At 60.1% G+C, this 56,724-nt stretch carries 47 protein-coding genes, 7 tRNA genes, 2 rRNA genes, 1 pseudogene and 1 riboswitch (1 of these 58 only partly in view); of the genes and pseudogenes, 29 read left to right on the top strand and 28 right to left on the bottom strand.

Annotated features, from left to right (window positions below; genetic code table 11):
* Window positions 1-101 carry the start of a BcsR/BcsP family cellulose biosynthesis protein gene (locus BN4575_RS04600; RefSeq protein WP_068977326.1) on the bottom strand. It extends 103 nt beyond the left edge of the window, so the window shows 101 of its 204 coding nt (coding positions 1-101); it begins with the start codon at window positions 99-101; its stop codon lies beyond the left edge, outside the window.
* Window positions 102-116: 15 nt separating this feature from the next.
* Window positions 117-1,775 (bottom strand): cellulose biosynthesis protein BcsG, encoded by a 1,659-nt coding sequence (gene bcsG, locus BN4575_RS04595; protein WP_068977325.1) that lies wholly within the window; start codon window positions 1,773-1,775, stop codon window positions 117-119.
* A 315-nt stretch (window positions 1,776-2,090) separates the two neighbouring features.
* Between bcsG and BN4575_RS04590 the strand changes: the two genes are divergently transcribed.
* A complete protein-coding gene (locus tag BN4575_RS04590; RefSeq protein WP_068977324.1) occupies window positions 2,091-3,287 on the top strand; it encodes an amino acid aminotransferase in 1,197 nt (398 codons plus the stop codon).
* A 287-nt stretch (window positions 3,288-3,574) separates the two neighbouring features.
* A complete protein-coding gene (locus tag BN4575_RS04585; RefSeq protein ID WP_042024164.1) occupies window positions 3,575-4,507 on the top strand; it encodes a LysR family transcriptional regulator in 933 nt (310 codons plus the stop codon).
* 63 nt (window positions 4,508-4,570) lie between these two features.
* Here the strand turns inward: BN4575_RS04585 and BN4575_RS04580 are convergent, their stop codons facing one another.
* From BN4575_RS04580 to BN4575_RS04565, 4 genes are all read right to left on the bottom strand, one after another.
* Window positions 4,571-4,894: a DUF1820 family protein gene (locus BN4575_RS04580; RefSeq protein WP_068977323.1), complete on the bottom strand. Its 324-nt coding sequence runs from the start codon at window positions 4,892-4,894 to the stop codon at window positions 4,571-4,573.
* 138 nt (window positions 4,895-5,032) lie between these two features.
* Window positions 5,033-5,935 carry a YjjW family glycine radical enzyme activase gene (locus tag BN4575_RS04575; protein WP_068977322.1) on the bottom strand — a complete coding sequence of 301 codons (903 nt, stop codon included), beginning with the start codon at window positions 5,933-5,935 and terminating at the stop codon, window positions 5,033-5,035.
* Between the two features lie 11 nt (window positions 5,936-5,946).
* Window positions 5,947-7,473 (bottom strand): YjjI family glycine radical enzyme, encoded by a 1,527-nt coding sequence (locus tag BN4575_RS04570; protein WP_068977321.1) that lies wholly within the window; start codon window positions 7,471-7,473, stop codon window positions 5,947-5,949.
* A 164-nt stretch (window positions 7,474-7,637) separates the two neighbouring features.
* Entirely contained in the window at window positions 7,638-8,117 is a 480-nt protein-coding gene (locus BN4575_RS04565; RefSeq protein ID WP_042024159.1) for a L,D-transpeptidase family protein, read from the bottom strand.
* A 279-nt stretch (window positions 8,118-8,396) separates the two neighbouring features.
* Between BN4575_RS04565 and BN4575_RS04560 the strand changes: the two genes are divergently transcribed.
* Window positions 8,397-11,564, top strand: coding sequence for a S41 family peptidase (locus tag BN4575_RS04560; RefSeq protein WP_068977320.1), 3,168 nt, complete (start codon window positions 8,397-8,399; stop codon window positions 11,562-11,564).
* Window positions 11,565-11,574: 10 nt separating this feature from the next.
* On the opposite strand, the gene BN4575_RS04555 is transcribed toward BN4575_RS04560, so the two are convergent.
* Window positions 11,575-12,879: a ferredoxin reductase family protein gene (locus BN4575_RS04555; protein WP_068977319.1), complete on the bottom strand. Its 1,305-nt coding sequence runs from the start codon at window positions 12,877-12,879 to the stop codon at window positions 11,575-11,577.
* Window positions 12,880-13,185: 306 nt separating this feature from the next.
* On the opposite strand from BN4575_RS04555, the gene BN4575_RS04550 reads away from it, so the two are divergent.
* Window positions 13,186-13,419, top strand: a complete 234-nt coding sequence (locus BN4575_RS04550; protein ID WP_068977318.1) for a hypothetical protein — start codon at window positions 13,186-13,188, stop codon at window positions 13,417-13,419.
* Between the two features lie 82 nt (window positions 13,420-13,501).
* On the opposite strand, the gene BN4575_RS04545 is transcribed toward BN4575_RS04550, so the two are convergent.
* Window positions 13,502-15,367 carry a M3 family metallopeptidase gene (locus BN4575_RS04545; protein WP_068977317.1) on the bottom strand — a complete coding sequence of 622 codons (1,866 nt, stop codon included), beginning with the start codon at window positions 15,365-15,367 and terminating at the stop codon, window positions 13,502-13,504.
* A gap of 277 nt (window positions 15,368-15,644) precedes the next feature.
* Between BN4575_RS04545 and BN4575_RS04540 the strand changes: the two genes are divergently transcribed.
* Complete coding sequence (locus BN4575_RS04540; RefSeq protein ID WP_068977316.1) at window positions 15,645-17,333, top strand: methyl-accepting chemotaxis protein; 1,689 nt, start codon at window positions 15,645-15,647, stop codon at window positions 17,331-17,333.
* Between the two features lie 255 nt (window positions 17,334-17,588).
* Window positions 17,589-17,670, top strand: a riboswitch (cyclic di-GMP riboswitch).
* 71 nt (window positions 17,671-17,741) lie between these two features.
* A complete protein-coding gene (gene gbpA, locus BN4575_RS04535; protein WP_068977315.1) occupies window positions 17,742-19,166 on the top strand; it encodes an N-acetylglucosamine-binding protein GbpA in 1,425 nt (474 codons plus the stop codon).
* A gap of 73 nt (window positions 19,167-19,239) precedes the next feature.
* Here gbpA and cbl read toward each other — a convergent pair whose 3' ends face one another.
* The 6 genes from cbl to BN4575_RS04505 form a co-directional block, all read right to left on the bottom strand.
* Window positions 19,240-20,187 carry an HTH-type transcriptional regulator Cbl gene (cbl, locus tag BN4575_RS04530; RefSeq protein WP_068977314.1) on the bottom strand — a complete coding sequence of 316 codons (948 nt, stop codon included), beginning with the start codon at window positions 20,185-20,187 and terminating at the stop codon, window positions 19,240-19,242.
* 121 nt (window positions 20,188-20,308) lie between these two features.
* Window positions 20,309-21,376, bottom strand: a complete 1,068-nt coding sequence (locus BN4575_RS04525; RefSeq protein WP_042024145.1) for a sulfate/molybdate ABC transporter ATP-binding protein — start codon at window positions 21,374-21,376, stop codon at window positions 20,309-20,311.
* A 27-nt stretch (window positions 21,377-21,403) separates the two neighbouring features.
* Entirely contained in the window at window positions 21,404-22,294 is an 891-nt protein-coding gene (gene cysW, locus BN4575_RS04520) for a sulfate ABC transporter permease subunit CysW (protein WP_033113998.1), read from the bottom strand.
* Window positions 22,291-23,130 (bottom strand): sulfate ABC transporter permease subunit CysT, encoded by an 840-nt coding sequence (gene cysT / locus BN4575_RS04515; RefSeq protein WP_068977313.1) that lies wholly within the window; start codon window positions 23,128-23,130, stop codon window positions 22,291-22,293. The genes cysW and cysT overlap by 4 nt, the downstream gene beginning before the upstream one ends.
* A 270-nt stretch (window positions 23,131-23,400) precedes the next feature.
* Complete coding sequence (locus BN4575_RS04510; RefSeq protein WP_068977312.1) at window positions 23,401-23,976, bottom strand: RBBP9/YdeN family alpha/beta hydrolase; 576 nt, start codon at window positions 23,974-23,976, stop codon at window positions 23,401-23,403.
* A gap of 56 nt (window positions 23,977-24,032) precedes the next feature.
* Window positions 24,033-25,034 (bottom strand): sulfate ABC transporter substrate-binding protein, encoded by a 1,002-nt coding sequence (locus BN4575_RS04505; protein WP_068977311.1) that lies wholly within the window; start codon window positions 25,032-25,034, stop codon window positions 24,033-24,035.
* Between the two features lie 217 nt (window positions 25,035-25,251).
* On the opposite strand from BN4575_RS04505, the gene BN4575_RS04500 reads away from it, so the two are divergent.
* The 4 genes from BN4575_RS04500 (at window position 25,252) to BN4575_RS04485 (ending at window position 27,919) form a co-directional block, all read left to right on the top strand.
* On the top strand, window positions 25,252-26,514 hold the full coding sequence (locus tag BN4575_RS04500; protein ID WP_068977310.1) for an MgtC/SapB family protein: 1,263 nt from the start codon (window positions 25,252-25,254) through the stop codon (window positions 26,512-26,514).
* Between the two features lie 86 nt (window positions 26,515-26,600).
* A complete protein-coding gene (locus tag BN4575_RS04495) occupies window positions 26,601-27,191 on the top strand; it encodes a sugar O-acetyltransferase (RefSeq protein WP_068977309.1) in 591 nt (196 codons plus the stop codon).
* Window positions 27,188-27,526: a DUF1294 domain-containing protein gene (locus BN4575_RS04490; RefSeq protein ID WP_068977308.1), complete on the top strand. Its 339-nt coding sequence runs from the start codon at window positions 27,188-27,190 to the stop codon at window positions 27,524-27,526. Before BN4575_RS04495 ends, BN4575_RS04490 begins: the two co-directional genes overlap by 4 nt.
* 180 nt (window positions 27,527-27,706) lie before the next feature.
* Window positions 27,707-27,919, top strand: coding sequence for a hypothetical protein (locus BN4575_RS04485; protein ID WP_068977307.1), 213 nt, complete (start codon window positions 27,707-27,709; stop codon window positions 27,917-27,919).
* 179 nt (window positions 27,920-28,098) lie between these two features.
* Here BN4575_RS04485 and yrfG read toward each other — a convergent pair whose 3' ends face one another.
* Complete coding sequence (gene yrfG, locus BN4575_RS04480; protein WP_068977306.1) at window positions 28,099-28,779, bottom strand: GMP/IMP nucleotidase; 681 nt, start codon at window positions 28,777-28,779, stop codon at window positions 28,099-28,101.
* A 147-nt stretch (window positions 28,780-28,926) separates the two neighbouring features.
* Here yrfG and nudE point away from each other — a divergent pair, with 147 nt between their 5' ends.
* The 3 genes from nudE to BN4575_RS04465 all read left to right on the top strand — a co-directional run bounded on the left by nudE (window position 28,927) and on the right by BN4575_RS04465 (window position 32,094).
* The gene (gene nudE / locus BN4575_RS04475) at window positions 28,927-29,535 is read left to right on the top strand and encodes an ADP compounds hydrolase NudE (protein ID WP_068977305.1); all 609 of its coding nucleotides are present in this window, start codon (window positions 28,927-28,929) and stop codon (window positions 29,533-29,535) included.
* Window positions 29,536-29,572: 37 nt separating this feature from the next.
* Entirely contained in the window at window positions 29,573-30,385 is an 813-nt protein-coding gene (gene cysQ, locus BN4575_RS04470) for a 3'(2'),5'-bisphosphate nucleotidase CysQ (protein ID WP_068977304.1), read from the top strand.
* A gap of 437 nt (window positions 30,386-30,822) precedes the next feature.
* Window positions 30,823-32,094 (top strand): aromatic amino acid transport family protein, encoded by a 1,272-nt coding sequence (locus tag BN4575_RS04465; protein ID WP_068977303.1) that lies wholly within the window; start codon window positions 30,823-30,825, stop codon window positions 32,092-32,094.
* Window positions 32,095-32,169: 75 nt separating this feature from the next.
* Here BN4575_RS04465 and metJ read toward each other — a convergent pair whose 3' ends face one another.
* Window positions 32,170-32,493, bottom strand: a complete 324-nt coding sequence (metJ, locus tag BN4575_RS04460) for a met regulon transcriptional regulator MetJ (RefSeq protein WP_042024118.1) — start codon at window positions 32,491-32,493, stop codon at window positions 32,170-32,172.
* Window positions 32,494-32,788: 295 nt separating this feature from the next.
* Between metJ and metB the strand changes: the two genes are divergently transcribed.
* Window positions 32,789-33,961, top strand: a complete 1,173-nt coding sequence (gene metB, locus BN4575_RS04455) for a cystathionine gamma-synthase (protein ID WP_068977302.1) — start codon at window positions 32,789-32,791, stop codon at window positions 33,959-33,961.
* On the top strand, window positions 33,961-36,411 hold the full coding sequence (locus BN4575_RS04450) for a bifunctional aspartate kinase/homoserine dehydrogenase II (RefSeq protein ID WP_068977301.1): 2,451 nt from the start codon (window positions 33,961-33,963) through the stop codon (window positions 36,409-36,411). Before metB ends, BN4575_RS04450 begins: the two co-directional genes overlap by 1 nt.
* A 92-nt stretch (window positions 36,412-36,503) precedes the next feature.
* Here the strand turns inward: BN4575_RS04450 and BN4575_RS04445 are convergent, their stop codons facing one another.
* Window positions 36,504-37,769, bottom strand: a complete 1,266-nt coding sequence (locus BN4575_RS04445; protein WP_042024113.1) for an inorganic phosphate transporter — start codon at window positions 37,767-37,769, stop codon at window positions 36,504-36,506.
* Window positions 37,770-37,794: 25 nt separating this feature from the next.
* Window positions 37,795-38,475 carry a TIGR00153 family protein gene (locus tag BN4575_RS04440; RefSeq protein WP_042024112.1) on the bottom strand — a complete coding sequence of 227 codons (681 nt, stop codon included), beginning with the start codon at window positions 38,473-38,475 and terminating at the stop codon, window positions 37,795-37,797.
* Window positions 38,476-38,643: 168 nt separating this feature from the next.
* Here BN4575_RS04440 and BN4575_RS04435 point away from each other — a divergent pair, with 168 nt between their 5' ends.
* The gene (locus BN4575_RS04435) at window positions 38,644-39,612 is read left to right on the top strand and encodes a CYTH domain-containing protein (protein WP_068977300.1); all 969 of its coding nucleotides are present in this window, start codon (window positions 38,644-38,646) and stop codon (window positions 39,610-39,612) included.
* A 91-nt stretch (window positions 39,613-39,703) separates the two neighbouring features.
* On the opposite strand, the gene dapA is transcribed toward BN4575_RS04435, so the two are convergent.
* On the bottom strand, window positions 39,704-40,576 hold the full coding sequence (gene dapA, locus BN4575_RS04430) for a 4-hydroxy-tetrahydrodipicolinate synthase (protein WP_068977299.1): 873 nt from the start codon (window positions 40,574-40,576) through the stop codon (window positions 39,704-39,706).
* Window positions 40,577-40,856: 280 nt separating this feature from the next.
* Between dapA and rsmC the strand changes: the two genes are divergently transcribed.
* The 9 genes from rsmC (at window position 40,857) to BN4575_RS04385 (ending at window position 45,862) form a co-directional block, all read left to right on the top strand.
* Window positions 40,857-41,885 carry a 16S rRNA (guanine(1207)-N(2))-methyltransferase RsmC gene (gene rsmC, locus BN4575_RS04425; protein ID WP_068977298.1) on the top strand — a complete coding sequence of 343 codons (1,029 nt, stop codon included), beginning with the start codon at window positions 40,857-40,859 and terminating at the stop codon, window positions 41,883-41,885.
* 150 nt (window positions 41,886-42,035) lie between these two features.
* Window positions 42,036-43,253 carry a glucose-1-phosphate adenylyltransferase gene (gene glgC / locus BN4575_RS04420; protein WP_042024104.1) on the top strand — a complete coding sequence of 406 codons (1,218 nt, stop codon included), beginning with the start codon at window positions 42,036-42,038 and terminating at the stop codon, window positions 43,251-43,253.
* Window positions 43,243-44,703, top strand: a complete 1,461-nt coding sequence (glgA, locus tag BN4575_RS04415) for a glycogen synthase GlgA (protein WP_042024102.1) — start codon at window positions 43,243-43,245, stop codon at window positions 44,701-44,703. The genes glgC and glgA overlap by 11 nt, the downstream gene beginning before the upstream one ends.
* A gap of 135 nt (window positions 44,704-44,838) precedes the next feature.
* Window positions 44,839-44,924: transfer RNA gene (locus tag BN4575_RS04410), tRNA-Leu, on the top strand.
* A gap of 53 nt (window positions 44,925-44,977) precedes the next feature.
* Window positions 44,978-45,063: transfer RNA gene (locus BN4575_RS04405), tRNA-Leu, on the top strand.
* Window positions 45,064-45,107: 44 nt separating this feature from the next.
* A tRNA-Leu gene (locus BN4575_RS04400) sits at window positions 45,108-45,193 on the top strand.
* Window positions 45,194-45,237: 44 nt separating this feature from the next.
* Window positions 45,238-45,323 (top strand) — tRNA-Leu (locus BN4575_RS04395).
* A 71-nt stretch (window positions 45,324-45,394) separates the two neighbouring features.
* Window positions 45,395-45,480, top strand: a tRNA-Leu gene (locus BN4575_RS04390).
* A gap of 109 nt (window positions 45,481-45,589) precedes the next feature.
* Window positions 45,590-45,862, top strand: coding sequence for a late competence development ComFB family protein (locus tag BN4575_RS04385; RefSeq protein ID WP_068977297.1), 273 nt, complete (start codon window positions 45,590-45,592; stop codon window positions 45,860-45,862).
* Here the strand turns inward: BN4575_RS04385 and BN4575_RS22420 are convergent.
* Window positions 45,857-46,061 (bottom strand): annotated as a pseudogene (locus BN4575_RS22420) (hypothetical protein). The gene BN4575_RS04385 and the pseudogene BN4575_RS22420 sit on opposite strands and share 6 nt — an antisense overlap.
* Before the next feature lie 295 nt (window positions 46,062-46,356).
* Here BN4575_RS22420 and nhaC point away from each other — a divergent pair.
* Entirely contained in the window at window positions 46,357-47,766 is a 1,410-nt protein-coding gene (nhaC, locus tag BN4575_RS04375; protein ID WP_068977296.1) for a Na+/H+ antiporter NhaC, read from the top strand.
* A 138-nt stretch (window positions 47,767-47,904) separates the two neighbouring features.
* Here nhaC and erpA read toward each other — a convergent pair whose 3' ends face one another.
* From erpA to clcA, 3 genes are all read right to left on the bottom strand, one after another.
* A complete protein-coding gene (gene erpA, locus BN4575_RS04370) occupies window positions 47,905-48,255 on the bottom strand; it encodes an iron-sulfur cluster insertion protein ErpA (RefSeq protein WP_042020983.1) in 351 nt (116 codons plus the stop codon).
* 87 nt (window positions 48,256-48,342) lie between these two features.
* The gene (locus tag BN4575_RS04365) at window positions 48,343-49,038 is read right to left on the bottom strand and encodes a DUF6776 family protein (RefSeq protein ID WP_068977295.1); all 696 of its coding nucleotides are present in this window, start codon (window positions 49,036-49,038) and stop codon (window positions 48,343-48,345) included.
* A gap of 91 nt (window positions 49,039-49,129) precedes the next feature.
* Complete coding sequence (clcA, locus tag BN4575_RS04360) at window positions 49,130-50,518, bottom strand: H(+)/Cl(-) exchange transporter ClcA (protein ID WP_068977294.1); 1,389 nt, start codon at window positions 50,516-50,518, stop codon at window positions 49,130-49,132.
* 244 nt (window positions 50,519-50,762) lie between these two features.
* On the opposite strand from clcA, the gene hemL reads away from it, so the two are divergent.
* Together hemL and BN4575_RS04350 are read left to right on the top strand one after the other, a co-directional pair.
* Window positions 50,763-52,049 (top strand): glutamate-1-semialdehyde 2,1-aminomutase, encoded by a 1,287-nt coding sequence (hemL, locus tag BN4575_RS04355; protein ID WP_068977293.1) that lies wholly within the window; start codon window positions 50,763-50,765, stop codon window positions 52,047-52,049.
* Window positions 52,050-52,264: 215 nt separating this feature from the next.
* On the top strand, window positions 52,265-53,080 hold the full coding sequence (locus BN4575_RS04350; RefSeq protein WP_068977292.1) for a hypothetical protein: 816 nt from the start codon (window positions 52,265-52,267) through the stop codon (window positions 53,078-53,080).
* Here BN4575_RS04350 and BN4575_RS04345 read toward each other — a convergent pair.
* Together BN4575_RS04345 and BN4575_RS04340 are read right to left on the bottom strand one after the other, a co-directional pair.
* Entirely contained in the window at window positions 52,995-53,897 is a 903-nt protein-coding gene (locus BN4575_RS04345) for a sulfite exporter TauE/SafE family protein (protein ID WP_068977291.1), read from the bottom strand. The two genes, BN4575_RS04350 and BN4575_RS04345, sit on opposite strands and share 86 nt — an antisense overlap.
* Before the next feature lie 298 nt (window positions 53,898-54,195).
* Complete coding sequence (locus BN4575_RS04340; protein WP_068977290.1) at window positions 54,196-54,945, bottom strand: DsbA family protein; 750 nt, start codon at window positions 54,943-54,945, stop codon at window positions 54,196-54,198.
* 197 nt (window positions 54,946-55,142) lie between these two features.
* Between BN4575_RS04340 and BN4575_RS04335 the strand changes: the two genes are divergently transcribed.
* Window positions 55,143-55,230, top strand: a tRNA-Ser gene (locus tag BN4575_RS04335).
* Between the two features lie 973 nt (window positions 55,231-56,203).
* Here the strand turns inward: BN4575_RS04335 and BN4575_RS04330 are convergent.
* The 3 genes from BN4575_RS04330 to BN4575_RS04320 all read right to left on the bottom strand — a co-directional run.
* A tRNA-Asp gene (locus BN4575_RS04330) sits at window positions 56,204-56,280 on the bottom strand.
* Window positions 56,281-56,377: 97 nt separating this feature from the next.
* Window positions 56,378-56,492 (bottom strand): 5S ribosomal RNA (rrf, locus tag BN4575_RS04325).
* 127 nt (window positions 56,493-56,619) lie between these two features.
* Window positions 56,620-56,724: ribosomal RNA gene (locus BN4575_RS04320) — 23S ribosomal RNA — on the bottom strand; the annotation flags it as partial.

The raw sequence follows: 56,724 nt of genomic DNA, 5'->3' as shown, positions 1-56,724 counted from the left end.
AGGGCAAACTCCTGCTGCAAACGGCCCACATCGCTCTGGCTCTCCTGCTTGCCTGCGCTGGTAGCAAGCGGCGGGTTGACCGTCAACATCCCCTGATTCATCGCTGATACGCTCCGTTAACGGGGATAGGGAACCCAGTCCCCTTTCCCCTGCTTGATGTAGTACTGCCCCTGATACTGGATAACGCTGGCACCCTGGTTTTCAGAGACAGCCGGGGTCTGGGGCAAGTTATTGAACAGTCCGCCCCAGTCGATGGTGTCGCTACCGAAGTAGTTGCCCGCCACCACTCTGGCGACCAGTTCCGAGACCACCAGCAGACTGCTGGGCTGATCGATGACTCGGGTGGGGGCATGCTCTGCACGGGCCCCCACCAGCCGGATACCGACCGGCACCCGGGTGATGGCGGGGCTGGGAATATCGCGCAAGCCGGACATCTGCAGACGATCACCGGAAAGGGCCGCGCCATGCTCCGGCACCATCACCACCATCACCTTGCGACCGGACTGCTCCAGTCGGGTGATGAAGCCATCGAGCTGATCCATCAAGGCACGCAGCCGCGCCTTGAACGGGGCGATCTGCCGGGAGCTGGCCCAGCGATTGCCATCGTGCAGGGTGGTGATGTTGAAATAGGCGATGTTGCGACTGGATGGACTCTCGACACGTCGCTGCAGCCAGCGCGCCAGCAAGGCGTCGCTGTTGGGGATCTCCTCCCCGATAAAGGAGGTCACCTCATAGGGCAGACCCTGTTTGTCCATGGGCTCGCTACTGACCCCGGCGTAAGCCTTCAATGACTTGAGGTCGTTGCCATAGGTGCCCGAGTGATCCATCACTATCTCTTTTGCAAACCCGAGCCGGGCCAGGTTATCCATCAGCAGACACTCAGCCTGGGGCGCCTGATAGAGATCGTGATGGCTGACCTGACCACAGCTGGATCGCAACAATCTGATGGCGGCAGGCCCGCTGTAAGAGGTCGACGAGTTGAAGCTCTTGAACAGAGCATCGAAGCGGCTCAGCAGGGGATGATCGGTCAGGCCGCTCGCCTCGATATCGCTCCAGGAGAGAGAACAGATTTGCAGCAACAGCACATCAAAGGGTTCAGCGTCAGCTGGCAGGGACGATGCGAAGCTGACCCGCCGATCCCGCTCCGACTGGTAGAAGCGATCCAGATAGCCATTGAGATTGTCGCTGGTCGGCGCAGCCCCCTGATCCAGCGCCTGACTGGCGGTAACCGGCATGGAGGCCACCGCAGCCCCACCCGGCACATTGGCTTGTGCTTGCGCCTCACGGAAGGGAGATTGCAATCCCAGCGAGGCAAGGTGGGGTGAGAGCGTCAGCCACAACAGGGAGATCAGCATCCAGGGGGTAAAGCGCAGCCATCTGGCCAGAAACAGGTACCCTGTCAGCATGACAAAGGCGACCCCCACAATGTTCCAGTTGATGAAACGGCCCAGCAGCTCGAGGAAGTAATCGAAGGTGAACGAGAACACCATCTTGCCCTGCCCCATGATGCTCTCGATCCCCGGCAGCCAGGTGTCGTGATAGAAGAGCCCGACACCTGCCGGCAAGGCGATCAACAACCTTACCCGCCGCATCAGCGTCGAGGAAAGTGGGAAGAGCAGAAACGCGGCAAAGACCAGATTGGCCAGCGGGTGGAAATTAAGATATCCCCCCCACAACAGCGCCAGTTTGCCCAGAAAATAGAGGTTCCAGCCGCCCAGCCCGCGCCAGTTAGCACCGGGGGCGGTGAGAGAATCAGAAGGTGTATGTTGTGTCATAGAATCCGGTCTACCCATCGCCACCGAACCGGACAGTGACCGCTCTGGTATAACGTCTGTAACTAGATGAAATAATTGATGACTCACCATATTAATCGATGAACCATGTACTGGAGCTTAAGCGAGATCAAGGTCAGCACGGGTTTGGCGATAAATCTGGCTATCCCTGGGGAGCGACCACCAGCCACCACAACTTGAAACCAGGGGGAGATCGGGGATGGATGCGAACTGCTTGAGGCGTAATGGGGATTACGCCATGATGTCCAGCCCGGCTGACCGCCGGTTTTACTGGACAGTCAATTTCAAGGATCCCCCATGTTTGAACACGTCGATGCCTATGCTGGCGACCCCATCCTGACCCTGGTCGAGACCTTCCACAAAGACACCCGCGAGCAGAAGGTGAACCTGGGGATCGGCCTCTATTACGACGAGCAAGGCCGTATTCCGCTGCTGCCGTCAGTGCAGCAGGCCGAAGCCCAGCGCGCAGCTGCCCCGGCGCCGCGCCCCTACCAGCCGATGGAAGGCGCCGCCAACTACCGCACCGCAGTGCAACATCTGCTGTTTGGTGCCGACCATGAAGCGGTCAAGGGGGGACGCATCGCCACCATCCAGACCATCGGCGGCTCCGGCGCCCTGAAGATCGGCGCCGATCTGCTCAAGCGCTACTTCCCGACCTCCGAGGTGTGGGTCAGCAATCCGACCTGGGACAACCACAAGGCGATGTTCGAGGGTGCCGGCATCAAGGTGCACGACTACCCCTACTACGATGCGGCTACTGGCGGCGTGCAGTTCGATGCCATGCTCGACTGCCTGAGCACCTTGCCAGCCAAGAGCATCGTGCTGCTGCACCCCTGCTGCCACAACCCGACCGGGGTGGATCTCTCCCGCGCCCAGTGGGATCAGGTGATCGCGCTGGTGGTCGAGAAGAACCTGATCCCCTTTATGGATATCGCCTATCAGGGCTTTGGTGATGGACTGGAAGAGGATGCCTACGCCATCCGCGCCATGGTGGCCGCCGGCGTCAGCTTCTTCGTCAGCAACTCGTTTTCCAAGAACCTCTCCTTCTACGGCGAGCGCTGCGGCGGCCTGTCGGTCATCTGCAAGGATGCCGAAGAAGCTAGCCGCGTACTGGGTCAGATGAAGGCCACCGTGCGCCGCAACTACTCCAGCCCCCCCACTCACGGCGGCCAGATCACCGCGGCGGTGATGAGCCAGCCCGCGCTGCACGCCCTGTGGGTCGATGAGGTGACCGAGATGCGCACCCGCATCAAGGGGATGCGCCAGAAGCTGTTCGAGGTGCTGAGCGCCAAGGTGCCGAGCCGCGATTTCAGCTACTTCATCAACCAGCGCGGTATGTTCAGCTACACCGGCTTCACGCCGGATCAGGTGGATCGCCTGCGCGAAGAGTTCGCCGTCTATCTGGTGCGCTCCGGTCGCATGTGCGTGGCGGGTCTCAACAGTCGCAACGTCGACTATGTGGCCGACGCCATGGCGGCCGTGCTCAAGGGCTAATCCTCACCAGCCCCGCTTTGGCGGGGCTTTTTTTGTCTGTTGCGTTCACAGTCACCTCTTGATGGATCTGCTCACCCTCCTCCGGCTGTGAGAGAATGCCAGCCGGTCACGCTGAATCTCCCTGATTCCGAGCCTGTTTATTTCATCTACTTATCTTCAGGAGCCACTATGGATCTGAATTCCCCCTCTCTCGGCTGTGAGAGAATGCCAGCCGGTCACGCTGAATCTCCCTGATTCCGAGCCTGTTTATCTTCATCCGCTTATCTTCATCCACTTCAGGAGCCACTATGGATCTGATCGCTCTCTCTCGGCTGGGAGGTCGCCATCTGGTCACCCTGCACCTGCTGCTCGACAACCAGAGCGTCACCCGCACCGCCGAGCGGCTCTGCACCACCCCCTCCACCGTCAGCAAGACCCTCAACCAGCTGCGGGATCTGCTGGGGGATCAACTGCTCTATCGTCAGGGCAACCAGCTGCTGCTCACCCCCATGGCCGATCGACTGGCCCCCACCCTGCACCGGCTGCTGGGGGAGCTGGACGGTCTCACCCGCCAAAATGCCTTCAACCCCCAGCAGTGGCAGGGCAGCTTGCGGCTAGGATTGCGCGAGAGCGTGATGACCTGGCCGGTTGGCCCCATTCTGGGGCAGCTGATGAAGGAGGTGCCGGGCATGGTGCCAGAGATCTGGAACAAGGATGAGAAGGGGCTGGAGGCGCTGGCAGCGGGCAAGCTCGACTTTGTGATCCTGCCCCATGACCAGAGCCAACCCTTGCCCCGCCAACCGGGTCTGGTGTGGGAGACCCTGCGGGAAGAAAAGCTGGTCTGCCTGCTGCGTAAAGATCACCCGGCACTGACCCAACCCTGGGATCTCGATGCCTACCTGAGCTGGCACCATATCGCCATCCGGGATCAGGAGCTGGCCAACCCCTTCTTCGAGCAGAGCCTGGCCCAGCAACAGGTACGTCGCCAGATTGGCGCCACCCTGCCCGATTTTGCCAGCGCAGCGGCCCTGCTGCCCCAAACTGACCTGATCCTCACCGCCATCGGTGGCTGGGCGGCCTGCATGGCCAGTCAGCCGGATCTGGTGCTGCGTCCGGCACCGTTTGATTACGGCAAAGTGAGTCACAGTCTGGTCTGGTATGGCCCGGCCGGTGACGGTTCGGCCCGTCACTGGTTTCGCCAGCGGATCCTGCAACTGGGTCGCGAGTTGATACAACCCTGAGCCGGGAGACAGACATGACAAGTTGATGTTTCGCCACGGCGAAACATCAACGGCAATGAGGGATCAGGGGCGTTTGGTGTAGATGGGGCTGGGGAAGGAGGCGACGTTGTTGCCCAGATCCGTGATGCGGGCCGCCCCCTGCTTTCTGACCTGATCGATGCGCAGCACCTGATGCATGGGGATCAGGGTGTGGCATACATCGGCAAATTCGCTCTTGAGCTTCTCATGACTGGGATCGACGATGAGCGCCGTGTGGTTGTCCCAGACAAAGTCGGCAATCTCGATAAAACCGAACAGCTGGCCCTGATTGACTTCGCGCACATAGACTTCGTAGCGCTCGCTGTGGCAAATAAACTGAACCCGATATAACGCCTTGCTTTCACTCATGATTATCTGTCATTGAGGGGGAGGAAGATGGCCATTATTCTAGCCGCCGTTGCGCTCCCCTCCAATAGACAGAAATCACAGTTGCATCCTTTCTATGTAACTCCCCATACCATGCAGGTCACGAAGTGACGCAGCCGCTCACAACATCAAGGCAGGCAGTGATACCGGCCCCAATTGCGCCGCGCGCAAGCGGTTGGCCAGCCGCTCCAGCTCGATTTGGCTAGCCTGCGGCCATTGCGCCGCCTCCCCGCGCACCCCGTGGTGGCGAAAGCCGTTGATGCGAATGGGCACTGGCCCAAGCCGCTGCAGGAAGGCGGTGAGATCCGGTTCCAGCTCACCACTCCCATCCAGAAAATCGCTCTTGCCCGGCACATGGAGCAGCCGCAGTTCGGCCAGCTTGCCGTGGCGTGCCAGCAGTTGCAGCGATGCCAGCACCCGCTCGCGGCCATAGCCGGTCAGGGTGTGATGCACCGAGTCGCGCCACCCCTTGAGATCGAGCATGGCGCCGTCGAGCACTGGCAGCAGTCGCTGCCAGCCGGTCTCGGCCAGCGAGCCGTTGCTGTCGAGCAGGCAACTGAGATGAGCCAGATCAGGCGCGGCCTTGATGGCGGTAAACAGCGCAACCACGAAGGGGAGCTGGGTGGTCGCCTCGCCGCCGGAGACGGTAATCCCGCTCAGTAGCGGGCCGTAGCGGCGCAGCAGGGCGAGCACTTCGGCCACCGTCATGGTGGCGGTCTTGGGATTGGCACTGCGCGGGCAGGCATCCAGACAAGCGTCGCAGTCGGTACAGAGCGCCGCCTGCCAGCGCACTCGGCGCTTGCCAGGGCGGCCCTCAGCAAGGGTGAGGGCGCCGCTCGGGCAGACCGCAAGGCAGTCGCCGCAATCGTCGCACAGCCCAATGGTGTGCGGGTTATGGCAACCGGGGCAGCGAAAGTTGCACCCCTGCAGAAACAGCACCAGCCGGTTGCCCGGCCCGTCGACACAGGAGAACGGCAGCACCCTGCTCACCAGGGCGCTGCGTGTTGGCAAGGCATCAGCCATCAGGAGCGAACTCAATACTCGCAGATGGTCGATTCGTGTGCGACCACTCGCGGTGCCCGCTGACGGATGGCGGTCACTTCACTCGCCTCGGCACCGAGGCAGGTGGTCTGCAACCGCGAGCCCTCCTCTGCGAAGCGGGCCACGTCGCTCTTGCGGATCATGTAGCCGGTCACCCGCACCAGATCGCTGTCGGCCACGTTGGCGGTGAACTCACGCATGCCGATGGCGAGTGCCCCTTTGCAGAGCTGCAGCAGCGCCTGCGGGTTCTGGCGGATGGTGGGGTCCAGCGTCAGGATCTCGCTGATCCCCGAGTGGTAATAGCTGTGGTGCGGCGCCAGCGCCAGCACATGGCTGGCGGGATCCGGCTCATGACCGTAGGGAATGCGCACCCCGGGGGTGACGGCCACATCGACGCTGAGGCCACCCTGAGAATGCAACAAAGCACGGCCACCCCAGGCATGGGTCTGCGGGGTCGTGGTCACATAGGCGGAGAGCTGGGCCGAGATGCGATAGCCAAGCTGGTTCGCCTCCTCGTTGTGGCCGTAGCGATCCGGCAGATTCTCTTTATCCATCAGGATATTGACCGCTTCCGCCATGCCGTAGATACCGAACATGGGGACGAAGCGATCCTCATCCAGCAGCCCTTCCTTGACCAGGAAGCTGTCGAAGAAGCCGGACTCATCATGGAGGAAAGCGGCACGCGCCTCGATCAACTGGGAGGCCAGACGGCAGTAGTGGGGCAGCAGGCAGCCGAGGAAATCATCGATCCCCTGACACTGCTCGGCGACCCGCTTGAGGGAGATACGCACCAGGGTATTGGCGCCACCGGCCTGCGGCAGGGCGTTGTAGCAGCTGACGATGCCAAAGCCGCGATTGTCGAATGTGTCGCGATGGATCGGGTAGTTGGCGATGTGCGGCTTGCTGCACTCGGCGATATTCTTAACCGCCTGCAGCAGCAGGCTGTCAGGGGTCTGCTCCGGATCGTGGAAGAAGGTGAGGTTCGGCGCCACCTGCTTGAGCTCGTTGTCGATGCGCAGGATCAGGCGGCAGATACGGTTGTCATCCGGCCCGATGTTGACGTGCATGAAGGCGTCCGGCAGCACCCTGTCCAGATAGACCCAGAACCCCTTCAGCTTGCGATAGAGGGTCTCGTCATCGAGCTCGCCGACAAACGGCAGCAGCAAATGGTCGAGCCGACCCAGCCAGACCGGCATGCCGGTGACGGAGGGGACATGGTGATAGAGGATGCGCAGGGCGTTGAGCGCCTCGTCGAAATCCTGCGGCGCCGCCAGCTCCAGCCAGGCTGAGCCCTGAGTCAGGAATTTTTCATAGTCCGGCAGCACATAGCGCGGCTTGTAGGGAGCATGCCCTTCGAACATGTCACAGAGAAATCCCTGATCCATCGCCTCGGCGACTGCGGCAGGCAGATCGGGGTAAGGCAAGGCATTCTCGGCGGTCAGCGCCAGGGCATGGCTCTTCTGGGCGGCAGAGAGATGGGGATCGCGCACGATGCGCTGACAGGTTTCGATCAAAGACATGGGACACTCCTTCACGGACAGAGCCCATATCCTCACCTTTTGCAGGCTTTTTTTGAAGTGACATTCACAACAATACGAATGTCTCAAAAAGACATCCACAAGAAAGGATCACACCCTAAACAGAACGGGGGCCTTGTCTGCCGACAAGGCCCCCGTTACGCGGATCAGGGCTCGATGACGATGGGCGTGCCCGGTTCGATGGCACTCCACACCTCATCAAGGTCATGGTTGAGCATGGCGATGCAGCCGTTGGTCCAGTTGGATGGCTGCAAGCGGCGGTTGCCAATGCTGTTGCGCTGACCGTGGATCATGATCATGCCGCCCGGACGAACGCCCAGCTCATTGGCTCGCTTGATGTCATCCAGATTCGGATAGTTGATATGGATGGCTTTGTAGTAGCCGGAATTGGTCTTCTTGTAGTCGAGGGTGTAGCGCCCTTCCGGCGTACGCTGATCCCCTTCCTGCTGCTTGTGCCCCTTGGGCGCCGGGCCCAGTGCAATCCAGTAGCGCTTCAGTTCTTTGCCATCCTTCATCAGGGTCAGGCTATAGGTCGACTTCTTGACCACCACCAAATCGGCTTTTTCGGTAAAGGCAAAACTCAATGCGGGCCAAAGCCCCAACAAACACAGTAATACGGCTCTCATTCCATCCCTCGACAAGCCTCTGGTGCGGGCTTTTCTTGTTACCAGATCATCTGAACTATGCCCGCCGAGCGGCGAGCGAGCGCCATGATATTGGATCGCCATCAATACTCAATATGCCCGGCAAAACATATCTTGCCGCTGCAAGGCCATCAGCCTTGAACGCCGTCATTTTGCGTTGGCAATTAACAGTTAAAACAACAAGATACCAAAAATTATCGCGCTGGCACCCGGGGCAATGATCGGCGAAGATAACACTCCACTCCCCGACAGGATCATGCCATGGGCTCTTCGTGCCGCCTCGCCACCCTGCTGTTCTCGCCGCTGCTGCTCTGGCTGCCCGCTACCTTCGCGGCCGATGCACTCTGGCTGCGCGAGCCAGCCCTCTCCCCCGATGGCAAGCAGCTTGCCTTCACCTGGCAGGGGCGCATTTTTGTGACCAGTGCTGAGGGTGGCCCCGCCACGGCGCTCACCGGCAACGACTACCTGAGCCAGCGGCCGGTCTGGTCGCCGGATGGCAAACAGCTCGCCTTTGCCGCCAACCTCTATGGCAACGAGGATGTGTTCGTGATGCCTGCCAGCGGCGGCGCCATGGTGCGCCTCACCCGCGATTCGCGCGCTGACCTGCCACAAGCCTTCAGCGCCGATGGCAAACGGCTGCTACTGAGCAGCCAGCGCCCCTGGTCAGCGGATGCCGACCACTTCGTGGCCGAAGGGATTCAGGGGAGCGCCCTCTACTGGACACCCATTGGCGGGGGGACGCTACAGGCGGATCTGCCGTTGCCCGCGACCCTGGCTCGCCCCCGTGGGCAGCAGCTCGCCTACCAGATGCCGGCGATGGATCAGCCCTTTCGCAAGCACCAGCACTCGTTCGCGGTGCCCCGCCTCTGGCTGTTTGATGGCCAGCAGCACCAACAGCTGACCGAAGATCGGGTTGCGGCCACCGATCCGGTCTGGAGCGACAAGGGGGATAGCCTCTTTTACCTGAGTGAGCGCAGCGGCGATTTCAACGTCTGGCGCCGCGATCTTGCCAGCGGTCAGGAGCAACAGCTGACCCACTATCAGGGCCATCCGGTGCGGGGGCTCAGCGCCTCCCGAGCCGGGGATCTGGTCTGGTCATGGCTGGGGGAGCTCTATCGCCTCGATGCCGGCAGCAGCGATCCACGCAAGCTGGCGATCACACCGCAGGTGGCCAGCGAACCGGATGAGGAGAGCCAACAGCTCACACTGGCGGACGAAGCGCTGGTCAATGAAGAGGGCAATGAGCTGATCCTGGTGAGCGAGGGAAACCTGTTTGCCGTCGATCCCGAACGGGAGCGAGTGCGCCTGCTCACCCGCTCCCCGAGCGAGCAATCCAGCCCCCTCTATGCCGAGCAGGGACACTCCCTCATCTACCTCTCCGAGCAGGATGGGACTGCCGCCCTCTATCGGCTGCACAAAACGCAACCGGATCGGCTATTCAGCGATCCCGGCACCCTGACCGAGAGCCTGCTGCTGGCCATTCCCGGCAAGGGGATCAGCCGACCGCGGCTCTCCCCCGATGGCAAGCAGCTCGCCTTCGTGGTGGATGGGCAAGCTATCCATCTGCTGGATCTGGCGAGCAACAAGGAGCGGGAGCTGGTGCCTGCCAGCTTCAACCCCTCGCGCCATGAGGCGCATTTCGCCTTTGCCCCCGACTCCCGCCATCTGGCTATCACCTTTCGCCCCGACTCTGCCCAGCAGGAGATCGCTGTCATCGACACCCGAGCCCCCAAGGCCAAGCCGGTCAATGTCAGCCTCAACGGCTATCAGGATGGAGCGCCAGCCTGGAGTCAGGATGGCGGTGTGCTCTATTGGCAATCGACCAAGTACGGGGTGCTGGCCGCCGATGGCGAACCCCTTGGCAACAACCTGCTCGGCATCTATAGCAGTCGTGCCGCCAAGGCTGACTTTCTGGCAGAACAAGTGCCCCCCAAGGAGGGCTATGGCTTTGAAACCGATCGCCTTGCCCATCGAGAGGCACTGCAACTGTTCCCTACCGGCAATCTGCTGGCCAGCCGGATCGTTGATGATCAGCTGATCTACCTGGTGGAAGAGATTGGCGCCAACGAGGAGAGCGAGATCAAGGGGTACGCCAGGGATCTGCGCAAGGGTGATACCAAGCTGCTGTTTGCCGAGCAACCGGGCCCGGCATTGGCCAGCCTCAATCAGCAGGCCACCCTCGCGACCCTGGTACGGGATGGGGAGATCAGCCAGATCACCCTGGAGTCTGGCGAAGCTATCACGGCCCCGTTCACTCTGCAGTCCGATGTCCGCTGGCAAGGACGGATGGAGGCCGCCTTCGATCAAATAGCCCGGCTCACCCGGGATGAGTTCTATCGGGATGATATGAACGGCGTGGAGTGGGATAGCTATGTCGCGTCTTACCGCCGCCTGCTGCCGGGTATCGGCAACCCGCGGGATTTTGGCAAATTGCTGGCAGAGCTGGCCGGTGAGCTGAATGTCTCCCACACCTGGGGGGATGGCCCGGCCCCCTTCCCGCGCATGGCGGACGACACCGCCAGCCTTGGCGGCTACTGGCAAGAGAGTGAGCACGGGGTAGTGCTCAGCGCCCTGCTGGCGGGCGGCCCGCTGGATCAGGAGAGCGATATCGCCCCGGGTGCTCGCCTGCTTGCCATTAACGGTGCCCCGATTGCCAATCTGGCCGAGCTGGATCAGGCCCTCAACCATCAGGCCGGTGCCCGGCTTGCCCTCACCTTCCAGCAAACCGGCAGCAAAGATCCTGACGAGATCGAAGTCAGCGCCATCGACCTGCAACAGGAATATCGCCTGCAACTCGATAGCTGGATTGCCAAGCGGCGAGAGCTGGTCGCACAACTGAGCGATGGCAAGGTGGGCTATGTCTATCTACCGGAGATGAACAGTGCCGTCTATGAAGAGCTGGTGGCGGAGGCGCTCGGGCGACTGCGCAGCAGTGAGGCGCTGATCGTCGATGTTCGCTTCAACAAGGGGGGATATCTGGCCAATACCCTGGTGGAGTTCCTGACCGGCAACGGCAGCACCAAAGGGATGGCCAGCAGCTGGCCACGGCTTGGCAAGGGAGAGACCGACGCAGCCACCCGCCAGTGGACCAAGCCCTCGGTGGTGCTGGTCAATGCTGGCAGCTACTCGGAAGGGTCGGCCTTTCCCGAATACTACCGCGCCCTGAAGATTGGTCCCATTGTCGGAGAGCCAGTGCCGGGCACCGGCACCATGGTGTATAGCCACGACTCGCGGTTGATCCCGGGGCTGGCCTACGGCATTCCGACCCTGGGGCTGCGCAAGCCGGACGGCACCTTCTATGAGAATCAGGAGCTGATCCCGGACGTGCAGGTACCGCTCACCCCCGCCGACATGGTGGCCGGGCGCGACCCGCAACTGGCGGCGGCGGTACACGCCGCGCTCAAGCAGTTGCCAGCCAGCGCCCGGTAACGGTCAGAGCTCAACGAAAGCGAAACAGCTCGCGATGCAGACGCCCGTCCGGCAACAGCCGGGTCAGGGCGTCTGCCATCCCCTCGGGCCCGCAAAACCAGACCGAGCCAGAGGCACGCTGTGCGACACGAGCCAGATCCAGTCGCCCCTCGACTTTATCCAGATGCAGCTGGTAACTCACCCCGGTACGCTGGCAAAGTTCAGCCAGCCGCTGTTGATAGACGGCGCCCGCCATATCTGGCGCGCACTGGATCAGGGTGATCCCCTCGCCACGGCCACCTTGTGCAGCCAACGACTCCAACCAGGCGACAAAGGGGGTGATACCGATCCCGGCGCCCAGCCAGAGAGATCTACCCTCCCCAACCGGCGCCACAAAGGCGCCATAGGGCCCGGTCACCACCACACCATCCCCCACCCGAGCCTGTGCCACCAGCTGACGGGTGTGATCCCCGAGCGCCCGCACCGCGATCACCAGTTGCCGCCGATCCGCTGACACCCGCACCAGGGTAAAAGGATGCGGCCCCTCCTTGGCATCAAACTCGAAGAAGGCAAACTGGCCTGGGCGATAGTGGGTCAGCGGCCTCTCCAGTTGCATGGTCAACTCGCAGGTCTGATCCGCCAGCGCCCGTACCGCAATGACCCGGCCCGGATGGCGATCCCGCGCCCCCACTAGCCCCAGCAGAGAGTAGAGGGCGCCGATAGCCCCCAGCCCACCGACCAACCAGATCGATATCCCCACGGGGGTCATGGCCCCCACCTGAGGCAACAGGCAGAGCCCGTGGCCCCAACCCGCCAGATAGATGATCGGTGCCAGCCGGTGGATCAGTCGAAAGCGGCCATAACTCACCAGTGCCAGCAAGCTCACCACCACCAGCGCGGTCAGCAGATAAAAACTCCACTCCCCCAGGGTATTGCCAAGGGCATGGAGCGAGATGCCATTGCCTGCACCTGATCCGGCGCCAGCTCCGACACCGCTGGCCCCACGCCGGGCGGGACGACTCAGCCAGCCTGCCGAGACCGCCCACTTGGGGGCCTCCACCAGCAGCCAATGAGCGGTCAGCGCCAATGCACCCCCGATGGCCGTCTGACGGTGCAACCGCAACATCCGATCCAGACCGCCACACCAGACCTCCAGCTGCGGCAGGCGCAACGCCAGCACCAGCGAAATCGCCATATAGGTCAATCCCAGCAGGCCAGTGAGCAACAACATCTCATGGCGCCAGGGCCACACCCCGTTGGCATCCCCCGCATAGCCCAGCCACCAGACCCCGACCGCCAGCAGCGGCAACAGCCACCACATCCGTTTGCCCGTCATAACATGCTCCTTGGTTCCCTCGCTGCAGGGCCTCATCTCCCTGCTCATGACGCCATTAAAAACCCTACTAGTCACAAGACTTTGCCAGAGGGGGAAGCTTGTGTGGCAATGTGTGACAAACGGAAACAATGGAGACCCCGAACGGCCCCCCTTGTCGCGCTTGCTGGCTTGCCCTCTCTTCATGCGGAATAGTGCAACTGTTGTCTCTGGGTTGGTTGACACCCTGCCAGCAAAAGGAATCAAATGGGGACTGTTCATATCTGCGGTGAGAGAACCCATTACCCGCCCACGGACAAGGAGAACCCCTTGCTTGCATCCACCGAAAAACGCTTCTGCCCCAGCTGTCAGCGCGAGACCAACCATGTCGTGGTGCTGGTCGACAAATCCTTTGGCAAACAGCCGACACCGGAGCAAAAGCGAAGAGAGTTTATCAAGGACTTCATTACCGGCTGGGCGGCAGGCCCCTTTCTGGCCAACATGGATCGCTTTGAACGCCATGTCATCTGTGAACATTGCGGAAAAAAGGTAATCGATGAGTAGTGAATAATGAGTAAACAATGGCAGGAAGGTCCCCCCTCCTGCCAGTTGCCTATTCAGAACAAGCCTGCCTCCATAACATCACTTACTGCACGCGGCTCAGCTCCTCTCTGACATCCCCAACAAAATAGCGCTGGGTAATCCACGCCTCAAAGTCGGCCAGCATGCGGGTTTCCGACTCGCGGTTGTCGGCGATAAGCTCGGCGCCATGTACCACCCGGATATGGGCATCGAGCGGGGAACCCTCACCCGTAGCCGGACGTTTCTGGGCGGCGGCCATGCAGGCCTGAGCCTGTTGCCACGCCTCGGCGGCGCTCAGGTTGCACGCCTCGGCCAGCGGCACCGCGCTGAATCCCTCGCCAGTCAGGCTGCGCAGGGTCTCATCGTGACTCATGCCGTTGCCCGGCCCCCAGTAGTGGGCGGCCAGATCCGGCCCGATGCGCGGGTTGTCGGTGAGGTAGCCATCCCGTTTCAGGAAGTAGCCACGGGTCTGTTCCACCGCCATCAGTGCCAGCAAGTAGCCGTGATAGGCGCAGGCCGACTCCTGATTAAGGAGGTGCGGAATGGCCAGCAGCGGACGCGGGCTCTCGACCCCGACGATCTTGCGCTCCCACTGGCGGGCCAGCGCCAGCACTGCATCGGGAGTGCGCTCGGCCTCATCCATGGCATAGAGATCCCGCTCGAAGTAGGCCACCAACGCAATCTGGCGCTCGTTGAAGGCACGAAACGGCTGGCGTGCGGCGATCATCTCCTTGATGAGGGCATCGGGAATAACCTCTCCCGCCGCGTTTCTGGCATAGCGTTTGAGCCAGTCAGCATCGTCCAGCAGGCTGTCGCAGAACATCGACTGGGTCTCGGCATAGGCCATGGAGGTTGGCGGAAACTCCTGCGAGAAGCAGGGGGCGTTGCCGGTGACATTGGCAAAGTGGGCGGCGTGGCCCCCCTCGTGGAACAGGGTATTGAGGCCGTTCCAGCCGCTGCCCACCTGCGCCGGGTCGGCCAGGCTGGTGAAGTTGACCACCGCCGGCACCCACTCGCCCTGCTGGAAGAAGCTCGGCACCGGGCCGTGGCAGAAGCCGTTCTCGTATTTCCCCTCCCGAGTCAGCAAGTCCAGCGTCAAAGTCGCCCCGCGATACTGGATGCCGAGACGGCGGAAGCTCTCGACCCAATCCTTCAGCGCCCGCGAGAAGGGCACATAGGGGTCGAGCTGGCGGGTCACGTCGCCGCTCACGCTGTAACGCAGGTTGTGGGGCAGCAGGGCCGCCTCCCCCTTGGCTGCTTTCAGCTCGGCGAGGCTCTGTTGCAGCCGGACGTCGGTGCGGGCAATGAAGTCGTCGAGGATGGCGAACAGTTGCTCCGGGCTCATCTGCTCGTTCTTGCGCACCTTGTAGTCGAAGTAGTCGCGATAGCCCATGGCGCGGGCAAAGCGGTTGCGGATCGCCACCACCTCGAGAAAACCGTTGCCGACCACCCACTGCTCCAGGGTGTGGAACATGGCGAGCGCGCTCTGGCGAACCGCCTCGTTCGGGCTGGCGGCGAGCGAGGTGCTGGCGGCAGGCAGACTACCGGCCACTTGCTGCCCCTGCTCGTCCAGCAAGGTCAGCTTCAGCTCCTTGCGGCGGGCGAACAGATCCGCCTCGGCAGCCACCAGCTCATCCATCAAGGCGGCAGCGGCGGGATCTTCGATGACGTTGCACTCGAAGAAGGCGATCCAGCCTTGCAGACCGAGTTTGAGATCGTCCTCTTCGGCCTGCGCCAGCATCTCCCGCAATTCGGGAAGGCGGGCCGGATTGGCACAAAAGGCCTTGTAAGCCTGCTCGGCTGCGGTGAAACCGGGCTGATCGTCGCTGGTGCCCATATAGGTGGACCAGAAGAGATCCTCCTTGCACCTGTGTACCTGCAGGTAGTCGGCGTTGAGCTGGTTGAAGTAATTCCTGGCAATGGAACTCATAAATTCCCTCTTGTTATGGGGGCACCCGCAGCGGGGCCCACTCCTTATTTTTTGCTGAAATGCCAAACCATTCACACTCTTTGGCAAAAATGGCGCAGGGACGCGCATGAACACGCTACCAAAAAGTGAGTATCGCTGTCTGCTGGCTATACTGTTGTCAAAACACTCATTTGAAAAAGGCCGACGAACGGCTGCAACAATGAGTCGTTAATTTATGAAACTAGGCTACCGCGGTAACGAGCCACGTCACATCAATAGGGATAATGAGGGTTTCGTCATGTTCAAGCTCGGTGATATCACTGTGAGCCGCAAATTGATCTTGCTGCTCACGGTCGCATTTGTCGGTTTTATCTCGCTGCTGTTTATCTCGGCCAATGCACTCCAGCGCAATCTGATGAGCGAGCGAGAGGCGCGGCTCAATGCGGTACTGGGGCAGACCATGAGCCAGATCCAGTTTCTGGCCAGCACCTTGCCAGCAGAGCAGGCGCAGCAGGAAGCGCGCAAGCTGCTGACCAACACCCGCTTTGATGGCAACAACTACCTGTTTGTCATCGACGAGAACCGCACCATGCTAGTGCACCCTATCCGCCCCGAGCTGGTCGGTCAGAAGATGGGGGAAGGGGGGGCCGCCACCGCAGGGCAGTTCTGGTTCCAGATGGTGGATATCGCCAAAGGGGGAAAACAGGGCACCCTGCAATATGTCTGGACCGGTCCGTCAGGCGAAACGGCTGACAAGCTCTCCATGGTCTCCGGCTATCAACCCTGGGGCTGGATCCTCGGTTCAGGCATGCTACTGCAGGATATCCAGCAGACCATCTGGGCCCAATACATGAAAATGGGTACCGCCACCGCCATCGCGGTCTTGCTGATGGGGCTGCTGGGCTGGCGCATCACTCACTCCATTGTCGCCCCCCTCAATCAGATCAACCACGCCATGCAACGGGTTGCCAAGGGCGATCTGGTGGTGAGCATCCCGGTGCACGGCAAGGATGAGTTGGGTATGGTCGCCCGCTGCACCAACCAGAGTCTGGATGCCATCCGTCACGCCCTGCTGGAAGCAAGTCTGGGGGCCCGCAACGTGGCGGATGCCGCCCTGCGCATCGCCGCCTCTGCCGAGCAGACCAACCAGGCTGTCACCAGCCAGCGGGATCAACTGGCCCAGCTCGCCACCGCCATGAACGAGATGAGTGCCACCATCACCGATGTGGCGGGTCATGCTGAAAATACCGCCCGCGATACCCAGGATGCCACCAGTGAAGCAGGCTTGGGCAACCAGGATGTCCATGCCAGCGTTCACGGTATTCAGGCGCTGGCTACCGAGGTGGAACAGGCAACCGTGCAAGTCAATCAGCTCAAGGAGGGGGTGATGCAGATCAGCGAAGTGACGGCTGTTATCAGCGCCATTTCGGAACAGACCAACCTGTTGGCCCTCAATGCCGCCATCGAGGCAGCACGGGCCGGCGAGCAGGGCCGTGGCTTTGCCGTGGTGGCCGACGAGGTGCGCCAGCTGGCCAGCCGCACCCGCCAGTCCACCGAAGAGATCCAGAGCACCATTGCCCAACTGCAACAGCGAGCCGTTAGTGCAGCCAGCGCCATGGATGCCAGCCGCAAACTGGCGGAGAGCAGCGTCAATCAGTCACGCCAGGCAGGTCAGGATCTCACCCAAATCGTCAACCGCATCCAGCATGTGAGCGATATGGCGACCCAGATTGCCACCGCTGCCGAGCAGCAGAGCATGGTAGCCGAGGATATGAACCGCAACGTCAGCGGCATCAACGACTCGGCGCTGGAGATGTCCCAGTCCGCCTCACAACTGGCCCAAGAAAGTGAGCTGCTTGCTGGCCTCTCCCGCAGTCTGGATGAGCGGCTTGCGGTGTTTAAACTGGGCAAGGAGTCGACTATCACCCCGATGCAAATCCCCCATGCAAGCCCCCGAACCGTCACAGAACAGAGCGCCCGCCACTGATCCACGACACAATCATCGCCAGCAACAAGGCTGGCGATGATTGACCACAGCTAAAACCACCAAAGCCACATTGCGCGCACAACTTAAGGCACAAAAAAGCGACACGACCACTTGGCGCGATAACAAAGGAAAAAAGAAAAACAGATACTTAAGCAGACAATAGGTCAGCCTGAAATCTCAGTTAAACGTTTATTCTTAACACATTAATCATTGATTGATATAGTCTCTCAGATTATCTGGCTCCGGCCACCTTACATAGTCAATTGGCAAACTGATTGTAAAATCAGGACGCAAAGCCTCCGGTCCTTCGACACTGCAGGATAGCGGGGTTACCACTCCATCCATGGGGTGCTGACACCCGCCAGCTATCGCCCATTGACTGCCCAGTTCTAGTTCCCAGAGGAATATATGGCAGCAAACACCCACCTTAGTCATGCCGCAGCGGCACTGGCACTACTGGTCAGCGGCAGCGCCCTGGCCCACGGTTATATTAGCCAACCCGAAAGTCGCAACTACCTGTGCAAGACCGGCGGCAATAGCCAGTGTGGCGGCGTGCAGTGGGAGCCACAAAGCGTGGAAGGCCCCTCCGGCTTCCCGCAGTCTGGCCCGCAAGATGGTCAGATCGCCTCGGCGGGCAGCCCGCGCTGGAGCGAACTGAACGTTCAGACCAGCGATCGCTGGACCAAACGTGATGTACAAGCTGGCCCCTTTGCCATCAGCTGGACCTTCACCGCCAACCACGTGACCCGCAACTGGCGTTACTACCTGACCAAGCAGGATTGGAACCCCAACCAGCCGCTGACTCGCGCCTCGTTTGACCTTAATCCCTTCTGCGTCATTGAAGGCAACATGGTGCAGCCACCCAAGCAGGTCACTCATCAGTGCAACCTGCCAGAGCGCACCGGTTACCAGGTCATCCTGGGTGTGTGGGAAGTGGGTGATACCGCCAACAGCTTCTACAACATGATTGATGCCCAGTTCAAGGATGGCAATCAGCCACCGCTGGAGTGGAGCCAGGCTGGCACCATCTATCCCTCCATCGATCTGACCATCGGCGACAAGGCAGTAACCCGGGTATTCGATGCCATCGGCGAGCGCCACGAGCTGCAGACCGTGCTGACCATTACCAGCAATGAGCAAGGCCTGAAAAATAACTGGACTCATGCGCTGGCAACCAAGATCAACGCCGAGCAGAGCCAGATCCGCGCCGGCCAACAGAGCGCCAATGGCGAGTTCAACCCGATCTACGGCATGAACCCTGTCTATCTGAAGCGCGGCAGCAATCTGGAGCGAGTCGAGATTGACCTGCTGCAACTGAAACCACCGGTCGTAGACACCGTCAGCGTCAGCGGTTTGGCCAGCGACTATGTGCTTGAAGATGGCAAAGTCACTCTCGATTTTACCGTTACTGCACAAGGGGATCTGGCCGTCACCAATACCCTGTATGACCACGGCGGTGTCGCCAAAGGCCAGAGCAGTGCCGATATCAAGGACAGCAGCCACACCTTCAGCATGGCACTGGAAGGGCTCAAAGCAGGCCATCATCAACTGGTGATCAAAGGCATGCCAAAAGCAGGCGGCGAAGCCATCCAGCAGACCATGGACCTGATGTTTAAAGAGGCAAGCAGTGGCGGCGACTACCAGTTCGTCTTCCCGAACGACATCAAGTCCTACACCGCCGGTACCAAGGTACTGCAGCCGAAAAATGGCAAGGTCTATCAGTGCAAGCCGTTCCCCTACAACGGCTACTGCGTGCAGTGGGCCACCACCGCCACCCACTATGAGCCGGGTGTCGGTTCCAACTGGCAAGATGCCTGGATTGAACTGAACTGATCCCGCACCGGGCCATGACACCATCAATAAAACGGGGAGCCATTGGCTCCCCTTCTTGTCTTCTCTTCCGACCTCAAATCTGGAAGTCGATGGCGGGCTCGCTGCCCATGGCGCGGGCCTGAATATCCGCCAGCGCCAGCTCGGGGTTGCAGAGCTGGATAAACTGCCAGGCGAAGTTGTGATGGAACTGCCCCTGCTTGAGGCCAATCCAGGCGGTGTGCGGGGCAAACAGATGGCTGCCGTCGAGCTGCACCAGCCCCTGATCGCGCTGGGGATCGAACGCCATATCGGCCAGAATGCCGACCCCCATCTCCAGCTCGACATAGGTCTTGATGACATCGGAGTCCTGCGCCGTCAGCAGGATCTGCGGCTCGATGCCCGCCTCGGCAAAGGCCTCGTCCACCCGTACCCGCCCGGTCAACCCGGCTTGATAGGTGACGATGGGCCAGTTGGCCAGCGCCGCCAGGGTCAGAGCCCGCTCGCCAGCCAGCGGATGGTGCTCGGGCACCACGATGTTGTGGTGCCAGCGGTAGTAGGGAAATGCCACCACCCCTTCGCTCTTGTCGAGCTGCTCGCTGCTGATGCCGATATCCACCTCGCCGGTCTGCACCAGCCGCACTATCTCCTCCGGGCTGCCCTGACGCAGCTCCAGCTGCACCAGCGGGAACTGCTCGCGAAACGCCTTCACCACCCGCGGCAGCGCATAGCGGGCCTGGGTATGGGTGGTCGCCACCAGCAAGCGACCCGAGTCGCGGTTGGCAAAGGTGCTGGCCAGTTTGCGGATATTGTTGGCGTCACCCAGGATACGCTCGGCAATCACCAGCAGCTCCTTGCCCGGCTCGGTCATGCCGAGCAGCCGCTTGCCGTAGCGGATAAATAGCTCGATGCCAAGCTCCTCTTCCAGCTCGCGGATATGGCGGCTCACCCCGGATTGGGAAGTAAAGAGCGCGTTGGCCACCTCGGTCAGGTTGTAATCCCGCCGCGCCGCCTCCCGGATAATTCGTAACTGCTGAAAATTCACTTTGTCGCCTCCTGCGAAGGATGGCGACACGGCTCGGCCACCCCCTTGTTTTTGTTATATGGCCGGGATCACGCCCGGCTGACAGCCTGAACCGGGTGGTTCCACCGCCCGTAACACAGCATCAAATCTGGTAGTCGGGATAGAACTGCGCCTGTCTGGCCACCAGCCTCACCCCCTGCCCCGGCGCAAATAGTTTGGCCGCCTCTTTGGTCAGCTCCGCCTCATAGTGGGCACCTTTGGTCTCGCCATCGCCACGCAGCTCCACCCGAATGCGGGGCCCCATGGGCAGCAAGCGGGTAATGGTGGCGCGGATCCCGCCCGGCGCATCGGCTGGCAAGATCTCCAGCTCATGGGGACGCACATAGGCGATGGCGGCACTGCCGTGGGCCAGATGAGAGGCCGACGGCCCGCCGAGCAACTGCTCTCCGATACCGAACCCCTGCTCGGCTACCCGGCCGCGAAACTGGTTGACGCTGCCAAGGAAGCTGTGGACGAAGGAGCTGGCAGGCTGGTCGTAGACCTCGGCCGGGGTGCCGATCTGCTCGACCCGTCCGGCGTTCATCAGCACCACCCGATCCGCCACCTCCAGCGCCTCTTCCTGATCGTGGGTGACGAACAGGCTGGTGACGTGCAGCTCGTCGTGCAGCTCGCGCAGCCAGCGGCGCAGCTCCTTGCGCACCTGGGCATCGAGGGCGCCGAAGGGCTCGTCCAGCAGCAGCACCTTGGGCTGCACCGCCAGTGCGCGGGCCAGTGCGACCCGCTGGCGCTGACCGCCGGAGAGCTGGGTCGGGTAGCGCTCGGCCACGTGGCTAAGCTGCACCAGATCCAGCAGCTCCTTGACCCGGGCGCGAATGGCCGCCTCCGCCGGGCGCTCACTGCGCGGCTTGACCCGCAAGCCAAACGCCACGTTCTCAAACACCGTCATGTGGCGAAACAGGGCGTAGTGCTGGAATACGAAGCCGACGTTACGCTCACGCACGTGCAGGTCGGAGGCATCCTCGCCACGGATGATGACGCTGCCACTGTCGGCCTGCTCCAGCCCGGCGATGATCCGCAGCAACGTGGTCTTGCCACAACCGGAGGGACCAAGCAGCGCCACCAGCTCACCGTCGTGAAAGTCGAGGTTGATGTCTGCCAGCGCCGCGTACTGATTGAAATGCTTGTTAAGTTGTTGAACCTGAATGCTCATGGATGCCTCTTCTCAATAATCGTCAAATCAGTGGGACTTGGTAGGCTGACCACGCAACCGGGCCAACAGGGTTTCCCCCAGCAGGGTGAAGATCCCGAACAGGGCCAGCAGGCTGGCCACCGCAAAGGCGGCGCCGGTCTGGTACTCGTTGTAGAGGATCTCGATATGCAGCGGCAGGGTGTTGGTCTGGCCGCGAATATGGCCGGAGACCACCGACACGGCGCCAAACTCCCCCACCGCCCGGGCGGTACAGAGCAGCAGGCCATACATCAGGCTCCAGCGGATGCCGGGCAGGGTGACCCGCCAGAACATCTGCAGGCCGCTCGCCCCCAGCATGATGGCCGCCTCCTCCTCTTCCGGGCCGCGTGCCTCCATCTGGGGCAGCAGCTCGCGTACCACGAAGGGCACGGTAATAAAGGTGGTGGCCAGGATGATCCCCGGCGTCGCGAAGATGATCTTGATGTCGTGCTCGCTCAGCCAGTCACCAAACCAGCCGCGGCTGCCAAACAGCAGCACCAGCATCAGACCGGCAATCACCGGCGACACCGAAAACGGCAGATCGATGATGGTGATGAGCAGCTGACGACCGGGAAAGCGGAAACGGGCGATGGCCCAGGCCGCCGCGATCCCGAACAGCAGGTTGAGGGGAACCGCGCAGAGGGTCACCAGCGCGGTGAGGCCAAGGGCGCTCAGGGCATCCGGCTCGCTGATGGCGTGCCAGAAGAAGGCGAGCCCCGGCGTCAGCGCCTGAATAAAGACGGTGGCCAGCGGCAGCAGCAACAGGGCGGCAAACCAGCCGAGACCCACAGTGATCAGCAACCACTTGACCCACTGGGGTTCGCGGATCACGACCGGTGCCTTGCGAACAGGGGCCGCCTCCACAGGGGCGACCTCAATGGCGATAGCAGATGAACTCATATCCGGCTCCCTCCGATGCGAGACCAGCTCCAGGCCTGCAACTTGTTGATTAGCAGTAACAAAATGAATGAAATCAGCAGCATCACCACGGCGATGGCGGAGGCGCCCGCGTAGTCGTACTCCTCCAGATGGCTCATGATCATCAGCGGCGCGATTTCGGAAACCATCGGCAGGTTGCCTGCGATAAAGATGACAGAGCCGTACTCCCCCACCCCGCGGGCAAACGCCAGCGCAAAGCCGGTGAGCAGGGCCGGCACCAGAGTCGGCCAGAGCACCCGCAGAAAGGTCTGCCAGCGATCGGCGCCGAGGCTGGCGGCCGCCTCCTCCTGCTCGCTCTCGGCCTCCCGCAGCACCGGCTGCAGGGTGCGAACCACAAACGGCAATCCGATAAAGGTGAGGGCAATCACCACCCCGATTGGGTTGTAGGCGAGTTCGATACCAAAGGGGGCGACCCACTGACCAATCCAGCCGTTGGGGGCGAAGATGGCACACAGGGCGATACCGGAGACGGCGGTCGGCATGGCAAATGGCAGGTCGATCAGCGCATCCACCAGTCGGCGACCGGGGAAGCTGTAGCGCACCAGGATCCAGGCCAGGATCAGCCCGAACAGACTGTTAAGCAGCGCCGCAATAAAAGCCGCGCCGAAACTCAGGCGAAAAGAGGCGAGCACTCGCGGCGAACCGATCACCTGCCAGAACTCGGCGGCGGTCAGGTTGTTGACCGCAAACAGCACCAGTGCCGAGAGCGGTAACAGCACCAGCACGCCCAGATAGAGCAGAGTGAAGCCAAGGGTGGGGCCGAAACCCGGCAAGACAGAATAAGAACCAAATCGCATAACACGTCCGTCTGTTATGAATAATTTAAGATATGGTGATTCTGCGCACTCTTCCTGTCAGCAACAAACACCGTTTGCGACTTTGCTAATTACTTTTTTGTCTAACAACGGTGGGACAAGGCTTTTAGAGCGATCCAAATAAAAAAAGGTCTTTTATATAAATAAAAGACCTAAGAAATGGAGCAATACGGAGCGCAACATTCAAAGAACAGGGCATGGCGCAACCAGCGAACCGCGCGATCGCCAGCCCTCCAACCACTTCACAGATAACTAGCGAAAACCGAGCACCACGGGCCGAGCAGAGGCGGCCTTGACCGGTGCCACCACCAGCTCGCCGCGACGATATAGAGCACCCAGCAAATTCAGCCCCTGATGCCAATCCCCATGACCGGATTGGGCATTGATATGGCCCGCCTCACCGGCATCAAACAGCGGCACCTGCCACTGACGGCTCCAGTATTCGGCCCGCTCAAAGCTCATCCAGGGATCGTTGCGGCTGGCCACCAGCTGGGCCGACACCTGCAGCGGCTCGGCCAAGGCCTCATCCACAATGCCAAAACGGGCGGGATCGGCGGGGGCCACCAGAAAAATCGAGGCGACCTTCTCCGGCTGCAAGCGGGCCGCCGCGATGGCGGTCAGCGCGCCGAAGGAGTGGGCCACCAGATGGACCCTACTGCGACGACTTTTAAGCTTGCTCGCCAGCTTGGCACTCCAGACCCTGAGGTCTGGCTTGTCCCACGGCAACCCCGTCATGCGCTGCCATTGGGGAAAGTGATCGTGCCAGCGGCTCTGCCAGTGATCCGGCCCGCTGTTGTGCAGACCGGGAACCAGGAGGATCTTGTTCATCTTGGTGCTCCTATCGGCTGGCACAGGGGCCAGTTCAGTGATGGATATAGCGGCTATCAACGACCCGGCTGGTAGATCTGGTCAAACAGACCACCCTGGGCGAAGTGCTTCTTCTGGGCCTTCTCCCAATCCCCTTCCAGATCCTTGACGGTAAAGAGGGCAAGCTGCGGGAACTGCGCCGCCGTCTCCTTCAGGATCGCCGGGTTGCTGGGGCGATAGTGATGTTTGGCGACGATATGCTGCCCCTCGTCGGAGTAGAGGTAGTCGAGGTACGCCTTGGATACCGCTTCGGTGCCATGCTTCTTGGCCACCTTGTCCACCACCGCAACCGGCGGCTCCGCCAGAATGGAGACAGAAGGCACTACCAGCTCGAACTTGTCGCTGGCACCCGCCTGACCAAGCACCAGCAGGGCTTCGTTCTCCCACGCCAGCAGCACGTCACCGAGACCGCGCTCGGTAAAGCTGGTTGTGGCACCGCGAGCGCCGGAGTCGAGCACCTTCACGTTCTTGTAGAGATCGCCGACAAACTGCTTGGCCCCCTCTTCACTGCCGCTTTTTTTCAGGGCGTAACCCCAGGCGGCCAGATAGTTCCAGCGCGCCCCGCCGGAGGTCTTGGGGTTGGGGGTGACGATGGCCACATCCTTGCGCACCAGATCATCCCAATCCTTGATCTGCTTGGGATTGCCCTTGCGCACCAGGAAAACGATGGTGGAGGTATAGGGTGCGGCATTGTTGCCGAGGCGGCTCTGCCAGTCGGCGGCGATTAATCCCTCCTTGGCGATGGCATTGACGTCATAGGCCAGTGCCAGCGACACCACGTCGGCCTCCAGCCCATCCACCACGGCGCGGGCCTGCTTGCCGGAACCACCGTGAGACTGGCTCACCACCACGTCATCGCCAGTCTTCGCCTTCCACTCCTTGGCAAAAGCGGCGTTGTACTCCTGAAACAACTCGCGGGTCGGATCGTAGGAGACGTTAAGCAGGCGGATCTCGGCGGCATTGGCCTGGCCAAATGCCAGCAGGGAGAGCAGGGTCAGGGCGGTCATTCGCAGTTTCATGGTGATACTCCATATCTCGTTGGGTTGAGAGCAGCATGCCGTGGAGTTGTTATGCCGAGAAGAAAGAAATAGCTCTTTGCTTATCTCTTTTGTTCATATCAGCCCCTCACCCCGCACAGGGAGCCGGACGCAGACTCTGTGAGCTATGCCCCTCTGCCACCTTGAACCCTGTGCCATCATGGGAACAAGGCAGACAGATGACGAAAAGGAAGTCGTTATGTGGATCAATGCAGAACCCGTCAATGGCGCCCTGGTCTCGCTGGCCATCGGCCTTATCATCGGGCTGGAGCGGGGCTGGCAGGTGCGCCAGCTGGGGGATAACCAGCGCATCGCCGGGATGCGTACCTACGGCCTCATCGGCCTGCTCGGCGGGGTCTGTGCCCTGTTGCTGCCCACTCTGGGCCCCTGGCTGCCGCTGCTCGGCCTGCTGGCGGTGGTGATCGGCTGCGGCCTCTCGGTCTGGCTGGCCCAGCGCTGGCAGGGGGAGTTTGGTCTCACCAGCTCGGTGGCCATGCTGCTCACCTACCTGCTGGGGCTGATGTCGGTGCTGCTGAGCCCGAGCGAGGCGGTCGCCTGCGCCGTACTGGCGGCCCTGCTGATGGGGCTCAAGGGCAAGATCCAGCAGGGGATGCTGTTTCTGAGCGAAACCGAGTTTCACGCCACCCTGCGCTTTCTGCTCATCTCGCTGGTGCTGCTGCCGGTACTCCCCAACGAGGAGATGGGCCCCCTCGATGCCTTCAACCCCTTCAAGATCTGGCTGATGGTGGTGGTGATCGCCGGCATCTCTTTCTGTGGCCACTTCGCGGTACGGCTGCTCGGTACCCGCGCTGGGCTGGTGCTCACCAGCATACTGGCAGGATTGGCCTCCTCCACCGCCCTCACCCTGCAGTTCGCCCGCCTCAACAAGGAACAAGGGGGGCTGGAGCGGCTGCTGGCTACCGGCATCCTGCTGGCGGGGGCCACCATGTGGTTGCGACTGCTGGTGCTGGTGTTGCTCATCCACAACGAGCTGGCGATGCGCCTGGCCGCTCCCCTGTTGCTGCTGGCGGCCACCGTCTACGGCTTTGCCTTCTGGTTCTGGCGCCAACGCGAAGAGCTGACCGACGGCCCGGTAAAACCGGAAACCAGCAACCCCCTCGACCTGCCAACCGCCATCAAGTTTGGCCTGCTGCTGGCGCTGATCGGCTTTATGGCCACCCTGCTGCAAGACAAGGTGGGCAACTCCGGGGTCTATCTGCTGGCGCTGGTGTCAGGCATCACCGATGTGGACGCCATCACCCTCTCCCTCTCTCAGCTCTCCCACAAGGAGCTGGCGCTGGAGGTGGCCGCTCGCGGCATTCTACTGGCCGGGCTGGTCAACTCGCTGGTGAAGGGGTTGCTGGCACTTGGCATCGGCGGTCGCAGTCTCGGGCTGCGGGTGCTGCTCCCCTACTTCGTCTCAGCCCTGCTGATCCTGCCCCTTATCTGGCCTGCAGGTTGACGGGGATCATCTGCAACAAGTGACAGACTGACCCCCCCCCTGACTGTCACGTATACTGCCCGCTCTTGCAGCATGAGGAGGTAGCAATGGCGAGCGACTGGGACAAGGTACTGGCAGGCGGGGCACTGGATAGCCAGAGCGAGGAGATAGCCAACGACCGTATTCGCGGGCAGGCGCTACTGGCCCAACTCAATGGGTCATCTGCGGGCGATGGCCCTCTGCGCCAGCAGATCTGTCGCGACCTCTTTGGCCACTGCCCCGACTCCTGCTGGATCAGCACGCCATTTACCTGCGAGTTTGGCCGCAACATCCATATCGGCGAGAAGACCTTCTTCAACTTCAACGTCACCATTCTCGACGTGGGTGAAGTGCACATCGGCAGCCATGTGCTGCTGGCCCCCAACGTGCAGATCTACACCGCCACCCACACCATGAACTATCTGGAGCGACGCAACTGGACTGCCTACAACAAGCCGGTGCGGATCGGTGACGACTGCTGGATTGGCGGCGGCGCCATCATCTGCCCCGGCGTCACCATAGGGCCGCGATCCATCATTGGCGCGGGCGCCGTGGTCACCCGCGACATCCCGGCCGACTCGGTGGCGGTGGGCAATCCGGCCAAGGTGATCCGCACCCTCAAGCAGGATGAGGAGCGCTGCTGGGAGCTGGCCCAGTGATGGCGCTGGCACTGCTGCCACTGGGCGCCGCCCTCTGGCTCGGCCTCAACGGCCAGCAGTGGTGGCCGCTGGGGATACTGCTGACCATGAGTCTGCTCACGGTGGCCGCATACGCCTGGGACAAGCGGCAAGCGGTGCGCGGCGAATGGCGCATTCCCGAATCCCGCCTGCATCTGCTGGAGCTGTGCGGCGGCTGGCCGGGGGCGCTGGTGGCCCGCCAGTGGCTGCGCCACAAGACCCAGAAGCGCAGCTACCGGCTGGTGTTCTGGTTTATCGTGCTGCTGCACCTGACCCTGTGGGGACTTTGGTTTGGCCGCCCTCTCTGGCAGCAATAGCCACCCGGGTAACAAGGTGGTGGCTTGGCCGCCGCCCCCTCTGGCAGCAATAGCCAACTGCATCACAAAGGCGAAACAGGCCCCATTGCGGCCAATTGGCGGCTATGAGAAAACAGAGCTGATCCATCAGCGCTGTCGCCGTTTATGACGACTGTATTTATAACGACAAGGAGTCGTGACATGACCATGTGGACAGGCATCGTCCTGATCGTTTTTATCAGCCTATTGTTCGGATACCTCGGCAAGCGGGCTCGCTACCAGATGGGGGATGCCCGCATCACCGACCGCCTCGGCAAGCAGGATCTGGTCATTCGGGAATTGCAGGAGCGGGTCGCCAATCTGGAGGCGATCGTCATCGAAGAGGAGAAGCGGCGCCCGTTTCGGGAGCTGTGATTTTTCGCCATCAGGCGTCAGATAACCAAAATTCAAATCAAAGAAAGAGGGCTGCATGATGCAGCCCTCTCTCGTTTGAACAGATTCAGATTGCCAGCGGCAGCAACTCCGCATAATCGCGGAACATACCGGGGAAAGCGGTGAGCTCCCCCATACGCCTGCCAACACCTGACGCCGCGTCAGATTGCCAGCGGCAGCAGCTCGGCGTAATCCCTGATCGCCGGAAAAGCGGTGATGCTCTGTTCGGGCTTGCAGCTGTCGGGATTCTGGATCGCCAGCTGATAACCGATGCCATAGTCGGCGGCGGCCCGCAGGATCCGCTCGCTGTCATCCACAAACAGGGTGCGGGCCGGATCGAATACCAGCCGCTGCGCCAGCGCCTGCCAGCAGTGCTGGCTCTCTTTCGACCAGCCCAGCTCGTGGGTGCTCACCATCAAATCCAGATGGTCGGCAAGGCCAAGCTGCGCATCCTTCACCGACAGGCTGGCGGGGTGGGCGTTGGTGAAGAGCACCAGCTGCTTGCCCGCGGCGCGCAGCTCGGCCAGAAAAGGGATGGCGTGAGGGCGCCACTGGATCTTTGCCAGCAGCTCCTGCTTGAGGGCGCGAATATCGAGCCCCAGGGTCTCGCTCCAGTAATCCACGCAGTACCAGTTGAGGGTGCCGTTGACCGCCTGATAGTGCACCTCGATCTGCGCCTTTGCCTCAGCCAGTGGCAGACCGAGCCGCTCGGCGTAACGCTCTGGCACCAGCTGCTGCCAGAGGTGGTTGTCAAAATGCAGATCGATCAGGGTGCCATCCATATCAAGCAAGACGGTATCAATCTGGTGCCAGGGTAAGGTGGTAGAGCGGGAGTGTGGCATCGGGTCTCTTGATCTCGGTGTCGCGGAAGAAATGGAGCGGCAGTATAGCGGATTTTTCCTCCCCCTTTGCCCTCCCTGGCCCGTGGTGTTCGGTGTGAGAGTCGTTTACTCTTGAAGCACTATTTTTTAACGAGCAGCCAGCGTCTGATGAGCGACCCCCACAAGAGCAAACCCGAGCAAATCTCTGCCGACCAACTGGATCACCCCAAGTGCAAACCAGAGATCCTCAAAGCCGATATCGTCGCCGAGAGCCGACTGTTCAAGGTGGAATCGCTACACCTCAAGTTCTCCAATGGCGAAGAGCGGGTCTACGAGCGGATGCGCGGCGGTAATCGTGGCGCCGTCATGGTGGTGCCACTGTTCGATGCCCACACCCTGCTGCTGGTGCGCGAATATGCCGCGGGCACTCACTCCTACGAGCTGGGCTTTCCCAAGGGGCTGATCGACCCGGGCGAAGATGCCTTCGAGGCGGGCAACCGGGAGCTGATGGAAGAGGCGGGCTTTGGTGCCAACAACCTGACCCTGCTCAAGCAGGTGTCGCTGGCCCCCGGTTACTTCTCCAGCCGGATGGATATCCTGCTGGCGCGGGACCTCTTCCCCGAGCAGCGGATCGGCGACGAGCCGGAGCCCCTCGAGGTGATCCCCTGGCCCCTCAACCGGATCGACGAATTGCTGGCACGACCCGACTTCACCGAGTCGCGCAGCATCAGTGCCCTGCTCTTGGCCCAGAAGTGGCTGGCGGAGCAGGCAGAGTAGCCCGCAGACGGGCAGTTAACAGACAGAGGATAACGAGATGCAGGAGTTGTTGGCCTGGGTGCCGGGGGTCAAGGAGATTGCCCGCGAAGCCGGAAGGATCCTTCACGACATCTATCACGGCGGTCAGTTCGAGCGTCAGCTGAAGGTGGATGCGACCCCGGTCACCAGTGCCGATCTTGCTGCCGATGCCTACCTCAAGCAGGCGCTGTCGGCGCTCACCCCCCATGTGCCGGTGCTGACCGAAGAGGCGGCCGACATCCCCTTCAGCCAGCGATCCAACTGGCGGCAGTACTGGCTGGTGGATCCCCTCGACGGCACCGGTGAGTTCATCGCTGGCAGCGGCGATTTCGCCACCCTGATCGCGCTAGTGCGGGACAACGTACCGGTGCTCGGGGTCATCTATGCCCCCGAGTCTGACGTGCTCTACTGGGCGGTACGCGGCTACGGCGCCTTCAAGGAGGTGAATGGCGAGACCCTACCCATCAGCGCCATGCATCACGAGCATGATCAGCCCGACTCGCTGGTGGTGGCTATCAGCCGCCGTCAGAAGCTGGAGAACCTCACCCGCCGCCTCAACCCGGCCATCAACTATGAGCTGATCCCGCTCGGCTCCAGCTCCCTCAAATCCTGTCTGGTAGCGGAAGGGGCGGCCGATTGCTACGTGCGGCTCGGCCCTACCGGCGAGTGGGACACCGCCGCCGCCCAGTGCATCGTCGAGGCGGCTGGTGGCCGCATCCTCAGCCTGGCGTTGCAGCCGCTCAGTTACAACGAAACCGAGTCGCTGGAGAACCCGGACTTTATCGTGATGGGGGATCCGGATCTCGCCTGGGGCAGCATTCTGGCCCACTAGGCGGCTCGAGACGTCACCACGCCAAGCAATCAGGCGGCCCAATGGCCGCCTGATTTTTCAGGGTAGTTGCCCGGGGTAATGGCCGGAGTGATCCGCTGCCCAAGGCCTACCTGAACAGCGTGATACGCTGGCAAAGCAGCGAAATGACAGTGAAACATCACAATCGGTCGGTGAGAAATGGTGCGGCTTTTCATGTAATCCTGAAAATGCACCATTAGCCAAAATAAAAAAATGAGTCGAGATCAAATTTTGGTTTTATATTTCACAAAATCAATCAATGTCAGTTTTGTTGCATTATGTGATCCAGATTCCATTCCCAATATCACTGGCTAAAGTAAGCAATGGCAGTGATATGTTTCAGCCCCGCTTTTTGAGAATTAAATCCCGATAAACCACAATAAACTCAGATTAAAACACTAACAAAAAGTGAATTAGTAATGAGTCTATCTGTAGAGGCTACCAAGGAGCTATCCGGTTCCCACTCCGCCACGGCCAGCACCACCCGCTGGCGTCGCCACGATACCCACTGGACCATCAGCCTGTTTGGCACCGCCGTTGGCGCGGGCATCCTGTTCCTGCCCATCAATCTGGGTCTGGGCGGGATCTGGCCCCTCGTTATCGTCGCGGTACTGGCAGGCCCCATGACCTTCCTCGCTCACCGCGGGCTGGCGCGCTTCGTGCTCTCCTCTTCCCGCCCCCACGCCGACTTCACCGAAGTGGCGGAGGAGCATTTCGGCAAGATGGCCGGTCGCCTCATCTCGGCGCTCTACTTCCTCTCCATCTTCCCGATCCTGCTCATCTACGGGGTCGGGCTGACCAACACCGTAGAGAGTTTCATGGTCAACCAGCTCGGCATGGCGACCCCTGATCGGGTGATGCTCTCCGGCGTGCTGGTGTTCGCCATGATCGCCGTGATGCTGGCGGGTGAAAAAGCGATGCTGCGCGCCTTCGCCTTTATGGTCTATCCGCTGGCGGCCATTCTGGCGGCCCTCTCCTGCTACCTCATCCCCCAGTGGCAGTGGCCGGAAGTGACCGCGTTTGAAGGGGTCAGCTTCCTCAACACCGTCTGGCTGGCGCTGCCAGTCACCGTGTTCGCCTTCAGCCACGCCGCCGCCATCTCCGGCTTTGCCAACGTGCAGCGCCGTGAATATGGCGAGCAGGCCGAAGCCAAGAGCGGCCAGATCCTGCGCAACACTACAGTGATGCTGGTGGGCTTCGTGCTGTTCTTCGTCTTCTCCTGCGTGCTGAGCCTCTCGCCAGCCCAGCTGGCCGAAGCCAAGGCCCAGAACGTCTCTGTGCTCTCCTATCTCGCCAACATCACCGACAACCCGGTGATCGTGACCCTGGGGCCGCTCATCGCCTTTATCGCCATCAGCTCCTCCTTCCTCGGCCACTTCCTCGGTGCCCGCGAAAGCCTGAAGAGTCTGATCGCCAAGCCCACCGGCCTGCCGCTGGCCAAGGCGGACAAGCTGGGCATCGCCCTGATGTTCTTCGCCATCTGGGGCGCCGCCGTGATCAACCCGGGCATTCTGGGGCTGATGGAGACCCTCTCCGGCCCGGTCATCGCCATGATCCTGTTCATCATGCCGGTGATAGCGATCTACAAGGTGGAGGCGCTGGCCCGCTTCCGTCACGGCTGGACTAACGGCTTTATCCTGCTGACCGGTTCGCTGGCAGTATCGGCGCTGATCTTCAGCCTGCTGAAATAACCACAGCCCCGTAAACGGGGCCGTAGAAACGACAAGAGGCGACCCGGGGGTCGCCTCTTGTGCATTGCAAATCGCTTACTCTTGATCGAAATCTTCGATCTCTTTGCCCAGCGCTTCCATGATGGCGCGCGCTTCGGCGGGGACACTGTCCGGATGATCCTTGCGCAAGTCTTCGTCGCAAGGGAGCGGCTGGCCGGTGAAAGCGTGCAGGAAGGCTTCACAGAGCAGCTCGCTGTTGGTCGCATGACGCAGGTTGTTCACCTGACGACGGGTGCGCTCATCGGTCAGCACTTTCAACACCTTGAGCGGGATCGAGACGGTAATCTTCTTGACCTGTTCGCTCTTCTTACCGTGTTCCGCATAAGGGCTGACGTAGTCGCCGTTCCACTCTGTTCCCATGACTCACCTGTTCTCATTTAGCCGTGAGCGCGGATTTTAACCCTTAAGGAAATTAATGGCAATCCAACAGCAAAGCCATTTAGACGTCTGGAAGTGTTGACGGCTTTTTTATGCTGGCGTAAGGTGGTTCACCATAGGCCAGCAATGGCAGGATCGCCGTGGCGCAGGCAAAGCAGCCATCGCCCAGAGACAGTTCAAGGAGAGAGTGACATGACCCACAAGGCCACCCTGACGCTAGGCTGCATCGGAAATCGAGCCGGATCAATCGCCAAGTCACAAAGCCAAGGAGAGCGACATGAGTCATAAGGCCACCCTGGCGGTTCGCACCGGGATCGAGACTGACACGCAACACGGTGCCGTGGTGCCCCCAATTTACCTCTCCAGCAACTACACCTTTGCCGACTTTGGCGAGCCCCGTCAATACGATTATGCCCGATCCGGCAATCCGACCCGCAGCAATCTGGCGGACGCGCTGGCGGCGCTGGAAGGGGGCGCGGGCGCCGTGGTCACCGGCACCGGTATGGGCGCCATCCATCTGGTCACCACCGCCCTGCTCAAGGCGGGGGACCTGCTGATCGCCCCCCACGACTGCTACGGCGGCACCTGGCGGCTGTTCGAGTATCTGGCGGCCAAGGGCCACTATCGGGTGCAGTTTGTCGATCAGGGTGACGAAGCTGCACTGGCCTCCGCGCTGGCACAAAAGCCTGCACTGGTATGGGTCGAGACCCCCTCCAACCCGCTGCTGCGGGTGGTGGATATCAGCGCCATCGCCAGCGCCGCCCATGAAGCGGGTGCGCAGGTGGTGGTGGACAACACCTTCCTCTCTCCCCTGCTGCAACAGCCGCTGGCACTCGGTGCCGACGTGGTGGTGCACTCCACCACCAAATACATCAACGGCCACTCGGACGTGGTGGGCGGGGTCGCGATTGCCAAAGAGGCGGCACTGGCCGAGTCGCTGGTGTGGTGGGCCAACTGTCTGGGGCTCACCTCCGGGGCGTTCGACTCCTACCTCACCCTGCGCGGTCTGCGCACCCTGGCCCCCAGATTGCGCAGCCATCAGGAGAACACCGATCGCATCCTCGCCTTCCTGCAACAGCAGCCGCTGGTGAAACGCATCTATCACCCCAGCCTGCCGAGCCATCCCGGCCACGATATTGCGCGCCGTCAACAGTCCGGCTTCGGCGCCATGTTAAGTTTTGAACTCGATTGCAGCGAGGCGGGCATTCGCACCTTCCTCGCGGCCCTCACCCTCTTCTCAGTGGCCGAGTCCCTCGGCGGGGTGGAGAGTCTGGTGGCCCATCCGGCCAGCATGACCCACAGGGCCATGACCCCGGCGGCACAGCAGGCAGCTGGCATCAGCGCCCAGCTGCTGCGCTTGTCGGTCGGTATTGAACACGGTGAAGACCTGGTGGCCGATCTGGCTCAGGCTTTTGAACAGGCGCAGCAGGCAGAACAGGTAGCGAAGTAATGGAACAGCAACAAGGAGAGATCGCGGTGACAGAGGCAGGTTTGAAGCGACGTCACGTCCACAAGTTTGGTGGCAGCAGTTTGGCGGACCCGGTCTGCTATCGTCGGGTTGCCAGCATCATTGAACAACAGACCGGAGGTGACGAGCTGATCGTGGTCTCAGCCGCGGGCAAGACCACCAACCGGCTCATCCAGCTGGGGGAACTGGCGGATACCGGTGACGAAGCTGCCGGTGAATCCATCTCAGCCCTGCAAGCCTATCAGCAGAGTCTGATCGATGGCCTGCTGGAAGGGGAGTTGCAGCGCGACCTCAGCGCTCAGCTCGCCAGCGACGTGCAACAGATCGCCAAGACCCTGGAGGGGCAGTTTGATCGCTTCGCTCGCAACGGTCTGCTCGCCTTTGGCGAGGTGTGGTCGGCGCGCCTGCTGGCGGCCCTGCTCACCAGTCACGGTGACAAAGCTGCCTGGCTCGATGCCCGCAGCTTCCTGCGCGCCGAGGATGGCGCCCTGGTCAAGGTGGATACCGCCCTCTCCAGCGAACTGCTCAAGGCGCGACTGGCGGAACATGCCGGTCGCATCGTGGTGACCGGCTTTATCGCCGCCGACATGGAAGGGCGCTCCCTGCTACTCGGCCGCAACGGCTCCGACTACAGCGCCAGCCTGCTGGCGCTGCTGGCGGACGGTGAATCGACCACCATCTGGAGCGACGTGGCTGGCGTCTACAGCGCCGACCCCCGCCGGGTCAAAGAGGCCCGCCTGCTGGAGCGCCTCAGCTTGGCAGAGGCCAACGAGCTGGCCCGCCTTGGCTCCTCGGTGCTGCATTCGCGCACCCTGCAGCCAGTCGCCGACAGCCGCCAGCGCCTCACACTGCGCTGCAGCTACAACCCGGATGAGGGCTGTACCCATATTCTGCGCCGCGCGCCGCGCTCCGGTGGTGCCCGCATCGTCTCCTCGGTGGATCAGATCGCCCTGATCGAGCTCAAAGTGCTACCGCAGGCCAACTTTGAGCAGACGGTCGCCACCATCGAGGCCCATCTGGCCCGCCACCGCCTCAACCCGCTCACCCTGCAGCGCCAGCCGGATCGGCGGGTGCTGCGTCTGGCCTACACCCTTGAAGTCGCACAGGGTGCCTTCGAGATCCTGCGGGACTTCCAGCTGCAGGGCAGCTTCACTGGCCTGATCCAGAAAGAGGGATTCAGTCTGGTGGCGCTGGTAGGGGCCGGAGTCACCGACAACGCCGAGCAGTGCCATCGCTTCTATCAGCTGCTGGCGGATCAGCCGCTGGAGTTCGTCCAGGTGGCCAGAGATGGCTTGAGTCTGGTGGCCGTACTGCGTCAGGTGGTACTGGAGCCGCTGCTGATCGCCCTGCACAGCGCCCTGTTCAGCCGCCCGACCCGGGTCGGTCTGGTGGTGTTCGGCAAAGGCAATATCGGCGGCCACTGGCTCACCCTCTATAGCCGCGAAAAAGCCCGGCTCGAACATGAACTCAATCTGGCGCTCACCCTCTACGGGGTGTTCAGCTCGGAAGGTGGCCTGCTGGATGAAGAGGGGCTGGATCCCCGCAAGGTACAAAACAGTGTCGATGGCAAACCCCTGATCTGGCCGGAGTTGCTCTCCCAACTGGAGCAGCACAGCTTCGATACGCTGATTGCGCTGGACATGACCGCCAGCGAGACGGTGAGTCGCTACTACCCGGATTTTGCCCAACTCGGCATCCATATCATCGCTGCCAACAAGTTTGCCGGTGCCGCCGACAGCGAGTTCTACCAGCGCATCAAACAGACCTGCAGTGACCATCAGGTGCAGTGGCGCTATAACGCCACCGTGGGGGCCGGGCTGCCTATCCAGTCCAGCATCCAGATGCTGCGTCAGAGCGGCGACCGTATTCAGGGGGTCTCCGGCATCTTCTCCGGCACCCTCTCCTGGCTGTTCCAGCAATATGATGGCTCTCGTCCCTTCTCCGAGCTGGTGGACGAAGCGTGGCAGCACGGTTTGACCGAGCCGGATCCCCGCGAAGATCTCTCCGGTCAGGATGTGCGGCGCAAGCTACTTATCCTGGCGCGGGAGGCTGGCTTTGAGCTCGATTCTGCCGATATCACACTGGAGAATCTGGTGCCCATCACCCTGCGCAAAGTCAGCGCGGATCAATTCATGGATCGGCTCAAGGAGCTGGATGGCCCGATTCAGACCGCCTTTGAGGGAGCCAAGCGCCTTGGCAAGGCGCTGCGTTACGTAGCCCGCTTCGAGCGTAACGGCAAGGCACGGGTTGGACTGGAGACGCTGGAACCGCACCACCCGTTTGCCAACCTGCTGCCGTGCGACAATATCTTTGCCATCGAGAGCGACAGCTACCGCAGCAACCCGCTGGTGATTCAAGGGCCGGGGGCGGGTCGGGAAGTGACCGCTGCGGCAATCCAGTACGATCTCTGGCAGATCTGCGCCAGCCTCTAATGCAGAGAATGCAAAGGGAGCAACTCAGCTCCCTCGCACAATAAAAAAAGCCCGAGTCGATGACTCGGGCTTTTTGCTGAATGCCGCTTCGATTAAGAGAAGCAGGCCTGCAGCACGTAGAAGATAGCAATGGCCAGAATGGCACCGGCAGGCAGGGTGATGATCCAGGAGACGACGATATTGCGCAGCACCCCCAGATTCAACGCCGCAATCCCGCGCGCCAGACCGACACCCATCACAGCACCCACCAGGGTCTGGGTGGTGGAGATGGGCAGACCGGTACCAGAAGCAATCACCACGGTCGCGGCGGTCGCCAGCTGGGCGGCGAAGCCACGGCTCGGGGTCAGGTGGGTGATGCCGGTACCGACAGTCGCCATCACCTTCTCGCCCATGGTCGCCAGACCGATCACAATACCGATACCACCCAGCGGCAGGATCCACCAGGCGATAGACGCCTGACTGGAAATTTCACCGCCGGAGGCCACGATAGAAGCCACGGCAGAGAGCGGGCCAATGGCGTTGGCCACATCGTTGGAGCCGTGGGCAAACGCCATGGCACAAGCGGTGATCACCATCAGGATACCGAATACCTTCTCCACGTTGGCGAAGTGCATCTTGCTGTCATCCTGCGGGTTGTACTTCTGACCGCGGATATAGAAGAAACCGGCAATCGCCAACGCAATAGAGATAGCCACAGAGAGCAGAATGCCCTCGCCATCGCTCAAGTGCAGACCAACGTGGGTCAGCCCTTTCTTGATGGTCACCAGACAGATCACCAGCGCCGTCAGGAACATGTAAAACGGCACATAGCGCTTGGCGTTAGCCAGCGGATCATCGGTGTTGAAGATAAGCTTCTGCACGCTGATAAACATGAAGTAGGCGATCACACCGGAGATGGCCGGGGTGATAATCCAGGAGCCGACGATGCCGCCAAACTTGCTCCACTGCACCGCTTCCGGACCAATGCTCACCACCGCAAAACCGACGATAGCGCCGATGATGGAGTGAGTAGTAGAGACCGGCCAGCCGAAGTAGGAGGCCAGGATCAACCAGGCGCCGGCAGCCAGCAGCGAGGCGATCATGCCGAGTACCAGCAGGTCCGGTGTATCGGCAAATGCATTGGTATCAATGATGCCATTACGGATGGTTGCGGTCACTTCGCCGCCCGCCAGATAGGCACCGGCAAACTCGAAGATCATGGCAATGATGATTGCCTGACGGATAGTCAGGGATTTGGTGCCGACCGATGTGCCCATGGCATTGGCAACGTCGTTTGCACCAATGCCCCAGGCCATCAAAAAGCCGAACAAGGCCGCCACGAGCACCAAGGTGGTGCCGTAATTCGCGATAATGTCCATTAATAGTGTTTACCCAGTCAGTCGATTACGAACGAGCCAGCATCAGTTCCAGACGGGCGCCTACACGCTCGGCCTGATCTGCCAGGTCACCTACCCATTCGAGGATCTTGTAGAGGAACATCACATCAATCGGATTGTAATTGTGCTCAACCGCTTGCAGCTGTTGGCGCAGTCCGATCTGCATGGTGTCTGTATCGTCCTCGATCAGATCCAGCTGGTGGATCATCTCGGCAACCATTTCCACTTCCCGTCCCTTGAAGCCGGTCTCGAGCAGCTCGTCGAGCTCCCCGATCGCTTTCTCGGCCTGAGCGGTCGCATCAATACAACGTTTGAGATAGGCCATGAAATCAACCCGCATTTCAGCAGGAAACTCCATGCGACGACCAAGCATGCGGCCGGAGATATCCTTGGCACGGTTGGCAATCTTGTCTTGCTGGGTCAGCAGCTCCAGCAGGTCGGTACGCGCGACCGGCAGGAACAGGCCGCGAGGCAGTTTCAGACGGATTTCACGCTTGAGGATATCCGCCTCTTTTTCCAACTGGGCAATCTGCTGCCGGATCTTCTCGGCATCATCCCAACGGTCTTCCGCAACGGCGTCAAAGAAGGGAACCAACTGCTGGGAGCACTGGTGAACCTTGACGATATGCTTCTGCAACGGCTTGATGGGGGACTTGGCAAAAAGCCCCAAAATAGTATTTACTGGCATGGTCAAACCTGTGTCGGTGAAAAAACACTCGATACGATTTTATGAGGCGCGCATGGTAACCGAACTGCGCACTCAATTAAACCGCGAATTAATCTAGTCGCCTCGCGGCATTATATCCTCGCGACCCGAATCCCGCCCCTCAAAGTTACCTGCCAGCTCGGAATGACTATGCAAATCGAGATCGAGATTAAGTTTTTTGTCGCCTGCGACATTCAAGCAGGGTTATCCAACCTGCTGAATTATATTGAAATTAAAGAATCCTCCCAACAACAGCTCGGCAACGTCTATTTCGATACGCCAACCCTCGCCTTGCGCCAGCTGGATATGGGGTTGCGGATTCGCCGCTGCGATAGCTTTGCCGAACAAACCATCAAGTGTCGCGGCCAGATAGTGGGTGGCCTGCACGCCAGACCCGAATACAACGCCCCCGTAAGCGGCGATCTACCGACCCTCTCGGCCTTTCCCGATGAGATTTGGCCGACCCTGCCCGAGCGCGACAGCATCCAGCAACAGCTGGTCGCCCAGTTTCGCACCGACTTCCTGCGTCGCCACTGGCTGATCGCTTTCGAGGGGGCCGAGATAGAGCTGGCCTGGGATCAGGGAGAGATAGTCGGCAGTCAGGGCAGCACCACCATCAACGAGCTGGAACTGGAGCTCAAATCCGGCGACACCGCGGCTCTGTTTGCACTGGCCCGGCGCCTCGCCAAGCTGGGCGGGCTGCGGCTCGGCGCCCAATCCAAGGCCCAGCGCGGCTATCGACTGGCAGGCCTTGGCAAACCGCTAGCCCTGCAGGCGCTGGTAGCGCGTGAAGATATAGATAGCATAACGGGGGTAAGCGAGGGGCTGCGCCACTGGCAGCATCACGAGCAGCTCTGGCTGGAGCATCCGCAGGATAAAGGCATTCAACAGCAGGCTCTCGCGGCCCTGTGTCAGGGGATCGAGCTGGTCGCCCGCAGTGCGGCCACGCTGCCACAACCAGCGCCCTGGCTGCCAGCATTGACCAGACTGCACGCACAGCTGCGAACCAGTCCGGATGAGCATGACGAGTGGCCTGCCGAATTAGCCGATCTCTTTCTCTATCCGGCGTATGTCGAGTTACAGCTGGCCATCGCAGCTTGGCTGCATCACGCAGCCTGAGCGTGGCCATACCGGCACTATATGCCAGCACTAAAGGCCGGAAATAAAGACCGGAAACAAAACGGGTGAGCCTTGGCTCACCCGTTTTGCATTACAGCAGGTTGAGCTGCTGCATGGCGCTGCGAATGCGCTCGCGGGTCGCGTCCGACAGCGGCATCACCGGCAGGCGGCACTCCTCGCTGCAAAAACCGAGCAGGGAAGCGGCATATTTGGCACCAGCCGGGCTCGGCTCGGCAAACATCGCCTGATGGAGCGGAATGAGCTGGTCTTGCAGTTCACGTGCTTCTTGCCACTTGCCAGCCAGCGTGAGGTTCTGCACCTCGGCCACCAGCTTGGGGGCCACGTTGGCGGTCACCGAAATACAACCCTGACCACCACCGATGTTGTAGGCGACGGCAGTGGCATCTTCCCCTGAGAGCCAGGCGAAGGGCTTGTTGATCAGCTGACGCTCGGTCCAGGGACGGGCCAGATCGCCGGTAGCATCCTTGACCCCGGCAATCCGTGGCAGTTCGGCCAGACGGGCCAGGGTCGCGGGTTGCACGTCGACGATGGCGCGCGGCGGAATGTTGTAGACGATGATCGGCTTGGCGGTGGCGTCGTGGACGGCCTTGAAGTGGTGGTAGAGCCCCTCCTGATTGGGGCGGTTGTAGTATCCGGCCACATGCAAGGTGGCATCGGCACCAACCCGTTCGGCATGGAGGGTGTACTCGATGGCTTCGACCGGATTATTGGAACCCGCCCCGGCAATGACCGGAACGCGCCCCGCCACCTGTTTGACCACCAGTTCGACCACTTTACAGTGTTCGTCGTGGGTCAGGGTCGGGCTCTCCCCCGTGGTACCCACCGGCACTATGCCGTGGGTACCCTGCTCGATATGCCACTCCACCAGACGCAACAGCGCCTCTTCATCCAGCTTTCCCTGTCGAAACGGGGTGATCAACGCAACAATAGAACCTTGAAACATGGGATTTCCTTCTCCTGAATGACCCGCATATGGCAATAAAAAACCCCGGTACGATGTGCGCAACCGGGGTTTGAAGCTTCTCAGAAATGAGAGGTTACGCGCGAACGTCGGCAGGCCCGAATGTCAGGCTTTTTTTGTGCTTTCGTTTCAACCCGTTGAACCGCATTTCGTCATCTCTGGTCAAAAAATGGTGTCTGGGCATATTTCGGGAACACAGCATAAATGTCAAGGCGAAAGGGGCTATGTATAATGGCCGCCCAAAATTGAGTGGAGAGACCCGATGAGCAGCCCTATCAGTGCCGTCAGCCAGATGCTGGAACGAAACCAAGCCCTCTTTGTCGGCAAGCGGCTACTTGTCTGCGGCGCGCTGGAGGATGACTACCCGCGCCAGCTGGCCACTCTAGCCGAGACCCTGACCGTCTTTACCACGGATTACTGCTATTACCGCAGCCAGCAGGCCGCCCTGGGTGACGCCATCCTGTTCGACCACCAGCTCGGTGGCGCCCCCCGCTTCGATGCGCTGCTGCTGCTGATGCCCAAGGCCAAGGCCGAGGCACAATATCTGCTGGCCATGATGACCCCCTTGCTGGAAGCGGGTGCCGACCTGTTGCTGGCCGGTGACAACCGTGGCGGCATCAATGGCGCCGACAAGCTGCTGGCACCTTATGGCGAGAAGCCGATCAAACGTGACTCGGCCCGCCGCTGCTCCCTCTATCACGGCGAGCTCTGCAAGCCGGTTGCCCCGTTCGAGCTGGATAGCTGGTTTGGCCGCTACCAGTGCAAGGCCGGTGATACCGAGCTGACCGTGCTGGCCCTGCCCGGCGTCTTCAGCGCCGCCGAACTGGATCTCGGCACCCAGATGCTGCTGGCCGCAGTGCCGCCAATGAAGGGCGAGCTGCTCGATTTCGGCTGTGGCGCCGGGGTAATTGGATCTGTGCTGGCCAAGCGCAATCCCGAGCTCAAGGTCAACATGGTGGATATCAGCGCGCTGGCGCTGGAGTCGAGCCGCCGCACCCTGGCGATCAATGGTCTGCAGGGCAAGGTCACCCCTTCCGATGTCTATTCGGATGTCTCCACCCGTTTCCAGCACATCGTCTCCAACCCGCCATTCCATGCGGGCCTCAAGACCTTCTATGCAGCGACCGAAACCTTCCTCGCCAAGGCGCCGGAATTTTTGCTGCCAAATGGCTCGCTGACCATTGTTGCCAACGCCTTCTTGCGCTACCTGCCTATACTGGAAACACATTTCAAACGGACGGAAGTGATCAGCAGCGATACCAAGTTCAAGGTCTATATGAGCAAAGTGTAAATAAGTGCAAGCAGTACAAGAAAACCGCTAGAGAGCGCCATCCGGTATCTGGTAAGGTACTAAAAGGACAATAAAACCACCCCTTAAGGGGTGTTTTTATACCGAACATTGAAAACCTTTTCATAGTGTTCATGCAGGGAGATTAATACGATGGCAGGTATCTTGACCATGATCCTGGCTGGCGGCGAAGGTACTCGCCTGCAGCCTCTCACCACCACCCGCAGCAAGCCTTCCGTCCCCTTCGGCGGCAGTTACCGGCTGATCGATTTCGTCCTCAACAACTTCGTCAACGCAGACTTTCTGCGCATCTATGTCCTGACCCAATTCAAATCCCAGTCCCTCTATCTGCACATGAAGAAGGGCTGGAATATCGTCGGCATCACCGACCGCTTTATCGACCCCATTCCGGCCCAGATGCGGATGGGTAAACGCTGGTATGACGGCACCGCCGATGCCATCTACCAGAACCTCGGCTTTATCGAGCGAGCCGAACCGGATCATGTCTGCATCTTCGGTTCCGACCACATCTACAAGATGGATGTGAGCCAGATGGTCACCTTCCACAAACAAAAGAGCGCCGCCATGACAGTGGCCGCCCTGCGCATGCCCATCGAAGAGGCGAGTTCATTCGGAGTGATCGAGGTGGATACCGAAGGGCGGATGATCGGTTTTCAGGAAAAACCCAAGCATCCCAAGCATATCCCCGGCGATCCGACCCAGGCGCTGGTCTCCATGGGCAACTACATCTTCGAGACTGACGCCCTTTGCCGGGAATTGAAACGGGATGCTGCCGAAGATAGCTCCAGCCACGACTTTGGCAAGGATGTGATCCCGAGCCTCTACCCGCGCGCCCCCGTCTATGTTTACGACTACAGCACCAACGTCATCCCGGGTGAAAAGCCGAGTGTGTACTGGCGGGATGTGGGCACTCTGGACTCCTACTGGCTGGCTCACATGGACTTGGTGGCTGACAACCCCCCCTTCTCCCTCTATAACCGCAAGTGGCCACTGCACACCCACTATCCGGCACTGCCGCCAGCGACCTTTATCGACAGCGACGTGTGCAAGGTCAATATTGCCAACTCCCTGATCTCCGCCGGTTGCTTCATTCAGGGCAGCCAAATCCAGCGATCCATTCTCGGTTTTCGCTGCAATATCGGCGCGTGCAGCCACATCAGCGAATCCGTGCTGCTGGGGGATGTGAAGATTGGTGAAGGGTGCTCCATCCGGCGGACGATCATCGACAAAAACGTTGAAATTGCGCCCGGCACCGTTATCGGTGAAAATCTCGACCATGATAGAGAGCGATTTACCGTATCAGAAGGCGGTATCGTGGTGGTACCTAAGGGAGCAAGAGTTGGCTATTAACCCACTGAAAATCCTGTTTGTTGCCTCGGAAGTTGAGGGGCTGGTCAAGACCGGGGGCCTGGCAGATGTTGCCAAAGCCTTGCCTATGTACCTGGTCCAGAAGGGGCATGATGTCAGGATCATGCTGCCCTTCTACAAGACGATTAAGCGACGGGATGAGGCCAAACTGGTAGCGTCACGCTGGTTACCCACCCATCCGGGCCTGCCGGATATCGGCTATCGCATCTACCAGATGGAGCTGGATGGCGTCTGCGTCTATCTACTCGACTGCCCGCAATATTTCGATCGTCCCCAGCTCTATGCCGAGAACAATCAAGCCTATCCAGATAACGGCGAACGTTTTGCCTTCTTCTCGGCGGCGGCCCTCCATGCCTGCGAGCAGCTCGGCTTCGCACCGGATATCGCCCACTGCAACGACTGGCACACCGGGCTGCTACCCTTGCTGCTGAAAACCCGCCATGCCAACAACCCTTTCTTCCAGCAAACTCGCAGCGTGATCAGCATTCACAACGCGGCGTTTCAAGGGGTGTTCGGCCGCGAACAGTTCTGGGCCATGCCCGAAATTGCCGATTACGAACGCCGCATCAACTATGACTACGGCCACGTCAACCTGCTCAAGTGCGGGGTGCTCTACGCCGACAAGATCAATGCGGTCAGCCCCAACTATGCCCAGGAGCTGCTGACTCACCTTGGCGCCCACGGTATGGCGAGCATTTTTCAGCAACGTAGGGATGACCTGTGCGGCATCCTCAACGGCTGCGACTACAAAGATTGGGATCCGGAGTTTGACGCGTTCCTGCCCGCCACTTACAGCATCGACAACATGGCAGGCAAACAGATCTGCAAACAGCATCTGCAACAGGAAGCGGGCTTGCCGGTTGCAGACCTGCCTATCTACGGCATGGTGTGCCGCCTGACCGAGCAGAAGGGTGTCCCCCTGCTGCTCCCTGCGCTGGAGAAATTCCTCCACCATCAGGTGCAAGTGGTGATCGTAGGCTCTGGCGATCCTGCGCTCGCCACACAACTGCAAACCATGGCCCAGCAGTACCCAGGCAAGCTCGCCTTCATCAATACCTATGATGATCGTCTGGCCCATCTGGTGGAAGCCGGTGCCGACTTCTTCCTGATGCCCTCGCTGTTCGAGCCTTGCGGCCTCAACCAGATGTACAGCCTCGCCTATGGCACACTGCCACTGGTGCGTGCCGTCGGTGGTCTGAAAGATACCGTGGTGGATTGGGATGCGGACCCGGAACATGCCACCGGCTTTTGCTTCAATGATCCGACCGCCGCTATCCTGCTCGATACCATGCGCCGCAGTCTGCTCTATTTCCTGCAAGACAAGACACAATTTGCCAAGGTGCTGCACAACGCCATGAACACCCGCTTCAACTGGCCTGACTCCATCACCCAGTACGAGCAGATGTATCATGGCGCAATGGGACACAGCTAATCTGCGAGTCACCAACCCAGGCTAATTGCTGAAGTTTTGTACCCTTGGCTCCACTTTGAGCGTCAACAGCGAAAAAAGTACCTTTTGCTTGTTGACGCTCCCCCAAAACTCTATAGAATCCCCCTCCGCAGTGATGCGAAGGTGGCGGAATTGGTAGACGCGCTAGCTTCAGGTGTTAGTGTCCCACGGATGTGAGGGTTCGAGTCCCTCTCTTCGCACCAATACTGCCATGCTGATTCAGCAGCATGTAAATCCAACTAGAAAACCCGAATGTGCGAAGGTGGCGGAATTGGTAGACGCGCTAGCTTCAGGTGTTAGTGCCCCCCGGGTGTGAGGGTTCGAGTCCCTCTCTTCGCACCATGCTTCTCCAGACAGCATGTAAATCTAAACTGGTAACACAATGTGCGAAGGTGGCGGAATTGGTAGACGCGCTAGCTTCAGGTGTTAGTGTCCCACGGATGTGAGGGTTCGAGTCCCTCTCTTCGCACCATGCTTCTCCAGACAGCATGTAAATCTAAACTGGTAACACAATGTGCGAAGGTGGCGGAATTGGTAGACGCGCTAGCTTCAGGTGTTAGTGCCCCCCGGGTGTGAGGGTTCGAGTCCCTCTCTTCGCACCATGATTCTGACATGTAAAAACAGAGCAATGCGTTCCAACCGCATTTAAAAATCAGATGGAGAAAATCAGTGTGCGAAGGTGGCGGAATTGGTAGACGCGCTAGCTTCAGGTGTTAGTGTCCCACGGATGTGAGGGTTCGAGTCCCTCTCTTCGCACCATTCATTTTTGCAAAAGGCCCTTCACGAAAGTGACGGGCCTTTTGTTTTTACTCCTTGTTATGACTATGCTTTTGACAACTCCCACCGATCGTCATACCAAGGAATGCATATGATACTGGATACCGATATTCACAACTTTTACGAACATCTGGTACTCAAGGAAATTGAAAAACAAAACCTGCAACAGACCCTCACCAGCGATCAGATGGCCGACCTCTGCTGCCTGACCCTCAATCAACTCCCTTCCCACTATATTCGCCACAATGTCGACATGATCTACTTCCTGACCGATGCCAAACGCACCGAGATGGAGAGACTGGTTCTCGACGCACTCACGCTGGCACTGCAGAAGATCATGCAGGCTCCCGTCAAGACCTCATAACCTGGGCTGCTGCCAGAGCAGAGTGACGATACCGGTCAACCCGGCCACTGGCAGCAAGATCAAGGCGGGCCGCAATCCGGGCTCCAGCATCATCCAGGCAGCCAGCAGACAAGCGGCACTCCAGGAGTCGAACTCTTTATCCTGACCCCATGCAAGTACGCCCCACCAGCAACATCATCCCCCGCAATAGCCAGCGCATTGTTTTCTCCCCCACCAACCATTGATAAAAATCATCATCTATTCGGGACGCAAGTCGCGTGGTAAGCCAGTGTCGTATGTGGCCCCCCCTGTCAACAGGGCGCTCAAAAACGGGTTATGAGATCAACTAATTTGTGATTTTTTCAATCAAATGTGTATTTTTACCAATTTGATGGGGCTTTAACCCACCAGGTTTGTGGTAGATTGCGGCCTCTTTTTGGGTTGGCCCCTCGGGATACATGTATCCACAGGACGAGAGGGACCGACCTTGGCGAGCAAGAGTTTAGGAAGTATCTATGCAAAACCAACAAAACCACATCCGACTACCGGGCATGGCACAGGTGTTTGCCTGTCTGGCCATTTTCCTGGCCCTGGCATTCTCGTTCACCAGCGTGCTCGATCTGCCGATCCAGCTGGCGTTGTTCATCGCCTGGTTCGTCATCATGGGGCTTGGCATCAAACTCGGCCACGATTACAAATCCCTGGAACAGGCAGCCGTTGACGGCGTTGCCAAGGGGATGGGGGCCATCCTGATCCTGGTCTCCGTCGGTGCCCTGGTCGGCACCTGGATTGCTGGCGGCATCGTCCCCAGCATCATCTACTTCGGCCTCAAGGTGATTCACCCGTCCATCTTCCTGCTGGCGACCCTGATCATCTGCTCCCTGACCTCGCTGGCCACCGGCACCTCCTGGGGCTCTGCCGCCACCGCCGGTATCGCCATGATGGGGATCGGCCACAGCCTCGGCGTGCCTGCGCCGCTGGTAGCAGGTGCCGTGCTCTCCGGCGTCTACTTCGGTGACAAGCTATCTCCGCTCTCCGACTCCGTGGTGCTGGCCTCGACCATGTCCAACGTCGACGTGGTGGAGCACATCAAGGGAATGCTGCCCATCAGCCTGCTCTCCTATATCATCACCGCCGTGCTGTTCACCGTGGTGGGCATGCAGTATTCGGGCAATGTCAGCCTGGAGCAGGTCAATCTGGTGATGGAGGCGCTCGACAACCAGTTCAACATCACCCCGCTGGCCATAGTGCCGGTGGTACTGGTACTGGGCCTGTTGGCCAATCGCAAACCCGCCTTCCCGGTGATCAGCTTCGGCGCCCTGCTGGGCCTGATCTGGGCCATCGCCTTCCAGGGCATGGATCCGGTCAAGGCAATGCACTCGGCTTATAGCCCGTTTGCCATCACCTCCGGCATCGACTTTATCGACAACATTCTCGGTCGCGGCGGCATGGAGTCCATGCTGGGCTCGGTCGCGGTCATCATCTTCGGGCTGGGTTTCGGCGGCCTGCTGGAGAAGGTCGGTATTCTGGAAGTGATCGCCAGCGCCTTCGAGAAGCGCATTAACAGCGTAGGCAGCCTGACCAGCCACACCATCGGCACCGCCTTCTTGGCCAACGTGTTCGGCTCGGCAATGTATGTGTCGCTGATCCTGACCCCCAAGATCATGGCCAAGAACTACGATCGACTGGGACTGGCGCGCAAGAACCTCTCTCGCAACGCCGAGTTCGGTGGCACCCTCACCTGCGGCATGGTGCCCTGGAGCGACAACGGCATCTTCATGGCCGGGGTGCTGGGGGTCGCAACCCTCGACTACCTGCCCTACATGTGGCTCAGCTTCACCTGCATCATAGTGACCGTGTCCCTCGCCTATATGGGCAAAGGGGTAAACCGGATCCCGCTGGTCGCGGCCGCAAGCTCCCGCTAAGTCATCCTGCAAACAACAAAGGCGCCATCAAGGCGCCTTTGTTGTTTCAGGGGGATGCTGTATGACCGTCATCGCAGAGCCCACAAACAAAAACAGCCCTCGTCGCCGAGAGCCGTTTCATCAGACTGGTAACGCCGATCAGATGGAGAAGCTGGAGCCACAGCCACAGGTCGTGGTGGCGTTGGGGTTGGTCACGGTGAAGCGTGAACCTTCCAGACCCTCGATGTAATCCACACTACCGCCTACCAGATATTGCAGGCTCATGGGATCGATCACCATGGTGACGCCGTTCTTCTCGACCACGGTATCCCCGTCGTTGATCTTCTCATCAAAGGTAAAGCCATACTGGAAACCGGAGCAGCCCCCACCCGTGATGTATACCCGCAGCTTCAGCTCGGGATTCTCTTCTTCGGTGACCAGGGTCTTCACCTTGTTGGCCGCCGCATCCGTCATCTGGATGGGCAACGGGGCTTCTGCTACTGCACTCATTACTGACCTCACAACCATTAGATCCACAAACATGGAAACCGCGAAATTATCTAATACCCGACCATTCAGTTCAAGTATTCACCACGTTTAACCGGCAGCGGGAACCGGAGCAGGCGGTGCGGCGACCAGCGGCTTGATCACCTCCCCCCACTCAACCAGCAGCTCTTGTGCCGGTTGCCTGCCGTCCTTGTTGATGGTGACACGGATCCGATCTGGCACAAAGCCTTCCGGCAACTGCCAGTTCCCTTCCAGCAACTGGAAATAACGCAGGGCATAGCGCCACTCGCTCACCTTCATCCCGAGATCCCGCCCGGTCAGCGTCTTCGGCTTATCGGCCAGACTCCCCTCGACCCGGATCTGCACCTGACCACGAAACAGCTCCCGCTTCTTGGCGGGCTGGGTCAGGGCGAGACGGTAGTGGTAGCGACCGCGAATACTGGTCTCCTGCAGCGTCAGGTTGTCGATCACCACCCCCACCTGTTCACCGGTGGGGCGCATGATCCGCTCGAAAAAGGCCAGCTGGCGCTTGAGCTCCTGCACCTGCGCCTCCTGACTCTTCAGGGTGGTCTGCAACTGCTCGAAGGCTGCCCGCTGGGTCGCCAGCTGGGTATCTTTCACCCCCAACTCGGTCTTGAGCTGGCCGATGGCCTTGCCCTGACGTTCCAGCGTCTCCTGCTGCACCACCAACAGACTGCTCTGGGCCAGCTCCTGGCGGTTACCGGCAAAGTAACCGATGAGCCCGCCAACGGCTAACACGACCAATAACTTCAATAGATTGGACATAGCCCCTCATCCCGTTATCACGCCATTTACGGCAGCGCCGCTCCCTTCACTATACCGCCCGGACTGGCGTCAAAGGCGATAAAGGGAAAAATTAACTGGCCGTGGCGCTGCCCTCACCCCGCTTTTGACGCGCGGCGAGCCGTAAAGTTCGCTCCAGGATCTGGGAATAGATGGGTCGGCCACCCAGCCACTGGGCAACCAGGGTCGCCCCGACCGTGGTGATCATCATCGGCAGGATCAGCTGATAGTTGTCGGTCATCTCGGTGACCAGCACGATGCCGGTGATGGGGGCACGTACGGTGGCAGCAAACAGCGCCCCCATCCCTGCAATGGCAAAGGCGCCGGGCTCGATGCCCAGCTCGGGGAACGCCGCATGAAACAGATGGCCGAACACCACGCCAAACAGGGTGCCTAGTGCGAGGGTCGGCGCAAACACCCCGCCCGGGGCACCGGAGCAGAAGCAGATGAGGGTCGCAACCAGCCGCACCGAGAAGATCAGGAACAGGGTCGCCATCGCATACTCATCCCCCATCAGATGGGGAATAAGCTCGGTGCCGCCGCCCGTCACCGAGGGGGCAAACAACGACAACACACCAAACGTCCCGGCGACCAGCATACCGATGGCCACGAAACGGTGGCGCTTGTTCTGATGCAGCGCCAGATAGCCATCCTGACAGGCCAACACCAACTTGTTGAAGACAAACCCCAGCACCCCGAAGGTAGCCCCCATAAAGAGGAACAGCCAGAGTGCCTTGAGGGCTGGTGCATCGTAGTGGGGCAAGGTGATCACCGCCCCCTGCCCTTTCATGTTCTGCAGCATCAGGGTCGCCATGATGGCGGAGATCCCCACCGCCTTGATGGCGAGAAAGGAGTAGCGAAACTGCGGCCGCATCTCCTCCATCACGAACAGGATACCCGCCAGCGGCGCATTGAAGGCAGCCGCCAGACCGCCCGCCGCACCGGCGGCCAGCAGGGCGTGGCCATGCTCTTTGGGCAGCCGGAAGATATCCGCCACCATCTTGCCGAGGTTGCCGCCAATCTGCACCGAGGGCCCCTCCCGCCCCAGCACCATGCCGGAACTCAGGGTGCAGATGCCACCGAAGAACTTGACCGGCAACACCCGCCACCACCGCACCGGGCGCAGATCGTCCATCGCCCCCTCGATTTCGGGAATGCCGGAGCCCCCCGCTTCCGGGGCAAGGGTATGAGTAAGGAAGTAGCCGACAAATCCCAACAAGGCGCTGAAGCCAAAGCCAAGCAGACCGAGCTGCCACCAGGGACGGTCGGCCAGCAAGGCGATGCGTTGCTCTGCCAGCCAATGGACACCCGATTCGAACAGACCGCACACCAGTCCGGCCAGGGTGCCGACCAGCGCCGCCAGCAGCAGCACCAGCAAGGGCATCTTGTCTTGCCGGATAATGCGGGAAAGCGGCCCCCGCGAAGAGGTATCGGCTTCAGAGGAGAGAGCTTGTTGCGCCATCTTGTTACACCAACTTGGAAAAACCATATCGTCAGCTAGCTGAGATCAGGATCACCCGGCGCGTTGCTCGGCTGCCCAGGGCTGGGGCTTTCTGCTATAGTCGGCCCGTTAAATTTTTGTCACGGGAGCAGACCGAGAGTCCGGGTGGCGAGAGCGCAAAGCATACTCCTGATGCTCCGGCCTGCCGAGTCTCAATCGGCTACAATCCCTTGTGTGACGACCAAAATCCCATTAAGGATGATCCATGTCAAAATCAGATCAGCTGTTTGAACAGGCCCGCCAGACCATTCCGGGTGGCGTCAACTCACCGGTCCGCGCCTTCAATGGGGTCGGCGGCACGCCCCGCTTCATCGATCATGCCGATGGCGCCTACCTCTATGATGTGGATGGTCAGGCCTACGTGGATTACATCGGCTCCTGGGGCCCCATGCTGCTGGGTCACAACCACCCGGCCATCAAAGCCGCCGTCATCAAGGCCGTTGAGAAGGGGCTGAGCTACGGTGCGCCGACCGAGATCGAAGTGCTGATGGCCGAGAAAGTCCGCCAGATCGTCCCCTCCATGGAGCAGGTGCGGATGGTCAACTCCGGCACCGAAGCGACCATGAGCGCCATCCGTCTGGCCCGCGGCTATACCGGTCGCGACAAGATCGTCAAATTCGAGGGCTGCTACCACGGCCACGCCGACTCCCTGCTGGTCAAAGCAGGTTCCGGCGCCCTGACCCTGGGCCAACCCAACAGCCCGGGCGTACCGGCCGATTTCGCCAAACACACCCTGACCTGCGTGTTCAACGATCTGGAGTCGGTACGCGAAGCCTTCACCCAGTACGGTAACGAGATCGCCTGTATCATCGTCGAGCCAGTCGCTGGCAACATGAACTGCATCCCGCCGGTCCCCGGCTTCCTGGAAGGTCTGCGCGCCATCTGTGACGAGTTCGGCGCTCTGCTGATCCTGGACGAGGTGATGACCGGCTTCCGCGTCTCCCTGCGTGGCGCTCAGGGCCACTACAACATCGAGCCCGACCTCACCACCCTTGGCAAGATCATCGGTGCCGGCATGCCGGTGGGCGCCTTCGGCGGCAAGAAGAAGGTGATGCAATACATTGCCCCGACCGGCCCCGTCTATCAAGCAGGCACCCTCTCCGGCAACCCGGTGGCCATGGCGGCCGGTCTTACCATGCTGGATCTGCTACTGGAGCCGGGCCTCTATGAGCAGCTGAGCGCCAAGACTGCACGGGTTGCAGAAGGGCTGAAAGCCACTGCAGCCAAGCATGGCATTCCACTCGCCATCAACTATGTGGGCGGCATGTTCGGCTTCTTCTTCACCGAAGAGACTGAAATCACCCGCTACGAGCAGGTCACTCGCTGCGATATGGAACGCTTCAAGCGCTTCTACCATCTCATGCTGGAAGAGGGCGTCTATCTAGCACCGAGCGCCTACGAGGCGGGCTTCCTGTCAATGGCTCACGGCGATAAGGAGATTGAGCACACTCTGGCCGCCGCAGAGCGCAGCTTCGCCAAGCTGGCTGGCTAAATCGCCGCTGGTTGTTGCAAAAGGGCCCGTCACGGGCCCTTTTCTATTGCAGTGCATCCATCATCACACAGGGCAGTACGCCCATTTCTGGTGCATTCCCCCCTCATCACCCGCCGATTTGTCATCCTCTGGTGCAACTTGCCCCGCCATCCATGTCATAAAGCAGGCCCACTATTTGCACATCCGCTACAAGAGCCCACGTCACCGAGGTCCATATGGCAGAGATGAGCCCCATCGATGTGCTGCGGCGCTATCAGGAGTATCAGAAGGAGCTGACCCCGCTACTGCAGGGACTGCTCAGCGCCCCCCTTGCCTCGCTCAAGCGGTATCCCTTTGTTGTCAGCATTGACCGCTATCAGGGGCCGGTGTGCATCCAGCCTGCGGTACCGGCGGCCCATAACCGGCTGCACCTCATCGTGCAGGGGCAAGGACGGGAGATCACCGTCTGTCTGAATCAGCTGATTGGCTGGTTGATGGGGGACAGGGAGCGCCGCCGCGCCATGCTCTGGTTCAAGGCGGTCTATGTGGTGCTCAGCATGGCGCTGTTTCTCATCGTCGCCACCCTGATCTGGCACGGGCTGGAGCAGCTCTACCAGTTGTTGTGCGGTGAGCAGCAGAACCAGCTCGGCGCCTTTAGCGCCATCATCTTCCTGACGTTGGCACTGGCGGTGTTCGATCTGGGCAAGACCATTATGGAAGAGGAGGTGCTGCTGCATAAGGATATCTTCCGCCACAGCGCCATTCGCCGCACCATCACCCGCTTTATTGCCGCCATTCTGATCGCGGTCTCCATCGAGGGGCTGTTGCTGCTGTTCAAAGGGTCGCTCGGTCAGAGCGAGCTGCTCTGGCCTGCGGTCGGGGTGATGGGGTGTGCTGTGGGCTTGCTGCTGGCGCTCGGCCTCTATGTCTATCTGGGGGCCAAGGCCGAGGCGGCACTGGTACAGGCTAGCCTGCGCTCTCCACCGCCAGTTGCACAGAGGAGCGACGCGCCGCCCGCCAGGAGGCGTACATGGTCCAGGAGGTATAGATGACGATAAAGGCAACCAGCCACTTCAGCATCTCCATATCCATGGATTTGACCAGCATGGCGGCCAGCACCACACCGATGGGACCGAAGATGGCTACCGCCAGCACGGCCTTGGCATCGAACGCCCCTTTGCGGATAAAAGTGCCTGCGGAGAAGACGCTGAGCACGGCGGTGGAGCCCATCATGATGGGAAACGCCGCCAGCGGATTCATCCCCAGCAGATAGACCAGTGTCATGCAGGGGGCAAACAGGCCGATACCGACATTCATCAGCACCCCGAAGATGAAATTGCCGAGCAGGGCGATCGCCAGCTTGTAGCCACTGAGCCCCATCGCATCCCCGCCAACGGGGAAAAGACCCAGCAGACCTGCAAAGATAAGCCCTGCGACGACCAGCAAGGAGATTGCCATCACCAGCCGGATGGTTTGCCGATCAAACGAGGCCACATGACGAGCGCCCCAGGCAGCGCCAGCTGCGGCGGCTATCATCATGCTGATCAGCGTCAGCGGATCCACCGCCACTGCGCCGACGAAGATCAGCGACTGAGTCACGGTCGGCAACACACACTGGCCATTGAGGGTACCCGGCAGCACCCGATCATCGATCAGCTTGAACTGCTTGTAGCAGGCGGTCTTTACCGCAAAGCTGCCCACCCCAAGGGTATCGAGGAAGTTGGCAACCCCGCCGATCAACGCCACCGGCCAGAAAGGCGTGGCCTCGAGCGTGCCGTTGCACTTCTTCTGCCAGCAGGCTTGCACCAACATAAAGACAAATGCCAGGCCACCGGCTATAAAAATAATCCGCAAAATATCAACTAACATATGGGTTTCTCCTGCACCGGGCGGCGATTCTAAGGCAGGGCACAGAAAAAGTCTTGGCTGTAATTAAGCAAGCTCCACGACCTGTCAGAAGGTGTTGAAATCTTTCCAGATAGAAGTCGAACGACTCTGCTAATACTTGTTACTGAGGCCAACAAGCCGAGTCCTGAGCACGTTGTTATGGTCCTTTCGCGACGACCACCTGTGCCAAAGGACATAATAAAAAAGAGGGCCGGTAGCGATACCGACCCTCTTTCTGTATCTGGCTTGGGGCGTACTGTCCCCTTGCCATGGCAAGCGCTTATTGAATGCTCTTGCCGGCACGCACGTCCTTGATGAACCCCTTCAGGCTGGCCAGATCACGGGGCGCACCGCGCAGGATCTGATCACCTATGATGAAGGCCGGGGTACCGGAAATACCGAGCGCTTCAGCCAACGCACGGTTGGTGCCAAGGTTCTGGTCAATGCTGCCATCCTTGATCTTGGCTTCCACCTTGCTCCAGTCAACACCGGCCGCCAGCGCCAGCTGCTTGACCTGCGCTTCATCAGAGAGCGGGCCCTGATGGGTATAGAGCTTTTCGTGGAACGCCTGGTACTTGTCAGGCTGACCCAGCTGAACTGCCAGCGCAGCGCGGGCGGCGAAGTAGGAGGACTCGCTCAGAATGGGGAACTGCTTGTAGATGTAACGGATGTCTTTATCTTCCGCCATCAGCTGCTTGACCAGCGGATGAGCTCGCTTGCAGTAACCGCAGTTGTAATCAAAAAACTCCACCACCATAAGCGACGCCTTCGGATTCCCCATCTCGGGATCACTGTTGGCATAAAGCTGCTTGGAGTGAGCCTTGATCAGCGCCTTGTCGCTTTCGGCCTGCTGGCTCTCCTGCTTGGCGCGCAGGGCATTGGACATCTCGACCAGGATCTCGGGATTCTTGACCAGATAGTCACGAACGATTTGCTCGACATCGCTTTTGGTCAGCTCGCTTGCATGTACCGGTGCCGCCAGCAGGGTCACGCCTGCCAGCGCGCAAAACAGGGCATTTTTAATAGTCATAACGTTATCTTGCAGAGGATATGATAGAGGCCACTATAGTGGTTGAGTCTGTTTTCAAGTCAAGTTATCTGGCCTAAAAAGCGCTGGCGGTACCCGCTTTGCCACTTTTTTATGTCATTTCGTGCAATTTACCAGCAATCAAACCAAGTGGGGATTTACAAGCCGGATCAGCATGGTAATATTCGCCGCACTGCTGCGGAGGGGTGGCAGAGCGGCTGAATGCACCGGTCTTGAAAACCGGCGATGGGTGACCATCCGTGGGTTCAAATCCCACCTCCTCCGCCATCTATATAGCCCAACTGATTAATTCGGTTGGGCTTTTTTGTATCTGCTATTTTTGGCTGAATCACTCATCCTCCACCTCATTGGTCAGCGCCAGGCAGGGTGCGCCACTGAATTCGATCGTACCCATCACTTATCTGAATTCAGTAGTGATCCGAAGCTGTGTCTTGGGCGGCACCCCATTTCTTATTTAATGACCTCCCTGAGCATGTATCTTGTGGTAATCCCCATTGTCGGGCTGATGCTGCTAGCCCCTTGAGGCTGGCTCGCAACAGCTGCAAAGAGTGTCAGCTCACCAGCACCACTCTTATAACCTGACAGCCTAAGACACAATGCAGGGAAGCCCTCATTGAAGGTGCGCACCTCAGCCAGGCTCCAACATTACGGGATCAGCAAAAACACGACCCGCCACTGATATAGCCACTTTACTGAGCGAGATTGAAGCACATCAAGCCACATGGACAAAAGGCATCATTGAGGTGGCTGGAACCCTCCCCCTTATCGAATCGCTCAAGGAGCTACATGGATTATCCAGCTAGGCACGCCGACGTGGCGGTAAAGGACAAATATCCAAGATGGGATGCGGGTTCTCTGAGAATCATGCAGTCCATTGGTTGACCATGCAGTAATTAGATCAAACCCCGGGATCGGCGCCTGGGGGGGTTGTCATTAGTCTGAGGCCTTCCCAACGGGAAGGTCTCTTTGTTTGTGCCGCCGACCACAGCCCCGTTCAAATGGTTGTGAATCGAGCAGATAAGGTCGCGGTATAGATACAAAAAGGAGGGAATTGCAGGCTGTTGGGCACTCTTCCGGCAGGTAAACGCCAGGTATTGACTGTTTTTCATACCAAAAATGACAGCACCCGCTCGAGAGACAGGGCTTTTGTGTTCGCTCTGGTGTGCAAACATGGGCTTCAATGGGCAAAATCTGCCCATAGCAAAAAGGCCTTCCCAATCGGGAAGGCCTTTAAAATTAGTGGCGGAGCGGACGGGACTCGAACCCGCGACCCCCGGCGTGACAGGCCGGTATTCTAACCAACTGAACTACCGCTCCGCTATTTGGTTAGCTTTTCGCTAAATCTTTTGCCGCTTACTGAGGTGTCATCCTCGCAGCCGGTTATATGATTTCTCACATCACCGTTTAATTGGGTGCCTGGCAGTGTCCTACTCTCGCATGGCGAATGCCACACTACCATCGGCGCTACCGCGTTTCACTTCTGAGTTCGGCATGGGATCAGGTGGTTCCACGGCGCTATGGCCGCCAGGCAAATAACTTCAATCTGAGAAAGCTGACGTGAATAACGATGTTGCTCATGGCTTGTCGTTATCACTGAATTTTTAAGTAGTTCACTTGGTATCTGTTACAAGTCTCAGAACACTTCTTGGGTGTTGTATGGTTAAGCCTCACGGGTAATTAGTATGGGTTAGCTCAACACGTCGCCGCGCTTACACACCCCACCTATCAACGTTGTGGTCTCCAACGGCCCTTTAGGACCCT

It is taken from the genome of Aeromonas sp. EERV15, from assembly GCF_900079845.1.
In the GTDB taxonomy this organism is placed as follows: Bacteria; Pseudomonadota; Gammaproteobacteria; order Enterobacterales; family Aeromonadaceae; genus Aeromonas; species Aeromonas sobria.
The sequence above is the reverse complement of the archived record's forward strand: the minus strand, read 5'-3'. Positions and strand labels throughout refer to the sequence as shown.

Bases quoted from the DNA above. Each gene is read 5' to 3' on its own strand.
- bcsG (WP_068977325.1), bottom strand. From the start codon at position 1,775: ATGACACAACATACACCTTCTGATTCTCTCACCGCCCCCGGTGCTAAC.
- BN4575_RS04590 (WP_068977324.1), top strand. From the start codon at position 2,091: ATGTTTGAACACGTCGATGCCTATGCTGGCGACCCCATCCTGACCCTG.
- BN4575_RS04585 (WP_042024164.1), top strand. From the start codon at position 3,575: ATGGATCTGATCGCTCTCTCTCGGCTGGGAGGTCGCCATCTGGTCACC.
- BN4575_RS04580 (WP_068977323.1), bottom strand. From the start codon at position 4,894: ATGAGTGAAAGCAAGGCGTTATATCGGGTTCAGTTTATTTGCCACAGC.
- BN4575_RS04575 (WP_068977322.1), bottom strand. From the start codon at position 5,935: ATGGCTGATGCCTTGCCAACACGCAGCGCCCTGGTGAGCAGGGTGCTG.
- BN4575_RS04570 (WP_068977321.1), bottom strand. From the start codon at position 7,473: ATGTCTTTGATCGAAACCTGTCAGCGCATCGTGCGCGATCCCCATCTC.
- BN4575_RS04565 (WP_042024159.1), bottom strand. From the start codon at position 8,117: ATGAGAGCCGTATTACTGTGTTTGTTGGGGCTTTGGCCCGCATTGAGT.
- BN4575_RS04560 (WP_068977320.1), top strand. From the start codon at position 8,397: ATGGGCTCTTCGTGCCGCCTCGCCACCCTGCTGTTCTCGCCGCTGCTG.
- BN4575_RS04555 (WP_068977319.1), bottom strand. From the start codon at position 12,879: ATGACGGGCAAACGGATGTGGTGGCTGTTGCCGCTGCTGGCGGTCGGG.
- BN4575_RS04545 (WP_068977317.1), bottom strand. From the start codon at position 15,367: ATGAGTTCCATTGCCAGGAATTACTTCAACCAGCTCAACGCCGACTAC.
- BN4575_RS04540 (WP_068977316.1), top strand. From the start codon at position 15,645: ATGTTCAAGCTCGGTGATATCACTGTGAGCCGCAAATTGATCTTGCTG.
- gbpA (WP_068977315.1), top strand. From the start codon at position 17,742: ATGGCAGCAAACACCCACCTTAGTCATGCCGCAGCGGCACTGGCACTA.
- BN4575_RS04525 (WP_042024145.1), bottom strand. From the start codon at position 21,376: ATGAGCATTCAGGTTCAACAACTTAACAAGCATTTCAATCAGTACGCG.
- cysW (WP_033113998.1), bottom strand. From the start codon at position 22,294: ATGAGTTCATCTGCTATCGCCATTGAGGTCGCCCCTGTGGAGGCGGCC.
- cysT (WP_068977313.1), bottom strand. From the start codon at position 23,130: ATGCGATTTGGTTCTTATTCTGTCTTGCCGGGTTTCGGCCCCACCCTT.
- BN4575_RS04510 (WP_068977312.1), bottom strand. From the start codon at position 23,976: ATGAACAAGATCCTCCTGGTTCCCGGTCTGCACAACAGCGGGCCGGAT.
- BN4575_RS04505 (WP_068977311.1), bottom strand. From the start codon at position 25,034: ATGAAACTGCGAATGACCGCCCTGACCCTGCTCTCCCTGCTGGCATTT.
- BN4575_RS04500 (WP_068977310.1), top strand. From the start codon at position 25,252: ATGTGGATCAATGCAGAACCCGTCAATGGCGCCCTGGTCTCGCTGGCC.
- BN4575_RS04495 (WP_068977309.1), top strand. From the start codon at position 26,601: ATGGCGAGCGACTGGGACAAGGTACTGGCAGGCGGGGCACTGGATAGC.
- BN4575_RS04485 (WP_068977307.1), top strand. From the start codon at position 27,707: ATGACCATGTGGACAGGCATCGTCCTGATCGTTTTTATCAGCCTATTG.
- yrfG (WP_068977306.1), bottom strand. From the start codon at position 28,779: ATGCCACACTCCCGCTCTACCACCTTACCCTGGCACCAGATTGATACC.
- nudE (WP_068977305.1), top strand. From the start codon at position 28,927: ATGAGCGACCCCCACAAGAGCAAACCCGAGCAAATCTCTGCCGACCAA.
- cysQ (WP_068977304.1), top strand. From the start codon at position 29,573: ATGCAGGAGTTGTTGGCCTGGGTGCCGGGGGTCAAGGAGATTGCCCGC.
- BN4575_RS04465 (WP_068977303.1), top strand. From the start codon at position 30,823: ATGAGTCTATCTGTAGAGGCTACCAAGGAGCTATCCGGTTCCCACTCC.
- metJ (WP_042024118.1), bottom strand. From the start codon at position 32,493: ATGGGAACAGAGTGGAACGGCGACTACGTCAGCCCTTATGCGGAACAC.
- metB (WP_068977302.1), top strand. From the start codon at position 32,789: ATGAGTCATAAGGCCACCCTGGCGGTTCGCACCGGGATCGAGACTGAC.
- BN4575_RS04450 (WP_068977301.1), top strand. From the start codon at position 33,961: ATGGAACAGCAACAAGGAGAGATCGCGGTGACAGAGGCAGGTTTGAAG.
- BN4575_RS04445 (WP_042024113.1), bottom strand. From the start codon at position 37,769: ATGGACATTATCGCGAATTACGGCACCACCTTGGTGCTCGTGGCGGCC.
- BN4575_RS04440 (WP_042024112.1), bottom strand. From the start codon at position 38,475: ATGCCAGTAAATACTATTTTGGGGCTTTTTGCCAAGTCCCCCATCAAG.
- BN4575_RS04435 (WP_068977300.1), top strand. From the start codon at position 38,644: ATGCAAATCGAGATCGAGATTAAGTTTTTTGTCGCCTGCGACATTCAA.
- dapA (WP_068977299.1), bottom strand. From the start codon at position 40,576: ATGTTTCAAGGTTCTATTGTTGCGTTGATCACCCCGTTTCGACAGGGA.
- rsmC (WP_068977298.1), top strand. From the start codon at position 40,857: ATGAGCAGCCCTATCAGTGCCGTCAGCCAGATGCTGGAACGAAACCAA.
- glgC (WP_042024104.1), top strand. From the start codon at position 42,036: ATGGCAGGTATCTTGACCATGATCCTGGCTGGCGGCGAAGGTACTCGC.
- BN4575_RS04385 (WP_068977297.1), top strand. From the start codon at position 45,590: ATGATACTGGATACCGATATTCACAACTTTTACGAACATCTGGTACTC.
- nhaC (WP_068977296.1), top strand. From the start codon at position 46,357: ATGCAAAACCAACAAAACCACATCCGACTACCGGGCATGGCACAGGTG.
- erpA (WP_042020983.1), bottom strand. From the start codon at position 48,255: ATGAGTGCAGTAGCAGAAGCCCCGTTGCCCATCCAGATGACGGATGCG.
- BN4575_RS04365 (WP_068977295.1), bottom strand. From the start codon at position 49,038: ATGTCCAATCTATTGAAGTTATTGGTCGTGTTAGCCGTTGGCGGGCTC.
- clcA (WP_068977294.1), bottom strand. From the start codon at position 50,518: ATGGCGCAACAAGCTCTCTCCTCTGAAGCCGATACCTCTTCGCGGGGG.
- hemL (WP_068977293.1), top strand. From the start codon at position 50,763: ATGTCAAAATCAGATCAGCTGTTTGAACAGGCCCGCCAGACCATTCCG.
- BN4575_RS04350 (WP_068977292.1), top strand. From the start codon at position 52,265: ATGGCAGAGATGAGCCCCATCGATGTGCTGCGGCGCTATCAGGAGTAT.
- BN4575_RS04345 (WP_068977291.1), bottom strand. From the start codon at position 53,897: ATGTTAGTTGATATTTTGCGGATTATTTTTATAGCCGGTGGCCTGGCA.
- BN4575_RS04340 (WP_068977290.1), bottom strand. From the start codon at position 54,945: ATGACTATTAAAAATGCCCTGTTTTGCGCGCTGGCAGGCGTGACCCTG.